Raw genomic sequence first — 51090 nt, forward strand, 5'->3', positions numbered from 1 at the left:
CGCGGCGCGCGACCATGTAGTAGCCGATCAGCGCCTCCGCACCGTTGAGCAGGTACAGCTTCACCGGCGGGGTGAACGGCAGCGCCCGGAACGTGACATGCACTTCGACGTCGTGCGTGGAGCGCAGGGCGTGCAGGTTGTACGTCAGCACCTGGCCCTGGGCGTTGCGCATCGCCAGCCAGCGCTGGTGGACCGGGTCCTCCTCGCCGCGCCCCTCGACCGGGACCGGGAAGGCGAGGTTGATGTCCCTGGACGGCAGCAGGATGCGTACGTCGAGCCGCTCCGGGCGGATGCGGCCCTCGTGGATCTGGCGCAGCGGCTCGCTCATCGCCAGCATCAGGGTCTCGGCGGTGAGGCAGACCGCGTCTATGCGCACACGGGGCGCCGAGAACGCCTCCGCCAGCCGGGGGCCCAGTCCGACCATGGTCGGCTGGGGCTCGTCGCGCGCGGGCGCCGGCTCGGCGATGCGCGGCGGGCTGCCCTTGCTGACGTTGCTGAGCAGTCCGTCCTCCTGGAGCACGCGCAGCGCCTGGCGCACGGCGCCGCGCTCGACACCGAATTCCTCGGCCAGTTCGGCCTGGGTGGGCAGGCGGTCGCCGGCCTTCAGCTCTCCGACGCGGATACGTTCCCGCAAGGTGTCGGCGATCTCCTGGGGAGTGAGCCTTCTGCTGCCGTTCACTGCCACGTTCTCCTGGGTCACGACCAAACGTTACAACTTCGAACTATCTGGCGGGAGTTGCTGAGAAGTTGTTTATGGATAGTAGCCAAGTGGGGACAACCTAAGCATAGTTGGTTACCAACTTTCCCAAGTTGGCGAAAGTTTTGCTTCCTGGCAGCCCGAAGGGGGAACCGCTGTGCCTGCCCTCGCCCTCGTCTCCGCCGTCTTCGTCGTCGGCTTCGAACAACTCGTTCAGTGGAAGTACGGTGCCATCGGCACGGTCGGACTGCTGCTGCTCACCATAGGCGTCAAGGCGAAGAGCCCGGCGGTCAGCTCGGCCGGCGCGGTACTGCTCGCCGTCCTGTTGACCGGACCCGCTCTATGACATCAGCTGCAACTCCGAACTGATCGTCTCCCACAGCGCGTTGAACCACAGATGGGACTGCTCGACGAACGTCGTGTCCCGCGTCCCGGCCCCCTGCTCGAAGCCGAACAGCATCGACCGGGTGCCGTCGGAGTCGTACATCTCCAGTTGCTCGTGCTCGATCTCCCGCTCGCGCCGGGACAGCGTGTAGTAAGCGAACAGCGCCTCCGCGCCGTTGAGCAGGTAGAGCTTCACCGGCGGGGTGAACGGCAGTGCACGGAACGTGACTTGCACATCGATGCCGTGCGTGGCGCGCAGCGCCAGCAGATTGTGCTGCAGCACCTGGCCCTGCGCATTGCGCTGGGCCAGCCAGCGGCGGTGCAGCAGGCCCGCGGCCGATGCCTCCACCGGGGCCGGGAAGGCGAGGTCGATGTCACGGCTGGGCAGCAGAACACGGACGTCGACCTTGGCCGGTTTCAGTCGGCCGGCGTGGATCTGGCGCAGCGGCTCGCCGATCGCGAGCGTGAGCGAGACGGAGGTCAGACACAGGGCGTCGATCTCGACGTGCGGGGCCGCGAAGGCGGCGGCCACCCGGGACGCGAGGGCCACCATGGTGGGCTGCGGAGGGGCCGCAGGACCGGCCGGGGCGCGGCCGGGGCCCAGGTCGGGGGCCACGGTGGCGGGTGCGCCCTTGGAGACGTTGGTGAGCAGGCGTTCCGACTGCAGGATGCGCAACGCCTGCCGTACGGCACCGCGCTCCACGCCGAACTCGTCGGCCAGCCTGGCCTGCGTGGGCATGCGCTGGCCGGGGCGGAGCACGCCGGACCTGATCCTGGCGCGCAACTCGTCGGCCACCTCGTGGTGTGACTTCTGTGGCCGCTGTGACCTCTCCCGCTCAGTGACGGGGGCGTGTTCCGGGTCCACATGGAAACCCTACAACTTCCCGCCATCTTTCGGCAGTTCATGGGAAGGTGGTTATGAGCCGCTTCCAAGCGGAGATAAGCACAGTGAAGTTGGTGGCCAACTTAGGCAACCTGGTCATACGTCCCGGTGGTTGGCCGACTGGGCTCCCTTCCGGAGGGGAGCCGGGAGCCTGGTCGGTCCGGCTCGACCGTGTTCGAACCGCCGCCGCCGGAGCACAGCCACAACTGAACACCGACAACTCCACAGCGACAACTGAACATCGCGGCTCAGCAGCCGTATGCACAGTCACAACTGAACAAGCTCGCTACGGATGATCACGGTCGGCCGACAGGAAGGAACATCAGAAGAGGTCCGGGCACCACGGTCGCCCGGGCGTGTGCAGCAGGGCGTCGGCCACTTGGGCGGCGCCCTCTCGTACTTCCCGGATCCGGCCCAGTGCCAGCAGCCGCGCGGCCGACTCGTCACCGAGCCACAGGGTGGCCAACTCGGCTATGTCCAGCGTGAGTTCGGCGTCGTCGTCGGTCGGTGCGCAGCTCGCGCCGGCCGGTGAGGCGGCCAGCCGGTACCGGCCGCCGGCGAGACCCTGCCGGTCGACGACCTCCAGCACCAGGGTGCCGGTGCCGTCGTACGTACGGGCCTCCAGCGCCCGTACGACGTCCAGGATGCGCACCCACAGCCAGTCCGACTGCGTCGTGACCTGGGCCGCGCGCGGGTCCGGCAGCAACAGCGGGAGCAGGTCGTCCGGCCCGCGCCAGCCGCTCTTGACCTTGGTGATCCAGTCGATCGAGCACAGGTAGTGCCACAAGGCGCGCTCGGCCGCCGAGGTCGAGGCGATCAGCCAGTTCACGTCGGCGGTGTTCTGCGGCTGCTTGCCGCGCCAGGTGTCGTCGGCCTGATACGAGACCAGGCCCTCCAGGGCGCCGGAGGCGGAGCGGTAGGCGGCGTAGAACGGCTCGGTCCAGTCGCCGAAGCGTACGGCGCCCGTGTTGATCTGCCACCACAGGTCGTCGCGGCTCACCGCGCCGGGCTGGGCGCGGCGTACCCGCTCGTGCAGCTCCGGTCCCGCCTTGCGGACCTCGGCCGCGTCCAGCAGGTCGATCCGGCCGCCGTCCGCCGGGCCCGACCAGCGGGAATCGAGGCCGGTGCGCGGCACGTCGACGGTCCACTGGGTGGTCCAGGTGGCGGGGCCGAAGCCGTAGCGGCCGTAGATCGGGTACTCGGCCGCGACGAGCGTGGCGACGACGTCACCGCGGTCCTTCGCCGCCGCGAGGTCCTGGCTCATCATGCGGGTCAGCAGGCCGCGGCGGCGGTGCGTGGGCGAGACGGTCACATTGGAGATGGCGTCGGCGGGGACGGTGGCACCGCCGACCGCGGTGATCTCCTGGGCGAAGGAGCGGAACGTCGCGACACAGCGGTCCCCGTCGAAGGCGCCGATGAGGCGGCCGGGGACGAACTGGGAGCGGCGGGCCGCCACCTGTTCCGGGTTCGGGGTGGGCGGACGTAGAAAACCGGTGTTCAGGGCGCGGTACCAGTCGGGCAGCTCGGCCTCGGTGACGGGGCGGACGTCGGTCATGGGGCCACGGTAGGTGCGGTGCGGTGTGGTGTCTCGGCATTTTGCTTGCCCCACCACCCACCCGACTCGGCCCCCACGCCCGCACCCCCACGGGGCTCCGCCCCGGACCCCGCCGACACGCACGACCGGGCCGCCGCGACCGGGGGCAACGTCCCGAAGCCTGTCGGCTCGGGTCGGCCGGGGTGCCGTCCCCCGCGGGGCTTGGGACTGTCGCCAAGGCGATCACGGCACCCCGAGGGCGGAAACCCGGTCGTCACAGCAGCAGGTCGTCGACCTGGGCCTCGCCCTCGCGGTAGCGGCGGGCGATCTCCGCGCTGCAGTCGTCCGCGGTGCCCTGGAGGTGGTGGCGGCGACGGGACGCCTGTCGCTCGTATCGGACGAGACGGCCCATCGCCGTGCTGAGTTCCCGGTCCGTGCGGGCTTCAAGGTCGGACAGCTCGACCTCGGCGAGCATGTCGGCGGCCAGCCGCCGGTACTCCTCGCCGTGCGGCGTGCCCACCGTGACATGGCGAGCCGACGAGCGGTGCCGGGCCGGGGCGTCGGTGAGGATCTCCGGGAGGCGGTCGACCACGGAGGCGGCCTCGGCCGCAGCGACGGACGCCGGCCCCCGGCGGGCCAACTCCGCACGCAGGATGTCGATCCGGCCCTGCAGCAGCCGCCGTACGTAACTGAGGTCCGCCTCGTCGCGCTGGGCGTCCCGGCGCAGGGCGCGCAGTTCGGGCAGGCTCAGCAGGGTCAGGTCGCGCTCCGGCGCATCCGGGGGCAGCGCCGGGCTGTCGCTGCGCTGCACGGGCGGCCGGTGCGTCTCCTGCCCGCCCGCGAGGGCGGCCGCGATCGCACCGGACGGCTGCCCGATACTCGGTGTGCTCATGTACCTCTACGTCCCCTCGACCGGCATACGGGAGCATCGTGCCACCCCAAGCGGCCGCTAAGCGGCCGAGTGCCCCCGAACAGCCCCAGATGGGCGGTTAAGGAGCGAAAATCGGCCTGCCGACAAGTCCTTTCGGCCCACTCGCCGACCGGCGCCGGGCACCCGGCATCATGGTCGGCATGCGTGCGGTGGTGCAGAGGGTGGACGGCGCGAGCGTCGTCGTGGACGGCGAGACGGTCGGGGCGATCGAGGGCGAGGGGCTGTGCGTCCTCGTCGGAGTCACCCATGAGGACACCAAGGAGAAGGCGGCGCAGCTCGCCCGCAAGCTCTGGTCCCTGCGCATGCTGCACGACGAGAGGTCGTGCAGCGACATCGACGCCCCGCTGCTGGTCATCAGCCAGTTCACGCTGTACGGGGACGCGCGCAAGGGGCGTCGGCCCACCTGGAACGCGGCGGCTCCCGGTGATGTCGCCGAACCGCTGGTGGACGAGGTGGTCGCCCGGCTGCGTGCCCTGGGCGCGACGGTGGCGACGGGCCGGTTCGGCGCGCAGATGCGGGTCTCGCTGACGAACGACGGCCCGTTCACCGTCCTGTTGGAGATGTAGGCCCAGGGGGCAGGGGCCAAGGGGCAGGGCCAGGGGGCTCCCCCTCCTGGGGGCCAGAGGTCTCTCTTCCCTCCCCCGGGGGTCTGTCAGGGCTCGACGACGGTCTCCTGGGCCGCCGCCGTGTCCCCGGCCATCAGCCGCGCGTCCACCGGCACGTTCCGCTTGACCAGGGCGAGGGCGACCGGGCCCAGCTCGTAGTGGCGCACGGACGTCGTGACGAAGCCGACCTTGCGGCCCTCGGGCTCCTCGTCCGCGAGCCGGATCTCGGTGCCGTGCGGGGGCAGATGGACCTCGCTGCCGTCCAGGTGCAGAAAGACCAGGCGGCGCGGCGGCTTGCCCAGGTTCTGCACCCGGGCGACGGTCTCCTGGCCGCGGTAGCAGCCCTTGTGCAGATGGACCGCGGAGCCGATCCAGCCCAGCTCGTGCGGGATGGTGCGGTGGTCGGTCTCGAAGCCGAGGCGCGGGCGGTGCCGCTCGACGCGCAGCGCCTCGTGGGCGAGCATTCCGGCGGGCGAGCCGGCCTTCTCGGCGTACGACTCCAGGTCCGCGCGCGGGAGGAAGAGGTCACGGCCGTACACCGTCTCGCGGACCACGACGCCGTCCGGGGCCTCCGCGATCGAACCGGCGGGCAGGTGGACGACGGCGAAGTCGGCCGTCCGGTCGGCGACTTCGACCGGGTAGAAGAATTTCATCGATTCCAGGTACGCGACCAGCGCGTCCTGGGTGCCGGGCTCCACGTGGGCCCAGACCGTGCCGCCGTCGTCCACCAGGTACAGGGCGTGTTCAATATGGCCGTGCGCGGACAGGATCAGCGCCTCGGTGGCCTCGCCCGCGGGAAGGTCGCTGACATGCTGGGTGAGGAGGAGGTGCAGCCAGGTCAGCCGGTCCGCACCGGAGACGGTCACCACTCCGCGGTGCGAGAGGTCGACGAATCCGGTGCCGTCGGCGAGGGCGCGCTGTTCACGGAAGAGGTCGCCGTAGTGGGCGGCGACGCCTTCGTCCACGCCCTCGGCGGGGACGGCGCCGGGCAGGGACAGCAGAGGGCTCTTCATGCGACAAGCCTACGACTCGGTACTTGAGCACTTGAGGGAGCAGTCGCGGCACCGGCCGAAGATCGCGAAGTGCTTCATGTCCGTGTCGAAGCCGAAGTTGGCGCGCAGCTTGGCGGTGAACTCGGCGGCGACCGACACATCCGCCTCGATGACGTTCTGGCAGTCCCGGCACACCAGATGAATGTGGTGGTGGCGGTCGGCGAGATGGTAGGTGGGGGCTCCGTGCCCGAGGTGGGCGTGCGAGACGAGACCCAGCTCTTCGAGCAGCTCCAGGGTGCGGTAGACGGTGGAGATGTTCACCCCGGACGCGGTCTTCCGCACTTCCGCGAGGATGTCGTCGGGGGTCGCGTGTTCCAGGGTGTCCACGGCTTCGAGCACAAGTTGCCGCTGCGGCGTCAGCCGGTAGCCACGCTGCCGTAGGTCGCTCTTCCAGTCGGTGCTCACCACATGGCCAGTCTAGGCCGGACCGAGCGGCGTCATGCCTCGGCCGACAGCACACCCGTTCAGCGAACCGTCGACGAGCATGCTGCGGCACTCGGCCGGACGGGCGACGCGATCGGTACTGTCGACCCCAGCACCGGCCTTCGATGCGGAGGAAGCCCCATGACCGCTCAGTATCCGGAATCGCGCCTTGAGCCGCTGATCCCGATGCCTGCCCTCAGCCCCGAGGCGCTGCGCACCGCGGTGGAGAGGCTGACGCCGAGCCGCGTGCCGGCGTTCGTGCAGGATCTCGTCGAGGCGACGACCAACGCCCAGCAGACCCAGTCCCTCGCCCCCCTGCGCACCTTCGTCCATACCTGGGGCGTGTTCGTCGCCGTCCAGCGCCGCCCTTCCCGCGCAGCGCGACTGCGCCACCTGGAGGAAGTGATCAGCGCAGGAGTGGAGGACCCGACGGAAGCAATCGCGGAAATTCGGTCCATCCACGCCGCGGCGGAGGCGGAGGCCGGTCTGTGAGCGACTGAAAGGGGGACTGCATCTACCTCTTCGACATCGTGTGGAACGGGTGAGCGGGACCTACTTGAAGAAAGCGATTCCGTCGTCCGGGAGGTCGTCCGGGAGCGCCTTCGCCCAGCGCTCGACCTCCTCGGCGGTGACGACCTTCTTCAGGTGGGCGGACATGTACGGGCGCAGCTCGACCTCGGGGGTCTGCTTCTCGCCGACCCACATGAGGTCGCTCTTCACATAGCCGTACAAGCGCTTGCCGCCGGTGTACGGGCGGGCGCCGGCGGTCCGCGCCACCGCGTCCGTGACGAGGTCGATCTGCGGCTTCTTGTCGGCCAGCTCGCCGTACCAGATCTCGATGACGCCGTCGTCGCGGGTCATGGTGACCTCGACCCTGCGGTCGGCGTCGATCCGCCAGAAGCCGGACTCGGACTCCAGCGGGCGGACCTTGTTCCCGTCCTTGTCCAGCACCCAGGTGTGGGACTGGTACTCCAGGAAGTCCCGGCCGTCGTGGCCGAAGGTGACCTCCTGGCCGAAGTTGCACTTCTCGGAGCCGGGGAAGTCGTGCACGCCCGCACCGGCCCAGTCGCCGAGCAGGAAGGCCAGGGGGACCAGGTCCTTGTGAAGGTCCGACGGGATCTCGATCATGAGCGGTGGTTCCTGGATCGGTTCTTGTACGGGCTCAGCGCTGACCCTGGTACAGCTTCTTCACGGCCAGCCCGGTGAAGGCGAGGACGCCGACGCAGACCAGGACCAGCAGGGTTGAGAAGAAGAACTCCACGGGTGCTCCTTGAGCGAGGATGGGCATTCAGAGCCGGGGCAGCCCCAGCTTACGTCAGCCCTCTTTGACACCGTCGAGGCCACCGTCGAGGGAGCTGATTACGATTCGGGTATGGCGAAGAAGCTCGTGATCAAGGTGACTGCGGGGGCCGATGCCCCCGAGCGGTGCTCGCAGGCGTTCACGGTCGCGGCGGTGGCGGTGGCCAGCGGGGTCGAGGTCTCCCTGTGGCTGACCGGCGAGTCCTCGTGGTTCGCGCTGCCGGGCCGGGCGGCCGAGTTCGAGTTGCCGCATGCCGCGCCGCTGCCCGATCTGCTGGAGTCGATCCTGGCGGCCGGCCGGGTCACCCTGTGCACGCAGTGCGCGGCCCGCCGCGAGATCACGGAGAAGGACGTCATCGAGGGCGTACGGATCGCGGGCGCGCAGGTCTTCGTCCAGGAGGCGCTGGGCGAGGACACCCAGGCTCTCGTGTACTGACGGACCCGCGTTCATCGAGAACCCGAGTCCACTGGGAAACCCCGCTGACACACCCCGCGTCCCGACGGCACGGCTCTTCCGGCGGAGCGCTCAGTGACGTTTCTTGCCGTCCAGCTCGTCCCACCACTCGTCGGACTGCGGGTCGCCCGAGGGGTCGTCCCACCAGCGGTCCTCGGGGCCGCGCCGGTTGGCGACCATCGCGGCGACGGGCGGGATGACCATGGCCACGATGCACAGTCCGACGGCCGCGGGCACCGACCAGATGCGCACGACCCCCCAGGCCAGGACGAAGAGCGCGATGCAGACGCCCATCATGGCGAAGTACACGTGACGCCGCCGTGCGTACATAAGTCCAGGGTAGGTCCGGACGGGCCGGAGGACCGCGCCCGGGCGTCCAACCCATGGGGCGCGGCCCTCCGGCCGTTCCGTGGTGCTGCTCAGACCGCGATCGCGACCTCCGCGAGGCCGCCCTGCTGGGCGACGACGGTGCGGTCGGCGGTGCCACCGGGCACCAGGGCGCGGACGGTCCAGGTGCCCTCGGCCGCGTAGAAGCGGAACTGTCCGGTGGCGGAGGTCGGGACCTCCGCGGTGAACTCGCCGGTCGAGTCCAGGAGCCGGACGTAGCCCGTCACCGGCTCGCCGTCGCGGGTCACCTGGCCCTGGATCGTGGTCTCACCGGGCTTGATCGTCGAGGGGTCCGGGCCGCCGGCCTTCGCTCCACACATACTGCTTCTCCAGAGGTCTGAGATCTGAGGTCTGAGGGTCTTGAAAGGTCGGCCGGGTCGCCTACTTGCCGGCGCCCAGCTCGATCGGCACGCCCACCAGGGAGCCGTACTCCGTCCAGGAGCCGTCGTAGTTCTTGACGTTCTGGACGCCCAGCAGCTCGTGCAGCACGAACCAGGTCAGCGCGGAGCGCTCACCGATGCGGCAGTAGGCGATGGTGTCCTTGGCGAGGTCCACGTTCTCGTCGGCGTACAGCTCCTTCAGGTCGTCGTCCGACTTGAAGGTGCCGTCGTCGTTGGCGTTCTTCGACCACGGGATGTTCTTGGCGGTCGGGACGTGGCCGGGGCGCTGCGACTGCTCCTGCGGCAGGTGCGCCGGGGCGAGCAGCTTGCCCGAGAACTCGTCGGGGGAACGGACGTCCACGAGGTTGTACGAGCCGATGGCGGCCACGACGTCGTCGCGGAACGCGCGGATCGACCTGTCCTGCGCCTTGGCCTTGTAGTCGGTCGCGGCGCGCTCGGGCACCTCGGTGCCGTCGACCAGCTCGCGGGCGTCCAGCTCCCACTTCTTGCGGCCGCCGTCGAGGAGCTTGACGCTGTCGTGGCCGTACAGCTTGAAGTACCAGTACGCGTAGGACGCGAACCAGTTGTTGTTGCCGCCGTAGAGGATCACCAGCGTGTCGTTGGCGATGCCCTTCGCCGACAGGAGCTTCTCGAAGCCCTCCTGGTCGATGAAGTCACGGCGGACCGGGTCCTGGAGGTCCTTGGTCCAGTCGATGCGGATCGCGTTCTTGATGTGGTTCTTCTCGTAGGCGGACGTGTCCTCGTCCACCTCGACGATGGCGATTGCCGGGTTGTCCAGGTTCTCCTGGACCCAGTCGGCGTCGACCAGGACGTCGCTGCGGCTCATGCTCTTTCTCCTCCGGGGCAGTTGCGGCGGGGCGTGCGAGTGCGTGGGGCGCGGGCTCCCGAGGGGAACGCGCACGGGTGCCCTGAGCTGGGCGGCTGGAACGCGGAAGTCGGGCTTCCGCTCAGAAGGGGCGACAGAGCATGGCGGCGACGCGGCACAGGTCTACTGCCCGCCGCTTCGTGAGGTCCGCCTGTCGCTTCATGGCGTCGATCGTAGGGACGGACGGGCGGGCATGTCACCGGTGTGTCGCATGATGAGATGCGATCGTCCACGATGCGGGATAAGTGGAGGGTGCGGGTCGCGGCGGCCGGGCCCGCGGGCGTCCGCGCCCCGTGCGGCATCTGCGGTGCGGACTGGGCCGTCTCGCCTGTCGGACGCCGTGGCCGTCCGTCGGGTTGCCTCTGGGGCCCGTGGCCGTGACCGTCCGTCGGCCGTCCCTGGCCGCCCGTGGCGGCGCGCCTGTCGGCGCGCTGTCGGTCCTACCCGGCCAGCCGGACGTTCGAACCCTTCACCGTGATGTCGACGCCGTCCGGCGCCGCCTGCACCTTGTCCAGCTTGATGCCACCGGGCAGTTGGTCGATGGCCTGCTGGAAGTCGGTGATCTCCCGGACCCGGTCCTCGGCGATGTCCACACCGCCCAGCTTGGGCAGGGTGTCGGCGTGCACCCGCACCGTGTTGCCCTTGACGGTGAGCGTGCTGAGCACGGAGACGGGGTTGGGCAGCTTGGCGCCGAGGACCGTGGCCTCCACCGAGACCTTGATCTTGCCGTTGCCGCCGTCGGAGAGGCCGATCACGCGGGCGGTGACGCCGGGGGCGACCTGGGTGGGGTCGGACTTGGCCGTCTTCAGCAGCTGGTCGTAGGCGATGGTCGCGGTGCCGTCGGCGGTCGCCGCGGTGGCGGAGCCGAAGTCGCCGGAGAACTCGACGCCCTTCATGTGCGCCTTCAGGTCGTCGATGCGGATCGTCCGGCCGTCGGTGCCGGTGGCGGCCTGGTAGTCCTTGATGCCGACCTCGATGTCGTCCAGCGAGCCGCCGGCGAGCTGGGTGAGGAAGGGGAAGCCGTTGATCGACACGTCCGGGGTGGCGGACAGGTTCTCCGTCGCCTTGAGCTTGTCGGCCGCCTCGCCCTGGGCGAAGTGGACCGCGACCCGGTCGGCGATCACGAACAGACCGCCGACAATCACGACGACGATCAGAAGTATGCGCAGTGCACGCATGTGCTCCCCCACCTAGGCAGTCGGCAACGCAGCCACGGTAACGCCGGGCGGGGCGGGTCCACGGTTTTTGTCGATCACCTGTGACGTGTGCGGTCAGCCCAGGGCCCGGCCCAGAATCCACACCACCGGCGCCGCGGCCGACAGCGGCAGCGCGACGCCCGCCGTGAAGTGCACGAAGCGGGACGGGTAGTCGTAGCCGGCCACCCGGTGCCCGATCAGCGCGCACCCGGCCGCCGCCGCGCCGACCAGGGCGCCCTTCGCGCCGAGACCGGTCATCCCGCCGACCGCGATGCCGGCGCCCGCCGCCGCGAGAATCGCGACGACCACGGAGGCCGGGGTGGGCAGCGGGAGCGCGCGGGCCAGGACCGCCACGGCCACCGCGGCGGCACCGACCGACACGGTGTGCGGGTCGGCGCCCAGGTAGCCCGTCGCGATGACCGCGAGCGCGGTGGCGGCGACCGTCGCCATCAGCCCGTACATCCGCTCGTCCGGGTCGGCGTGCGAGCGCAGTTGCAGGATCAGGGCGAGCAGGATCCACACGCCCAGCGGACCGAGGATGGCCGCGGGGGCATTCTCACGGCCCGCGACCAGCAGCGTCACATCCGCGGTGAGCGCTCCCGCGAAGGCGAGCGCGATGCCCTGCCGGGCGGGCCACATGCCGTTCAGCCGGAACCAGCCCGCCGCGGTCACGGCCTGGAGCACGATCAGCGGCATGACCAGGGCGTACGAGCCGACCGCCGCCGTGCCCGCGAGCAGCAGGCCGAGCAGCGCGGTGAGCGCCGCGGGCTGCATCCCCGGCTCGATGATCGGGGAGCGGCCCTCCAGGCGGGCCCGCTGGGCGTCGGTGATGCGGGAGTTTCCGGCGAGGGTGGCGGGGCCGTAGGTGGGCCCTGTCGTCTCCGCGGCGGGAGCCGGGGCCTGGGCCGGAGACGGGGGCTGCGCCGGTGCCGGGGTCTGCGCCGGTGCTTCCGACGCCACGGGCGCGTGGGGCGCGGCGGGGGCGGCGGCCGGGGCGGCGTAGCCGTGCGACGGCAGGTAGGCGGTCTCCTCGGCCGACGTCAGCGGCGCGTGGACCTGCGTGTCCCAGGTCTGCCCCTGCCACTGCTGGGTGAACTGCGGGTCGTAGCCGGAGTGGGAATGGCCGGACTGGTCGTAGCCGGACTGCCCGTACCCGGACTGCCCGTACCCGGAGTGGTCGTAGCCGGACTGCCCGTGCCCAGACTGGTCGTACCCGGACGGGTCGTGGCCGGGCTGTGCGGGCCACGCCTGCGGGGTCTGGTGCCCGGTCTGGTGCGGCTGCTGCTGCCGGTTCGGGTCGTACCCCTCGTACGCACCGCCGTCATACGGCTGCTGGGTCATCGCTCACCCTCCTGCGAATGGCGGGAGCACCTCGACCGTGCCGCCCTCGGCCAGCCGTACCGTCTCATGTCCGCGGGTCCCCACGGGGTCACCGTCGATCAGGAACGAGCACCGCCGCAGCACGCGCGCCAGCTCGCCGGGGTGTCGCTCGCGCACCACCGCCAGCGCCCCGGCGAGGGTCGCCGCGTCGCAGACCTCCTCGGCGACCCCGGCCGCGGCCTTCGCGGCGGCCCAGTAGCGCACCGTGACCTTTGCCATCTCGTCCTCAAGTCCGTGGGTACGTCAGTACGTACGCCAGTACGCCAGTACGTACGTCTCGATACGTCAGGCTAGCCCGCCCGGGAGGCCGCCCAGTCCCCGATCCGGCCCAGCAGGGCGGCGCCTGCCGCGTGCTCGGCGTGGCCCATGCCGGGCTCCAGCCACAGTTCCCCGTGGTCGGCGGAGGCGGCGGCCAGCATCCGGGGGTGGTCGAGCGGGAAGTAGCCGTCCCGGTCGCCGTGCACGATCAGCAGCGGGATCGGCGCGATCCGCGGGACCGCCTCCACCGGCGACAGCGGCACCGGGTCCCAGTCGCGGTGGTGGATGCGGGTGCGCAACCCATAGCGGCCGACCAGGCGGCCCTCGGGGCGCGTCACCAGCCAGTGCACCCGGCGCATGGGCGCGGTGCCCCGGTAGTACCAGCGGGCCGGGGCGCTCACCGAGACCACGGCGTCGGCGCCCGGGTGCAGCGCCGCGTGCCGCAGCACCACCGAGCCGCCCATGGAAAACCCGATGGTGACCACGCGCGTGTGCCCGAACCCGCGGGCCCACTCCACCGCGGTGGCCAGGTCCAGCACCTCCCGGTCGCCGACCGTGGAGCGCCCGCCGGACGCCCCGTGACCGCGGAACGAGAAGGTGACGACCGCGCCGTGCCGGGCGAGGGCCGCCGCGACCCGGCGTACATGCGGCCGGTCCACGTCCCCGGTGAAGCCGTGCGCGACCACGAACGCCAGGTCACGGGAGAGTGGCGCGGAGGCGTCGGATACGGCCGCGCCCGGGTCGTACACGGAATCGAGGGAAATCCCGTCGGCCGTGCGCAGAAACGTCCGCTGAGGTGCGCGTCTGCCCGTCTCACGGTGCGGACGAATACCGGAACGTGCCAGATGACCTGCCGAACCGTTGCTCATGTCGGCTATTCTGCTGGGCAGAGGACTCGGGCAGCGCCGCCCCCGGGTCCTTTCGTGCTTTCGGAAGCGTTGTATACGAAGCGGGAAACCGCGGGTGTACGGGGCCTTCGGGATCGCAGAGCAGTTCCGTACCGCATACGTCCTCGCGGGGACCGAGGAGGAACCAGGCATATGAGTTCTCTGCTGCTCCTGACCAACGCCCTCCAGCCGTCGGCGGAAGTGCTCCCCGCCCTCGGACTGCTGCTGCACAACGTGCGCGTGGCCCCGGCGGAGGGACCCGCCCTCGTCGGCACTCCCGGTGCCGACCTCATCCTGATCGACGGACGACGGGACCTCCCCCAGGTCCGCAGCCTGTGCCAGCTGCTGCGCTCCACCGGGCCCGGTTGTCCGCTCGTCCTCGTCGTCACCGAGGGCGGCCTCGCCGCCGTCACCGCCGACTGGGGCATCGACGACGTACTCCTGGACACGGCCGGCCCCGCCGAGGTGGAGGCCCGCCTCCGCCTGGCCATGGGTCGCCAGCAGCTCGTCACCGACGACTCCCCGATGGAGATCCGCAACGGCGACCTGTCGGTGGACGAGGCGACCTACTCCGCCAAGCTCAAGGGCCGGATCCTCGACCTGACCTTCAAGGAGTTCGAGCTCCTGAAGTACCTCGCGCAGCACCCGGGCCGCGTCTTCACCCGGGCCCAGTTGCTCCAGGAGGTCTGGGGCTACGACTACTTCGGGGGCACGCGGACCGTCGACGTACATGTACGGCGGCTGCGCGCCAAGCTGGGCCCGGAGCACGAGTCGCTGATCGGAACCGTCCGGAACGTCGGTTATCGATTCGTTACTCCCGAGAAGGGCGACCGCACTCCCGAGAAGGGCGACCGTGCCGCGGACGAGGCGAAGGCCAAGGCAGCTCGGCCAAAGTCGGAGGATGCGGACACTTCGGCGGTCCTCGGCGGCACCGAGGTCAGGGCCGAGGCATAGCCGGGACCCGGGCGGGGCGTCGGGTGCGCACAGGCAAGCCCCGACAGGGGCTGCCGCGGCCCTGCCCAGCACGGATCTCTCCGCGTAGACTCCGCGCGTGGCCAAGGTGACTCGGGATGACGTGGCGCGGCTGGCGGGCACTTCCACCGCCGTGGTCAGCTACGTCATCAACAACGGACCCCGGCCGGTGGCCCCGGCCACGCGCGAGCGTGTCCTCGCGGCGATCAAGGAACTGGGGTACCGGCCCGACCGGGTGGCCCAGGCGATGGCCTCGCGCCGCACCGACCTCATAGGACTGATCGTGCCGGACGCGCGCCAGCCCTTCTTCGGGGAGATGGCCCACGCGGTCGAGCAGGCCGCCTCCGAGCGCGGAAAGATGGTCCTCGTCGGCAATTCCGACTACGTCGGCGAGCGCGAGGTCCACTACTTGCGGGCCTTCCTCGGGATGCGGGTCTCGGGTCTGATCCTCGTCTCCCACGCGCCCAACGACCTCGCCGCCGCCGAGATCGACGCCTGGGACGCCCGGGTGGTGCTGCTGCACGAGCGGCCCGAGGCCATGGACGACGTCGCCGTCGTCACCGACGACCTGGGCGGCGCCCAGCTCGCGGTGCGCCATCTGCTGGAGCACGGGTACGAGTACGTCGCCTGCATGGGCGGCACGGCCGAGACTCCCGCCGTCGGCGACCCGGTCACCGACCACGTCGAGGGCTGGCGGCGCGCCCTGAACGAGGCCGGTATCCCGACCGAGGGGCGGCTCTTCGAGGCCCCGTACAACCGCTATGACGCCTACCGGGTCGCCCTGGAGATCCTCTCCGGCCCCGACCGGCCGCCCGCGATCTTCTGCTCCACCGACGACCAGGCGATCGGCGTGCTGCGGGCCGCGCGCGAGCTGCGTCTGGACGTGCCGGGCGAGCTGGCGGTGGCCGGCTTCGACGACATCAAGGAGGCGGCCCTGGCCGATCCGCCGCTGACGACGGTCGCCTCGGACCGGTCGGCGATGGCGCGGGCCGCCGTGGACCTCGTCCTCGACGACGGTCTGCGGGTGGCGAGCTCGCGCCGGGAGCGGCTGAAGATCTTCCCGTCCCGGCTGCTGCTGCGCCGCTCCTGCGGCTGTGCGTGAGGTCTCCCAGGCGTCCATGAGGGCTCACTGAGAGCCGCCGCCGAGCTGCGAGAACCGTCTTTATATCGGGCAAACGCGGTTCTGCCGGGCTTCTCAGGGAGCACTCAGGAAGCTCTCATGGTGGCGGGACAAGCTCTATGGCATGACCGAGAGCTTCCGCCGCAGCGGCACGTACGAGAACCCCCAGGGTGACGGCTACCAGGGCGCGTACCCCCGGCAGCAGCACGCCTCCTCCCCCGTGAACCCGGAGTGGCCGCCCCCGCCGGTCCACCGGCCCGCGGAGCCGGTCTCCGTCGAGCCGGGCACCACCGTGTGGCCGGGCGGCGAGGCCGCCGCGACGACCGCTCCGCTCGCCGCCGACGCCGGTCAGGGCGGTGCCGGCGGGCACGGCGGCGGAACCGCTCTCCTTCCGACCGCACCGGGCGGCGACGGCGCCGCGCCGCACGATCCACACGCCCCGCACGCTCCGCACAGGAAGCGCGCCCGGGGCCCGATAGGGCTGCTGGCCGCCGTGGCGATCGTCGCCGCGGCCGTGGGTGGCGGCACGGCGTACGCCTTCCAGGAGCTGACCGGCAAGGACTCCGCCACGGTCGGCAGTGCGGCCACCCATGTCGTGCCGTCCAGCAAGAAGGGTGACGTCGCCGCCATCGCCGCCGCGGTCAGCCCGAGCGTGGTCGAGATCAACGCGACGCTCGCGGGCGGCTCGTCCACCGGCTCCGGCGTGATCATCACCTCCGGCGGCGAGATCATCACCAACAACCACGTCGTCTCCGGCGCCTCGTCGATCAAGGTGCGGACCAGCGACAGCAAGGAGTACACGGCCGACGTCGTGGGCACCGACAGCTCCAAGGACCTCGCGTTGATCAAGCTGCGTGACGCCTCCGGGCTGAAGGCCGCCGCCCTCGGCGACTCCTCCGGGGTGCAGGTCGGCGACACGGTCGTGGCGATCGGCTCCCCCGAGGGCCTGACCGGCACCGTCACCAGCGGCATCGTCTCCGCCCTGCACCGTGCCGTGACCGTCTCCACGGACGAGAGCCAGGGGCAGGGCCAGGGCGACGGCCGGTGGCCGTTCCAGTTCGGCGGCCAGGACTTCAACGGCGACACGGGCTCCTCCACCACCACGTACCAGGCCATCCAGACCGACGCGTCCCTCAACCCCGGCAACTCCGGTGGCGCCCTGATCGACGCGAGCGGCGCCATCATCGGCATCAACTCCGCGATGTACTCGGCCACCGACTCCTCGTCGTCCTCGGACGCGGGCAGCGTCGGCCTCGGCTTCGCGATCCCCATCAACACCGTCAAGTCCGACCTGACCAAGCTGCGGGCCGGCGCCACCGGCTGAGCAGGCCGGAGCCGCGAGCGCGCGGCGCACCCGCAGGAGCACGAAGGGCCCAGGAGCACGAAGGGCCCAGGAGCACGAAGGACTCGAAAGCACCAAGGGCTCGGAAGCACCAAGAGCGCACCAAGAGCTAGGGAGCACGTCATGATCCAGACGATCGAGCAGGTTTCGCACCCGGCGGCCGGCCTCGGCCCGGCCTGCACCGCCCTGGCCCTTGAGGTGGCGTACGCACTCCACGCGCCCCGGCCGCCCGCCCGGGCCACGGAAGTGGCCGCCCCCGAGCTGATGGGTCTGCGCATGCCCGCCGACCGCCCGCACCGCCATAAGGTCCCCCTGAAGCGCCTGACCGCGGTGCACGCCTGAGCCGGGCCGGGCGAAGCCCACGGCCCGGCCGCACCCCACCACCGCACCCCGGCAAGCCGGAAACATGCGAGTCTGAAGACGTCCCAGCCGCGTCCCCACCCCACCCCGAGGAACCCAGACGATGAGCTCCGCCGAAGGCGACCGTGACCGCATCCTGATCGTCGACGACGAGCCCGCCGTCCGCGAAGCGCTCCAGCGCAGCCTGGCCTTCGAGGGGTACGACACCGAGGTCGCCGTCGACGGCGCGGACGCGCTGGAGAAGGCCGCCGGGTACCGGCCCGACCTGGTCGTCCTGGACATCCAGATGCCCCGCATGGACGGCCTGACGGCCGCCCGCCGCATCCGCGGCGCGGGCGACACCACACCGATTCTGATGCTGACGGCCCGCGACACCGTCGGCGACCGGGTCACCGGTCTCGACGCCGGGGCCGACGACTACCTGGTCAAGCCGTTCGAACTGGACGAGCTGTTCGCCCGGATCCGCGCGCTGCTGCGACGCAGCTCCTACGCCGCCTCGGTGGTCGGCGCCACCACGGACGACGAGGCCCTCACCTTCGGCGATCTCCGTATGGACCTCGCGACCCGCGAGGTCACACGCGGCGCGCGGCAGGTGGAGCTGACCCGCACCGAGTTCACCCTGCTGGAGATGTTCCTGGCCCATCCGCGCCAGGTGCTCACCCGTGAGCAGATCCTGAAGGCGGTCTGGGGCTTCGACTTCGAACCGTCGTCCAACTCGCTGGACGTGTACGTCATGTACCTGCGGCGCAAGACGGAGGCGGGCGGCGAGCCGCGGCTGGTCCACACGGTCCGCGGCGTGGGGTACGTGCTGCGCCAGGGCGGCGCCGAGTGAAAGGGCTGGTCCGCCGGTTCCGGGCGCTGCCGATTCGCTCGCGGCTGTCGCTGCTGGTGGCGGTGGCGGTGGCGTCCGCGGTGGCGGCGGTCTCGGTGACCTGCTGGTTCCTCGTGCAGGGGAAACTGTACGAGCAGATCGACAACGACCTGAAGAAGTCCGTGGGCATGGCCGTGGGCCGGCCCCAGGACCTCGACAACATCCGGACCGCGCTCGACAACTGCACGCAGACCCCGCAGAACGCCATCAACGGCGTCCGGAACACCTACTTCCAGGTGGTCACCTCGGACGGCACCGCCTGTCTCTTCCCCAGCTCGGTCGGCCGTATCAAGGTCTCCTCGACGGACGAGGACGTGATCAAGAACGCGGACAGCGGTCAGGGCGTCTTCCACAACGGCATCGACGCGGACGGCAACCGGGTGCGCGTGCTGACCATGCCCATCATCATCAGCAGCCCGGTCTCCCAGACCAACGCGGTCCTGATGGCCGCCGTCCTCCTGAAGGGCACCGAGAGCACGCTCAAGGACCTGGCCCTGGTGCTGCTGCTGGTCTCCGGGGTAGGGGTCGTCGGGGCGGGCGCCGCCGGTCTCGCGGTAGCCCGGGCCGGGCTGCGCCCGGTCGACAAACTCACCGAGGCGGTGGAACACGTCGCCCGCACCGAGGACCTGACCATCCGCATCCCGGTGGCGGACGACAGCGAGGACGAGATCGCGCGCCTGTCCCGGTCGTTCAACTCGATGACGTCCGCGCTGGCCAGCTCCCGCGAGTTGCAGCAGCAGCTGATCGCGGACGCCGGTCATGAACTGCGCACGCCGCTCACCTCGCTGCGCACGAACGTGGAACTGCTCACCCGCAGCGAGGAGACCGGCCGTCCGCTCCCGCCGGCCGACCGCAAGGCGCTGCTGGCCTCGGTGAAGGCACAGATGACGGAGCTGGCGTCGCTGATCGGCGACCTCCAGGAACTGTCCCGTTCGGCGGGCCAGCGCGGCGAGCGGCTTCAGGTGATCGCGTTCCACGACACCGTGGAGACGGCCCTGCGCCGGGCGCGGCTGCGCGGCCCCGAGCTGACGATCACGGCCGACCTGGCGCCGTGGTACGTCCGCGCCGAACCGTCCGCGCTGGAGCGGGCGATCGTCAACATCCTCGACAACGCGGTGAAGTTCAGCCCCGACGGCGGCACCGTGGACGTGGCGCTGGACAGGGGCGTCCTCACCGTCCGGGACCACGGTCCCGGCATCGCCGTCGAGGAACTCCCGCATGTCTTCGACCGGTTCTGGCGCTCCCCGAGTGCGCGCGCCCTGCCGGGTTCGGGCCTGGGCCTGTCGATCGTGGCCCGCACGGTCCAGCAAGCGGGCGGCGAAGTGTCCCTCGCCGCCGCCCGGAACGGCGGCACCGTGGCCACGGTCCGGCTGCCCGGCGCCCCCACGGCCCCACCGGAGCTGACGCAGGCACCATGACCGGCCCGGCGCCGCCTTCGATCGGCACCGGGGGGCGTTCTTGGGCGTCGGCTTCCTGGCACATGGCACGGAGAAGGGCCCGGTACGTACCGGAGTACGTACCGGGCCCGTGCGGGACGCCGCCGCTGGTGCGGGAAGCAGCCGCTGTGCCGCCTACTTCACGATCTTGATCCGGTCCGCCGCGGGGGGCGCGATCGGGTTGCCGGCCGAGGAGTTGGCCGTCAGGTAGTTCGCCAGCGCGGTCAGGTCGTCCGCGCCCACCAGGGAGTTGGTGCCCTTGCCGAACGTGGGGAAGCCGTCGCCGCCGCCCGCGAGGAAGGCGTTGGCGGCGACCCGGTAGGTGGCGGCCGGGTCGATCGCGGCACCGTTCAGCCGGATCGAGTCGGTCACCACGCGGTCCGCGCCGGACTTCGTCAGGTCCAGTGTGTACGTCAGCCCGGCCGACGGCTGGAGGATCTTCGGCGCGGCCGCGTTGGCGCCGCTGACCTGCTCCTTCAGCACCTGGATCAGCTGCGCGCCGGTGAGGTCCTGGAGGGTCACCAGGTTGGCGAACGGCTGGACGGTGAAGCCCTCGGCGTAGGTGACCACGCCGTCGCCCTCGGCGCCCGAGGCCGTGTACGTCAGACCGGCCCGCACACCGCCCGGGTTCATCAGCGCCAGCGCGGTCTTCGGGTCCTGCTCCCGGCCGTAGGCGAGCTGCGCGTCCGCGATCAGGTCGCCCATCGGGGACTCGGTGCCGGAGTTGGGCACGTCACCGGAGATGTAACCGACCGGGCGGTTGCCGATGGGCGCGGCCAGCGCGCTCCACTTGGAGATCAGCTGCGTCATGTCCGGCGCCTTGGGCACGGTGCGAGTGACCACGCGGTTCGCCGACTTCACCGCCGTACGGGCGATGTCACCGGTCACCCGGTCGTAGGTCAGCGTGGTGTCCGTGTAGAGGCGGCCGAAGGAGGCGGCCGAGGTGACCATGCGCGGCCTGCCCGCCGGGTCGTTGATGCTGCAGACGTACGCGCTGTGGGTGTGGCCCGTCACCAGCGCGTCCACCGCCGGGGTGACGTTCTTCGCAATGTCCACGATCGGGCCGGAGATGCCGGCGCCGGCGCCCGAGGAGTCGCAGTCGTAGTTGTAGCTCGACGAGGCCGGGAAGCCGCCCTCGTGGACCAGGGCCACGATCGACTGGACGCCCTGGCGCTGCAGCTCCTTGGCGTACTTGTTGATCGTCTCGACCTCGTCCTTGAACTTGAGGCCCTTGACGCCCTCCGCGGAGACGATCCCCGGGGTGTCCTCCAGGGTGACGCCGATGAAGCCGATCTTGACGCCCTTCTTCTTCCAGACCCAGTACGGCTTCAGGATCGGCTTGTCCGTCGTCTCGTTCAGCACGTTGGCCGCGAGGTACGGGAAGTCGGCGCCCGTGAACTTCTCGTTCTTGTCGTAGCAGCCGTCCGTCGGGTGGCAGCCGCCGTTCTGGAGCCGCGCCAGTTCCGTGGCGCCCTCGTCGAACTCGTGGTTGCCCACGGAGGTGACGTCCAGGTCCAGGCCGTTGAGCGCCTCGATGGTCGGCTCGTCGTGGAACAGACCGGAGATCAGCGGGGAGGCGCCGACCATGTCGCCGCCGGCCGCGGTGATGGAGTACGGGTGACCGGCGCGGGCCTGGCGGAGGTGGGTGGCCAGGTACTCGACGCCGCCCGCGTCGATCGTCTTCGTGGTGCCGTCCGGCTGCAGCTCGCTGACCCGGCCGGAGGAGCCGGACGGCGGCTCCAGGTTGCCGTGCAGGTCGTTGAAGGAGAGGAGTTGGACGTCCTGGTAGCGGCCCGAACGGTGGTAGCCGCGGTTGTCGCCCCGGTCGGCCTGGTCGTTGTTCGCCTGAGCGGGCAGCGCGGCGGCCAGGGCCGCGACGGTGGCGAGACCGGCCGCGGTCGCGAGAAAGACGCGCGTGCGGCGTCTGCCGCGATGACGTACCTGGGATGTCGTCGGCATGTGCCCCCCTGTGGATTGATGGTGACAAGCGGGTTCGATGCGGCGCAGCCTAGATTCAACGCGCGTAGCGCGACAGGGGGTTCATGGTTACATCCTGGCTTCCTTTTGCCGACTTCTTTGCGTTTGCCCGTGTCGCCACTTTGCCGCGGGCGCCCCGTACCCTCGTACGCATGACCAGCGACGACGCCGCACCGCCCTTCGCCTCCCGCTCCATCGAGACCTACTCCGCGCTCTCCCCGGACCAGGCCGCGGCCGTCCTGGAGCTGCTCGCGGCGGCCGCCGGAACCGACGGGCAGCAGGCGGTGTCCGAGCAGGGCCGACTGCAACTGCGCGGGGGCGCGCGCGAGGGCGTCTCGCATCTGCTGCTGACCCTCGGCGGTGAACTCGTCGGCTATGCCCAGCTGGAGGACACCGACCCGGTGGAGGCACCGGCCGCCGAGCTGGTCGTGCACCCCTCGCACCGGGGGCACGGGCACGGCCGGGCGCTCGGCTCGGCGCTGCTCGCCGCGTCCGGGAAGCGGCTGCGGGTGTGGGCGCACGGCGGGCACGCCGCCGCGCGGCACCTCGCCCAGGTACTGGGGATGTCCCTGTTCCGTGAACTGCGCCAGATGCGGCGGTCGTTGACCGGTCTCAGGCTGCCCGAGCCGCGGCTGCCGGAGGGCGTCACGGTGCGCACGTTCACGCCGGGGCGGGACGACGCGGCCTGGCTCGCCGTCAACGCGGCGGCCTTCGCGCACCATCCCGAACAGGGCTCCCTGACCCAGCGCGACCTGGACGACCGTATGGCCGAGCCCTGGTTCGACCCGGCCGGTTTCTTCCTCGCCGAACGGGCGGGGCAGCTGATCGGCTTCCACTGGACCAAGGCGCACGCGGAGGAGCGGTTGGGCGAGGTGTACGTGCTCGGCGTGGCGCCCGGCGCCCAGGGCGGCGGCCTCGGCAAGGCCCTGACGACCATCGGCCTGCGCCACCTGGCCGCGCAGGGTCTGCCGACCGCGATGCTGTACGTCGACGCCGACAACACGGCGGCCGTGTCGGTGTACGAACGGCTGGGGTTCGTGACCCACGAGACCGACCTGATGTACCGCACGGAGACGTGAGCACGGGAGCATGAGCCACGGGGGCATCAGCACGGAGGCGTGAGCACGGGGCGTGAGCACGGGGGCGTGGGGACGTCGGGGACCCGCCGGCCGGCCCTGCGGACGGCCGTACCGGCCGTCACCGGGGCGACCAGCCTCGACAAGGGCCATGGACACCTCTGCTCCGGGATCCACGTACGGGCCGTGGCCGGCCTGTGCACGGCCGCCGCGTCCTGGCTGCTACGCCGCCACAACAAGACCCACGCCACCCCCCCCAAAAACCACCCCCACACAGCACCACACCCCCCAAAACCCAACACTCCGACGCCCCCACACCTCCCCACCGCACAGGGGAAACGCGCCGGACCGACACCTCCACGGCAGGGCACGCCGCGCGTCCGTCACCCATACCGCCGTACGGCTCCGCCGGACCTGCGTGGACGCCGGGGAGCCGCCCCCCGCTATCCCGCACGTCATGTCTCTGTAACCAACGATTCAGACGAGCTTGCAACGCTCAGTCAATGAAGACCGCCGCGCCAGAGCCTTCACCGCCCCCCGAGGGGCCCGGTGGGAACGGGATCGTGAGGCTACCTCCCGCACGTTCCGACGCGCCCTTCTCCCTGTTCGCGCGGAACAATGGGCATATGAGCCAGAACACCCAGGCCGAGTCCCACCCGTCTCCCACCACCACCCTTGGTGGAGGCCCTGCGGGCCGCGGCACTCATCCAAACCCGCAGCCCTCCGTGGGCTCCATAGCCGCGCACCGCCCGCACACCGTGGCGGCGGCGGTCTCCGACCTGGAACCCGACCTCGACGCCGACCTCGACGCATACGAGGAGTCGCAGACCGACGGGGCCCAGCTGCCGCAGGGTCGCTTCCTCGACCGGGAGCGCAGCTGGCTCGCGTTCAACGAGCGGGTCCTCGAACTCGCCGAGGACCCGAACACGCCCCTCCTGGAGCGGGCGAACTTCCTGGCGATCTTCGCCAGCAACCTGGACGAGTTCTTCATGGTCCGGGTGGCCGGTCTGAAGCGCCGCATCGCGGCGGGCGTCGCCACCCGGTCCGCCTCCGGCCTCCAGCCCCGGGAGGTGCTGGAGATGATCTGGGCCCGCTCCCGCGAGCTGATGGCCCGGCACGCCGCCTGCTACCACGAGGACGTCGCCCCCGCCCTCGCGGAGGAGGGCATCCACCTGGTCCGCTGGAACGAGCTGACCGAGAAGGAGCAGGCCCGCCTCTTCACCCTGTTCCGGCACCAGATCTTCCCGGTCCTGACCCCCCTGGCGGTCGACCCGGCGCACCCCTTCCCGTATATCTCCGGCCTGTCCCTGAACCTGGCCGTGGTGGTACGGAACCCGGTCAGCGGCCATCGGCACTTCGCCCGGGTGAAGGTGCCCCCGCTGCTCTCCCGCTTCCTGGAGGCCGCCCCCGGCCGCTACGTCCCCCTTGAGGACGTCATCGCCGCCCACCTCGAAGAGCTGTTCCCGGGCATGGAGGTGCTGGAGCACCACGCCTTCCGGGTGACCCGCAACGAGGACCTGGAGGTCGAGGAGGACGACGCCGAGAACCTGCTCCAGGCCCTGGAGAAGGAACTCATGCGGCGCCGCTTCGGGCCGCCGGTGCGCCTGGAGGTCGAGGAGTCCATCGACCGCGAGGTACTCGATCTGCTGGTGCGCGAGCTGAAGATCAGCGAGGCCGAGGTCTACCCGCTGCCCGGCCCCCTGGACCTCACCGGACTGTTCCGCATCCACAGCCTCGACCGGCCCGAGCTGAAATACCCGAAGTTCGTCGCCGGCACCCACCGCGACCTCGCCGAGGTCGAGTCGGCCTCCGAACCGGACATCTTCGCCGCTCTGCGCGGCCGGGACGTGCTGCTGCACCACCCGTACGACTCGTTCTCGACGTCGGTGCAGGCGTTCCTCCAGCAGGCGGCCGATGACCCCGACGTCCTCGCCATCAAGCAGACCCTGTACCGGACCTCGGGCGACTCCCCCATCGTCGACGCGCTCATCGACGCCGCCGAGTCCGGCAAGCAGGTACTCGTCCTGGTCGAGATCAAGGCACGCTTCGACGAGCACGCCAACATCAAGTGGGCGCGCAAGCTGGAGGAGGCCGGCTGCCATGTCGTATACGGCCTGGTCGGCCTGAAGACGCACTCCAAGCTGTCCCTGGTGGTGCGCCAGGAGGGCGAGACGCTCCGCCGCTACAGCCACGTCGGCACCGGCAACTACCACCCGAAGACGGCCCGGCTCTACGAGGACCTGGGCCTGCTGACGGCGGATCCGCAGGTCGGCGCCGACCTGTCCGACCTGTTCAACCGGCTCTCCGGTTACTCGCGCCGCGAGACGTACCGCCGTCTGCTGGTCGCGCCCAAGTCCCTGCGGGACGGGCTGATCGCCCGGATCGACAAGGAGGCCCAGCACCACCGTGCGGGCCGCCCCGCCTTCATCCGCATCAAGGTCAACTCGATGGTGGACGAGGCGGTCATCGACTCCCTCTACCGCGCGTCCCAGGCGGGCGTGCCGGTGGACATCTGGGTGCGCGGCATCTGCGCGCTCCGTCCGGGTGTCCCGGGTCTCTCGGAGAACATCCGGGTTCGCTCCGTCCTCGGCCGCTTCCTGGAACACTCCCGGGTGTTCGTCTTCGGCAACGGCGACGAGCCCGAAGTGTGGATCGGCAGCGCCGACATGATGCACCGCAATCTCGACCGCAGGATCGAGGCACTGGTCAGGGTCACCGACCCGGCACACCGGGCGTCCCTCAACCGGCTGCTCGAAACCGGCATGTCCGACACCACCTCCTCCTGGCACCTGAACGCCGACGGCGAGTGGACCCGGCACGCGACCGACGCGGACGGACAGCCCCTGCGCAACGTCCAGGAGATGCTCATAGACGCCCGGAGGCGCCGGCGTGGCACAGCAACACCTTGAACCGACGGACCCCACGGCCGGGGCGGTGACCGGAGACGCCCTCGCGGTCTACCTGCGCGCCCAGGCCACGGAGTTCCTCCGCGCGCTGCGGCTGCAACGGGAGACCGGTACGGCCGCCGGTCCGGAGGAGTCCGTCGACGCGGCGCGCGCCCTGCGCCGCTCGGCCCGCCGTATCAGCGGCAGCCTGCACACCTTCCGGCCGCTCCTCGACGCCGACTGGTCGGAGGAGATGCGCCCCGAACTGGCCTGGCTGTCGGGGACATTGGGGATGGAGCACGCATACGAGGCGCGCCTGGAACGGCTGTTGCTCGCGCTGCACCGGCTGTCCGGTTCGACGTCGTTCCCGGCGCAGTCGGTGACCGTCGGCGCCGGTCCCGCGGCCCCCGGTTCCGGACCCAGCAACCAGGAGCGCGGCAACCTCACCGTGGGCGCGGCCAAGGCGGGCGCCCTGCTCGAACGCCAGCTCACCCTCGCCCGGACCCGGGCCCACTCCACCGCCCTCCAGGCCCTCGGCTCCTCCCGCTTCCACGCGGTCGCCGACCGGGTCGCCGTCCTGGCCAGCGAGGTGCCGCTCACCCCGGCCGCCGTGACCACCGATCTGCGTCCGGCCGCGGCCGCGGCGGAGGAACGGCTCATGGACGCCATCGCCGCGCTGCCCCTGATCACCGCCGGGCACCCGTACAACGCGGAGGCCCTGGTCCACGGGCTGTCCCCGGACCCCACCCCGCATCCGCAGGACGGCCCCTGGCACCAGGTGCGCCTGCTGCTGCGGTTGCACCGCTACGCCCGCGAGGTCCTGTGCGGCAGCGGGCTCGGCGCACCTTCGGCCGATCTGCGGCTGCTCGCGGCCGGGCGGGCGCTGGACCGGCACCGGGACGCCGCGGAGGCGGCCGGCGCGGCGGCGCAGGCGGCCCGCACCCCGCGCATCGCGCCCGCGACGGCGTACGCGCTCGGCGTGCTCCACGCCGACCAGCGGCACGAGGTGGAGGCGGCGCGGTTCGAGTTCCAGCAGTCCTGGCAGAAGCAGCCGGTCAGCGCGCCCTGACCCCGTCGGCCACCCGCCCACCGTCCACCACAGCCCCGAAACCGGCCCCCGAACCGATCCCGCATCCGACCTCGAATCCGACCTCGAATCGGACCTCGGATTCGACGCCGCATCCGAAGGAGCCCCACGGACCAGGAGGGTGACCAACCGGTGACCAGCACGGATGACACCATCGTTCAGGCGGCCGGCTGCGTCCTGTGGCGCCGCTCCCCCATCGACGGCCGGCTGGAGATCTGCCTCGTCCACCGGCCGAAGTACGACGATTGGTCCCACCCCAAGGGCAAGCTGAAGCGTGGTGAGGAGGCGCTGGCCGGCGCCCTGCGCGAGGTGGCCGAGGAGACCGGTTACGCCGCCGTCCCCGGTGTCGAGCTGCCCACCCTGCACTATCCGGCCAACGGCCGCCCGAAGCAGGTGCGTTACTGGGCGGCCGAGGCCGCCGCGGGCCGCTTCGCGCCCAACGAGGAGGTGGACCGCATTCTGTGGCTCGCCCCCGCCGCGGCCCGCGCCCGCCTCACCCAGCCACGCGACCGGGAGCTGGTCGACGCCCTGGTACGCCGGTTCGGGCATCCGGGGCCGGCGAGCTGACACCGCCCGCATGACCCCCTGAGCAGCAGGCCGTCAGGTCCGCGGCGGGCCCGTCACCGGCGTCCCTCACGGGATCGTCGTATGCCCCGCCGCGTCCGCGCGGGCCTGGCTTCTCGCCCGGCGGGCCGGCCCGCGCCAGCCGCAGGTGCAGCGGGCCACGCAGAAGCGCCCCTGCTCATCGGTCGTCGTGCGGTGTTCCCGTCCCTCACGGGCCTGCTCCGGCCCGTCCCTGTGCGCCACTCCGGCAAGGTTACCGACCCCGCGCGGGAAGGGAGGGGCGACGGGACCCCGTGAGCTTCGCGGCCCGGCCCGCCGTCACGCGTGACGGCACTCCCTACCCATCGTTAACCGGAACGACAGGGGGCCCGTGACGGACGTACCGGGGGTAGGCAGGCGATGAATCGGCGGCAGCACAGGAAGGCGGGCGGCACGGTCGTCGCGGTGGTCATGCTGGTGGGCCTAGGCGCGTGTGCCACAGGGTGTGCCGGCAGCGGCGCCGCCGCCGACGCGCGCGGCCCGGCCGATCCCGTCACCATCCTGCACCGCGCCGCCGAGGCCCTGCGTACCGCGGGCAGCTCCCGGGCGGACACCTCCATGGAGATGGCGACCGGCGGCACCCGGGTCACCATCCGCGGCAAGGGCGTCTACGACTACCGCCGGCAGCTCGGGCGGCTCACGGTCGTCCTGCCGCAGGACCCGACGGGGGCCACCGAGCACCGGCCGATCACCGAACTCCTCGCGCCGGGCGCGCTGTACATGAAGAACCGGGGTGCCGGGGTGCCCGCCGACAAGTGGGTCCGGGTCGACACGGCAACTCTCTCCGACGGCAACCTGGTGACGGGCGGCGTGACCGACCCGTACGCCGCCGCGGAGCTGCTGCGCGGCACGCGGACGGCGACGTATGTGGGCCGGGCCGAGGTGGGTGGCACCGCGGTGCGGCACTACCGGGGCACCGCCGACCTCGCCGCGGCGGCCCGGGCGGCCTCGGCGGGCAACCGGGCGGCCCTCGCGGCGGCGGCCAAGGGGTTCGCCACGGCCGAGGTCCCGTTCGACGCGTACCTCGACGACCAGGGCCGCATCCGCAAACTCCGGCAGCGGTTCAGCTTCGTCAACGGCCGGCAGCAGACCCCCGTAGCGGTCGCCTCGGCGACGCTGCTGTACGACTTCGGCGCCGACGTGGAGGTGAAGCTGCCCCGCCGGCGGGACATCTACGCGGGCCGGATCGCGGAGGACCACCCCGGGAACTAGCCCGTCCGTGCCATGCGCGGCGTGTAGACCACTGCCTACCCTAGGAAGTCGGTGACGGCAGAGACGAGGTGATGCACGTGGCTCCGGGCAGCGGTACGACGGTTCAGGACCACGTGGCCCTCGCCGAGATCGAACTGTGCGGCGAGCTGATCATCGCGGCCTCGGCCGCCGACGAGGACCGGCTCAGCCTGGAAAGCATCGACGAGGTGCTGAGAGTGGCCGAAGAACGCGAGGCCCTCACCGCCTGAACCGGCTGAACCGGCTGAACCGGCTGAATCACAAAGCCCCACCGACGCGGCCGTGAAGGGCGGTCGGTCAGGTGCGCAGCAGGCGTCCGATCGCCTTCGTCGCCTCCTCCACCTTCGCGTCGATCTCGCTGCCGCCCTTCACGGCCGCGTCGGCGACGCAGTGCCGCAGGTGCTCCTCCAGCAGTTGCAGCGCGAAGGACTGCAGGGCCTTCGTGGAGGCCGACACCTGCGTGAGTATGTCGATGCAGTAGACGCCCTCGTCGACCAGGCGCTGCAGCCCGCGGATCTGCCCCTCGATCCGGCGCAGCCGCTTGAGGTGCTCGTCCTTCTGCTTGTGGTACCCGTGCGTCACGTTCTCGCCGGTGCCCCCGAGCGGACTCTCGGAGGGCACCGTCGCGCCGGCCTCGGTGGTCGTCATCGCGTCCTCCAGACATATACCCCTGGTGGGTATATCGTAACGAACTTTGCTGGGTATAGGGCCCTTGGTACGCCCCCGTGCTGATCACCATGCCCCATGGGCGACACTTGGGGACGGCCCCTTAGCCGTGGCCGGATGATGCGCTTAGCATCAGGCTGACCGAAACCGATGCATCCCAAGGACCCCAAGTGCGCTTTCGTCTGACCCCCAGGGAGACGAGCTTCTATGACATGTTCGCCGCATCCGCGGACAACATCGTCACCGGCTCGAAACTCCTGATGGAACTGCTCGGGGCGGACGCATCCGCCCGGGCCGAGATCGCAGAGCGTATGAGGGCCGCGGAACACGCAGGTGACGACGCCACACATGCGATCTTCCACCAGCTGAACTCCTCGTTCATCACGCCCTTCGACCGCGAGGACATCTACTCCCTCGCATCGTCCCTCGACGACATCATGGACTTCATGGAGGAGGCCGTCGACCTGGTCGTCCTCTACAACATCGAAGAACTGCCGAAGGGCGTCGAGCAGCAGATCGAGGTGCTGGCCCGGGCGGCGGAGCTGACGGCCGAGGCGATGCCGAACCTGCGCACCATGGAGAACCTCACCGAGTACTGGATCGAGGTGAACCGTCTGGAGAACCAGGCGGACCAGATCCACCGAAAGCTCCTCGCGCACCTCTTCAACGGCAAGTACGACGCGATCGAGGTACTGAAGCTCAAGCAGATCGTGGATGTGCTGGAAGAGGCCGCGGACGCCTTCGAGCACGTGGCGAACACGGTGGAGACCATCGCCGTCAAGGAGTCCTGAGGCGTCGATGGACACCTTCGCCCTGGTCGTGACCATCGCGGTCGCGCTGTTCTTCACATATACGAACGGATTCCACGACTCCGCGAACGCGATCGCCACCTCGGTATCGACGCGGGCGCTGACACCTCGGGCCGCGCTGGCGATGGCGGCCGTGATGAACCTCGCAGGCGCATTCCTCGGCAGCGGCGTCGCCAAGACCGTCAGCGAGGGCCTGATCCAGACACCCGAGGGCGCGCACGGGATGGGCATCCTCTTCTCGGCGCTGCTCGGAGCCATCGCCTGGAACCTGCTCACCTGGTACTTCGGCCTGCCGTCCTCCTCCTCGCACGCCCTGTTCGGCGGCTTGGTGGGTGCCGCGCTTGCGGGCGGCACCACCGTGTTCTGGAACGGAGTGGTCGACAAGGTCATCATCCCGATGTTCGTGTCGCCGGTGGTCGGCCTGGTCGTCGGCTATCTGGTGATGACGGCCATCATGTGGATCTTCCGACGGGCCAACCCGCACAAGGCCAAGCACGGCTTCCGCATCGCCCAGACCGTGTCGGCGGCCGGCATGGCGCTCGGGCACGGCCTCCAGGACGCCCAGAAGACCATGGGCGTGGTGGTGATGGCACTGGTGATTTCCGGCCATGAGAGCTACGGCGACCCGATCCCGGCATGGGTCAAGATCGTCTGCGCCGTGATGCTGTCGCTCGGCACCTACGCGGGCGGCTGGCGCATCATGCGCACGCTCGGCCGCAAGATCATCGAGCTGGATCCGCCGCAGGGCTTCGCGGCCGAGACCACCGGCGCGGCGATCATGTTCACCACGGCGTTCCTGTTCAAGGCGCCGATCTCCACGACCCACGTGATCACCTCGGCCATCATGGGCGTCGGCGCGACCAAGCGCGTGAACGCGGTCCGCTGGGGCGTCGCGAAGAACATCGTCCTCGGCTGGTTCATCACGATGCCGGCGGCCGCCCTGGTCGCGGCGGCGGTGTTCGGCGTCGTGGACCTGGCGTTCCTGTAGACCACCGGGCACCGGGCAAAGAGGAGGAGCAACACCCATGGAATCGGTCAGCACGGACCATTTAGCCGCGCACACCGGCCAGAACCGGCCACCCGGGAGCAGTGCCCCGGGAACGACGACGGGCCCGCCCCCGGGAGCCAGGGGCGGGCCCTTTTTCGTCCCCGCGGTGGCACCGCCATGCAGCACCGCGAGGGGTTCGAGGCGGCGTCGGCCTAGCCGAAGCGGCCGGAGATGTAGTCCTCCGTCGCCTGCACCGACGGGTTGGAGAAGATGCGCTCGGTGTCGTCGATCTCGATCAGCTTGCCGGGCTGGCCGACCGCCGAGAGGTTGAAGAACGCCGTACGGTCGGAGACCCGCGCCGCCTGCTGCATGTTGTGCGTCACGATGACGATCGTGAAGCGGTCCTTCAGCTCGCCGATCAGGTCCTCGATCGCGAGGGTCGAGATGGGGTCGAGGGCCGAGCAGGGCTCGTCCATGAGCAGCACCTTCGGCTCCACCGCGATGGCGCGGGCGATGCACAGACGCTGCTGCTGACCACCGGAGAGACCCGAACCGGGCTTGTTCAGGCGGTCCTTCACCTCGTTCCAGAGGTTGGCGCCGCGCAGCGACTTCTCGACGATGTCCGACAGCTCGCTCTTCTTGTACGAGCCGTTCAGCTGCAGGCCCGCCGCGACGTTCTCGTACACGGACATCGTCGGGAACGGGTTCGGGCGCTGGAAGACCATGCCGACCTCGCGCCGCACGGCCACCGGGTCGACCCCGGTGCCGTACAGGTTCTCGTCGTCCAGCATGACCTTGCCCTCGACCCGGCCGCCCGGCGTCACCTCGTGCATCCGGTTGAGGGTGCGCAGGAAGGTGGACTTGCCGCAGCCGGACGGGCCGATGAAGGCCGTGACGGTACGGGGCTCGATGGTCATCGAGATGTCCTCGATGGCCCGGAAGGAGCCGTAATAGGCGCTGAGGCCGCTGACGTCAATTCGCTTGGCCATGGAAATCACTGCTTCTTTCGAGGGGGGTATCTGGTCGCTGTCTGGCCCCACCCGGCGGAGCCGGAAATAGTCGCCTCAGCGACCGGACTTCGGGGCCTTCCAGCGGGCGATGCCGCGGGCCACGAGGTTGAGGATCATCACGAAGGCGATCAGCGTGAGCGAGGCCGCCCAGGCTCGGTCGTAGGCCGCGTTCGCGCCGGCGCTCTGCGCGTACTGCTGGTAGATGTACAGCGGCAGCGACTGCTGCGCACCCTCGAACGGGTTGTTGTTGATGAACCGGTTGCCGAACACCAGCAGCAGCACGGGCGCGGTCTCACCGGCGATACGGGCGATCGCCAGCATGACGCCGGTCGTGATGCCGCCGATCGAGGTCGGCAGGACCACCTTCAGGATGGTGCGCCACTTCGGGACGCCGAGCGCCAGGGACGCCTCGCGCAGCTCGTTCGGGACGAGCTTGAGCATCTCCTCCGTGGAGCGCACGACCACCGGCATCATCAGGATGGCCAGGGCCAGCGAGCCGGCGAAGCCGAACGGCTCCATGTCGAAGATCAGCATGAGGCTGAGGATGAACAGACCCGCGACGATCGACGGGACACCGGTCATCACGTCCACGAAGAAGGTGACGGCCCGGGCCAGCTTGCCGCCGCCGTACTCGACGAGGTAGACCGCGGTGAGGATGCCGATCGGCGCGGCGATGATCGTGGCGAGGCCGACCTGCTCAAGGCTGCCGATGATGGCGTGGTAGATGCCGCCGCCGGGCTGGGAGTCGGCGACGATGCCCATCGAGTGGGTCAGGAAGTAGATGTCGAGGACCTTCACACCGCGCGAGACGGTCGTCCACACCACCGAGGCCAGTGGCACTACGGCGAGCAGGAAGGCGACCCAGACCAGGCCGGTCGCGATGCGGTCCTTGGCCTGGCGGCGGCCCTCGACGCGGGCGGCGATGCCGTAGGTGGCGATGAGGAAGATCAGCCCGGACAGCAGGCCCCACTGGACCTTGCTGTCGAGGCCGGCGGCCAGGCTGATGCCGATGGCCACGGCCACCGAGCCGGCGGCGATCGCCCAGGGCGTCCACTTCGGCAGGCTGGCGCCGCGCAGCGCGCTGGGGCGCTTGTCGGCGATGGCGGCGTTGCTCATGCGTTGGCCCCCGAGTACTCCGCACGGCGCGCGATGATCATGCGGGCCGCGCCGTTGACCAGCAGGGTGATGACGAACAGGACCAGACCGGAGGCGATCAGCGCGTCACGGCCGAACGGGCTCGCCTCGCCGAACTTGCTGGCGATGTTCTGGGCGAAGGTGCCGCCGCCCGGGTTGAGCAGGCTGGCGTGGATGAGGAAGTCCGGGGAGAGCACGGTCGCGACGGCCATCGTCTCGCCGAGCGCGCGGCCGAGGCCGAGCATCGAGGCGGAGATCACGCCGGAGCGGCCGAAGGGCAGGACGGCCATGCGGATGACCTCCCAGCGCGTGGCGCCGAGGGCCAGTGCCGCCTCCTCGTGCATCTGCGGGACCTGGCGGAAGACCTCGCGGCTCACGTTGGTGATGATCGGCAGGATCATGATCGCGAGCAGGATGCCGACGGTGAGCATCGAGCGCGCGGGTCCCTCGTCCCAGGAGAAGATGCCGGTCCAGCCGAGGTAGTCGTTCAGCCAGCCGAAGAGGCCGTTCAGGTGCGGTACGAGCACCAGCACGCCCCACAGGCCGTAGACGATGGACGGCACGGCGGCGAGCAGGTCGATCACATAGGCGATCGGGCCGCTCATCCGGCGCGGGGCGTAGTGGGTGAGGAACAGCGCGATCGCGACCGCGATCGGGACCGCGAGGGCCATGGCGATGATCGAGGAGATCACCGTGCCGTAGGCCAGGACGGCGATGCCGAAGGACGGCGGCTCGACGCCGGTGTTCCACTCGAAGGTGGTCAGGAAGTTGCCGTGGTCCTTGCTGATGGCGAGGGCCGCGCGGTAGGTGAGGAAGACCGCGATCGCGGCCATGATCACCAACAGCAGGATGCCCGACCCACGGGAGAGACCGAGGAAGATCCGGTCTCCGGGTCGGGTGGCGCCACGGGCCGCTTGCTTCTGCGCGGCCTCGGTCGGCTGTGGGGTGGGGGGAGGGGTGTCTGTTGTGTTGTCTGTTGTTATGTCCATCGGGTTCTCCGGTCTGCGGAGCCGCATGCCAGGTGCGGCTCTGCGAAGCCGTACGCGTCGTACGGCTCATGGCGGCGGTGCACCGGAGGTGCGGCCCGGCCCCGGAATTCAGATCCGGGACCGGGCCGCACTCTCAGATCAGCTCAGGCCCGAGACGGTGGTGCGGACCTTGGAGATGATGTCGGCGGGGATGGGGGCGTAGCCGAGGTCGGCGAGCTTGCCCTGGCCCTCCTCGGAGGCGATGTAGTTCAGGAACGCCTTGGTGGCGGGCAGCGTGTCCGCCTTGTTGCCCTTGTCGCAGGCGATCTCGTAGGTGACGAGGGTGATCGGGTAGGCGCCCTCGGCCTTGGTCGCGTAGTTCAGCTCAAGCGCCAGGTCCTTGCCCGTGCCCACGATCTTGGCGTCGGCGATGGCCTTCGAGGCGGCGTCGCTGCTCGGGGCGACCGGCGCGCTGGCACCCGTGTCGATGCTGACGGCCTTCATGCCATCGGCGACGTAGGACAGCTCGAAGTAGCCGATGGCGCCGTTGGTCTGCTTGACACCGGCGGCCACACCCGAGGACTGGGCGGCGGCCTGGCCACCCTTGGCCTGCCACGCCTTACCGCCCTCGTACTTCCAGTTCTCCGGGCTGGCGGCCTTCAGGTACTTGGTGAAGTTGTCCGTGGTGCCGGACTCGTCCGAGCGGTGGAACGCCTGGATCTTGAGGTCGGGGAGCTTCGCGTCGGGGTTCAGCTTCTTGATGGCCTCGTCGTTCCACTTGCTGATCTGGCCGTCGAAGATCTTGGCGAGCGTGGGGGCGTCCAGGACCAGGTTGTCCACGCCCTCCAGGTTGTAGCCGACCGCGATCGGGCCGCCGACCATCGGGAGGTCGATGCCCTGGCCGCCGGAGCAGACCTTCTTGGAGGCCGTGACCTCTTCGGGCTTCAGCGCCGAGTCGGAACCGGCGAAGGCGAGCTGGCCCTGGGTGAAGGAGGTGACACCGGCACCGGAGCCGCCCGCCTTGTAGTTGATCTGCACACCGCATGCCTTGGAGAACTCGGCCACCCAGGCGTCGATCGCGTTCTTCTGCGCGGAGGAGCCGTCCGACAGCAGCTGGCCCTTGGCGTCGTCACACTTGATGGAGCCGGCGCCGGCCGACGAGGAAGCGGAGGAAGAGTCGCTGGCCTTGTCCTTGTCGCTGCCGGTGTCGTCGGAGCCGCACGCCGTCAGGGCCAGGGCGCCGGAGATGGCGACAGCACCGAGGGAAAGGGCGCGCAGCCGGTTCTTGCGCTGAAGCATCACTTCGGGAGTTCCTTCCGAGGAGCCGCCACCGTCGGCGGCGCGCGTAATCGTCGTGGTACGTCTGCGCATTCGTGCCGCACACCGCACCGGGTAAGGCCGAAATTAGGGAGAGCAGGTGAAGCAGCCGATGGCCATCGGTAAACGCAAGGTGAACCCCTGCCGTCGGCCCGGTTAGGTCACGGAATGCTTACGGGGAAGACACATCGCGGTCCCAACGGCCGCGTCGGCAAAGGCGGTCCACGCGACAGCTCGATGACGCGCGTAGCATGCGGCCGGCTTGCGCATTCGACGGCTGTGGAACCCTTCGGGCCGACGCTCCGTCTCGTTCCACGAAAGCCGACGAAGGGGGCACGGGCCATGGAACGGCGCATGTTCATCTCACAGGGCGCGGCGACCCTGGCCACGGCCGCCGTGACGGCGGGCTGCTCCCACGACGGGAGTCCGTCCGCCGGTTCTTCGACGAGCGCGTCCGGCACACCCCACGGCTCCACATCCTCCCGTACGTCGCTGAAGACCACCAGCGCGAGAGCCGCCGCCGACTGGCGCGCCCTCGCCCGCGCCCTCGACGGGCCGCTGATCCGCCCCGGGGACGCGGCCTGGACCACGGCCCGCCTCCTCTACAACACCCGCTTCGACGGCCTGAAGCCCGCGGCGGTGGCCTACGTCGCCCACCCGGACGACATCCGGACCGCCTTGGCGTACGCCAGGGCGCACGGCCTGCGCGTGGCGATACGCAACGGCGGCCACTCCTACGCGGGCTGGTCGTCCGGCAACGGCCGCCTCGTCGTCGATGTCTCGCGGCTGAACCGGATCCGGGTGAGCGGCGGGCAGGCGGTCGTCGGCGCCGGCGCCAAACTGATCGACGTCTACCGTGCGCTGGGCGCCAAGGGCGTGACGATACCGGCGGGTTCCTGCCCCACGGTCGGCGTCTCCGGTCTCGTCCTCGGCGGCGGCCACGGAGTCGTCTCCCGCGCCTACGGCCTGACTTGCGACAGCCTGACCGGGGCCACCCTGATCACGGCCGACGGCAAGCAGCTCACCGCCGACGCCCGGACCCACAAGGAACTGTTCTGGGCCCTGCGCGGCGCCGGCAACGGCAACTTCGGCGTCGTCACCGAACTGCGTTTCGCCACCCACCCCGCCCCGCGGGCCGTGACCGGATATCTGACCTGGCCGTGGGCCAGGGCGGCCGCCCTGATCCGGGCCTGGCAGGAGTGGGGTCCCGACCAGCCCGACGAGATCTGGTCGGCCCTGCACCTCGACCGCACCGCCGGCGGCGCCCCCACCGTGTCCCTCTCCGTCTTCTCCCTGGGCAGCTACGGCGAACTCCAGAACGCGGTGGACCGCCTGGCCGCCACGGTGGGCGCGAACGCGTCGAGCGTGTCCCTGCGCCGCCGGGGCTACGAGGAGGCGATGGAGATCTACGCGGGCTGCTCGGCCTTCGCCGCGCAGGCCCAGTGCCATCTGCCCGGCTCCACCCCCGGCCGCTCGCCGCAGGGCACGCTGGGCCGCGAGACGTACGCCGCCCGCTCGGACTTCTTCGACCGGTCGCTCTCACCGGCCGGTGTCCGGACGCTGCTGAACCAGATCCAGGCCGCCCGCGGCGGCTCGGGCAGCATCGCCCTGACGGCACTCGGCGGCGCGGTCAACCGGGTCTCCCCGACCGCGACGGCCTTCGTGCACCGCCGCTCCCGGATGCTGGCCCAGTACCTCGTGTCCTGGAAGGCGGGCACTTCGGGGACCACGGCACAGTCCTGGCTGACCGAGGCACACGGCGCGATGAAGCCGTACGCCTCCGGCGCGGCCTACCAGAACTACACGGACCCGACCCTGACGAACTGGCGCACGGCGTACTACGGCGCTGCCGCGACACGCCTCGCCCAGGTGAAGCGGCAGTACGACCCGGGCCGCTTCTTCACCTACCCGCAGTCGCTGTGAACCCGGCACCGGCGCGCCGCCGGGCGCGTCGGTGCGAACCGCCGTCAGGGCGGACCACCGTCGGGCCGGATCAGGTTCGAGGCCGGCCACCGTCGAAGCGAACCGCCATCGGACCGGACCACTGTCGAGGCGAACCTCCGTCGGGGCCTTAGAGCTCCGAACAGAATGAGAGTCCGATCAGCCGTGCGGCGTCTGGTGCGTGCGATCGCAAGGCGCCGGAAGGTCCTCGTAGCGGAGCTACTAGGGCGTTTCGGCAACGCCGCGTGGGGGCACCTCCCGGCCGAAGGCTGGGGGAGTGCGTGCCAGACGCCGCGCGCCGGGCGCCCATTCTGTTCGGAGCTCTTACGCCGCCAGGTCCCGCTCCTCGGACGACGCCGCCTTCCGGGCGCCCGGGAGCACCGCCTCGCCCCGGCCGCCCACCGACGGGCGCCGCCGGATCAGCCACCCGGCCCGCGGCGACCGCCCCACCGCCCGCATCACCGGTGTGAGCAGGGCCATGGCCGGCGGCGACAGCAGCAGTACGACGGCCGTGCCGAGCGCGAACCCGCCGACGACGTCCGTCGGATAGTGCACGCCCATGTAGACCCGGCAGAACCCTTCCAGCAGAGCCAGCCCGAGCCCGGCGATCCCGAACCTCCGGTCGGCCACGAACAGTCCGACCCCGAGCGCCATGGTGATCGTCGCGTGGTCGCTCACGAAGGAGTAGTCCGTCTTGCCGAAGACGAGCACCTCCAGCCCCTGGTGGTCGAGGAAGGGGCGGGGCCGCTGCACGAACCCTCGTATCGGCACGTTCACCAGCACGGCGACGGCGGCCGCGAGCGGCGCCCACACCAGCGCGGCGACCACCGAGGCGGCCTCCTCCTCGCGGTCGGACCGGCGCCGCACGGACCACCAGCACCACACCACCAGCAGCACCATGGCGAGCAGCAGCCCGTACTCGCCCACGAACTCCATGATCCGGTCGAACCACCGGGGCGCGTCCTTGGCGAGTCCGTTGATGTCGTAGAGCAGGTCGACGTCGGGGTTCGATCCGGAATCGGCGAGTACCGCCATGGTGCTACGGCCCCTTCGTCGTTCTGCCGGACGCACCTCGCGTGCGTCGCCGCTGCCCACCCCCGTGGTGTGTAGATGTGCGCACTCACCGTCCGCCCGACTACGTCAACAGGAACGCACGGCCCCCGTAGATACGTTCCACGCCCCACCGAATGATCATGCAGACGTTACCGAACAGAGATTCATCGCCGCAGCTCAGGGGGTGGGTTCACGGACGGTCACACGGTCGTGGGGAGCGCTTTCGCGCCATCTTCGGTGACCCGGGTGGCCCCGAAGTAGTCCGGTGTGTCCACCGGGTCGAACCGGATCACAGCCCCCGTTCGCGGGGCGTCGATCATATATCCGCCGCCCACATAGATCCCCACGTGCCGGATGGCCCGGGAATCGGTGAGGTCGTCCGAGAAGAACACCAGGTCCCCGGGGAGCAGTTCGTCCCGCGACGGGTGCGGTCCGGCGTTGTACTGGTCGTTGGCGACCCGCGGCAGCGTGATCCCCACGTTCTCGTACGCGGCCTTGGTCAGCCCCGAGCAGTCGAACCGACCGCCCTGGTCCGCGGTGCCGTTGCCGCCCCACAGATAGGGCGTACCGAGCTTCTCCTGGGCGAACGCGATGGCCCCCGCCGCCTGTCGGCTGGGGTCGACCCGGGACACCGGCGCGGCGAAGCTCTGCTCCAGGGTGCGGATCGTCTTGACGTAGTTCCGGGTCTCACTGATGGCCGGAACCCCACCCGCCCTTATGACCCGGTACGCACCGGCGTTGTAGGCGGCGAGCATGTTGTCGCTGGTGTCTCCGGGCACGTCCTTGACGTACTTCGCGAGTTCGCAGTCGTACGACGCCGCCGACGGAATCGCGTCATTCGGATCCCAGATGTCGCGCTTGCCGTCGCCGTTGCCGTCGATGCCGTGCGTGGCCCAGGTGCTCGGGATGAACTGCGCGATACCACGCGCGTCGGCCACGCTGACCACGTTCGCGTCCCAGCCGCTCTCCTGGTAGAGCTGGGCGGCGAGCAGCGCGGGGTTGATGGCGGAGCACAGGTTGCCCCACTGCTGCACGAGCGACTTGTACGCGGCGGGCACGGCGCCCTTGGCCAGCCCGACGCTGCCGGCGCCGACGCCGTTGGTCAGGTTCCCGGCGACCATGTACACCCCGACGACCAGCAGCATGACGAAGCTCAGCCCGAGCCCGACCGCGGCCCCACCGACCACCCATACTTTCCGCACGGGTCAACACTCCCCCAAACAGCGGCCGTTCAGACCGATTCCGCCAACCGTGACGCCAGGCCACAGCAAACCAGACACCGAAGCCAACGCCCCCTCCCACACGGCATCCCCCCTGAACTACCGCTCCCAATACGCCCCGTTGGCCGCCCCGCCCGGCGCGCTGCCCCGCCTCACCTCACCCGCCACTCACCGCGTCCCGGTACAGCTCCGCCGCCTTGGTCCCGAGGACCACACTGTACGAGACGTCCGCCGTCGAGCCCCCCTGCTCGTGCCCGCCCAGCACGCCGACGACCTCGTGGTCCCCGTTGACCCAGGGACTGCCGCTGGTACCGGACGTGAAGCCGGGACACCCGATCCGCTGCTGGGTGCGGCTGTGCGGGGTCGGCTTGTTGGAGCAACTGATCGGCGTCTCACCGGAGTCGGGGTATCCGGTGACGGTCACCGCGGTCGCCCCGGTCGCCGTCCGCGGCGCGAACCCGTTCGCCCCCACGACGTCCTCGATCCGCTTCCCGCCCTGGTCCGCCACCACCGCGAAGGCCACGTCGCTGTTCTCGTCCCGTCCCTTGGACCACCCGTCCGGCAGGAACCGCTCGCCGACCCGCCACAGCCCGTACGGCGCCTTCCCGTCCCGGTACCCGGGCGCGAACACCAGGTCGGACGTGTCCCCGTCCACACAGTGCGCCGCCGTCACGATGAGATTCCGCCGCGGGCTGTGCACGACGGAGGCGGTGCAGAAGTGGCCCCCGGTCAGCGCGGATCCACGGTCGGCGGCGAACAGCGCCCCGACCGGCACGCTCTGCCGGGTCTCGGCCGCCACCGCCGTCACCCCGAGCGGCCCCGGCCCGTCGTCGGCGGCGGCCACGGAGGCCGACGTGACGGCCAGCAGCACCATGACGCCGAACAGCGCCATGTGCGGGGTACCGGACGTACCCGAGATGCGTGAGGTGCGCTTCATCGAGCCCCACTTTGTCCCACGAAGGTGAGAAACCATGCCCGGTTTCACTGAGTTTTTCCTGAGAACCGCGGCTCACCGTACTGCCCGCCCCCGCACCCCCGCAGCACCCTGACGCCGCACGGCGCTCCCAGGCGCGCACCGCGCTTCCGCGCCCCGCCCGCTCCCGCTCCCGCTCCCGCTCAGAACGTCGTCGTCATGCCCCCGTCCACGGCGATCGTCTGCCCGGTGATGAAGGACGCCGCCCCGCTCGCCAGGAAGACGACGATCCCCGCGATCTCGCACGGGCGGCCCCAGCGCCCCAGCGCGGTACGCGTCCGCAGCCAGCGCGCCCACTCCGGATCCTCCGCCAGTTCCGCGTTGCCGTCGCTCGCGAAGGTACCCGGCGCGACCGAGTTGACGGTCGTACCACCGGGCCCCAGATCGGCCGCGAGGGCGCGGGTCAGGCCGTCCAGACCGGCCTTGGCGGTGGCGTAGCCGACGTCCCCCATGCGACCGAGCTGCCCGACGACCGAGGAGACGTTGATGATCCGCCCCGGCGTGCCACGTTCGGCAAGCCCCCGGGCGACGCACTGACTCAGCGCGTACGCCGAGGTCAGATGGATGTCGAGCATCGCCCCCAGTTCCTCGGGCGTCATCTCCCGGGCGCCCCGCCGGTCCCGGTGGCCCACGTTGTTGACGAGGACGTCGATGTCCCCGAGTCCGGTCACCGCCGCATGTGCCGCCTCGCGGTCCGTGACATCGAACGCGGCGGCGCCGGCGTCGAGCCCGTCGTCCCGCAGCCGCGCGGCCACGGCCGTCGCGGTGGCGGGGTCCCGTCCGTTCACGATCACCCGCGCGCCCGCGTCGGCCAGCCCGCGCGCCATCTCCAGGCCCAGCCCTCGCACCGAGCCGGTGACCAGGGCCGTACGCCCGGTGAGCGTGAAGTCCGTGTGGCCGCCCACAGCGCCCCACCTCCACTGAAACACTCGTTTCAGTTACCGTAGCGCAATGGGTACGCCATCGTTACCGCCGTCCTCGGCGTCGCCACGTCGCACAGAGCTTCTCGACGCCTGCTACGCCTACCTCCTGGAGCACGGCCTGCTGGGCCTCTCCCTGCGCCCGCTGGCCGCCGCGACCGGCACCAGCCCCCGCGTGCTGCTCTATCTCTTCGGCAGCAAGGACGAGTTGCTGCGCGAACTGCTGGCGAGGGCGCGACGCGACCAGATGACCCTGCTGGCCACGGCACTCGACGAGCAAACCCGAGAACAGACCGACGCAGAAAACGGCGGAGGAACCAGCGGAGCAATCCGCACAACAACTCGCGGAACAACTCGCGGAACAACCGCCGCACAAGGCCACGAACGAGCCCACCACCCCTCCCACGACCCCCCGGCCACTCCCACCCCCACCCCCGCACCGGCACCCGCACCCGCACCCGCCGCCTTCGACGCCCTGTCCGCCCGCCTGTTGGCCTTCCTCTCCGCGCCCGAGCAACGCCCGATGGTCCGCCTGACCTACGAGGTCTTCCTGCTGTCGCTCAGTCACCACCCGGGCCCCTGGTCCGGCTTCGCCGCCGAGTCGGTCCACGACTGGCTCGACCTCCTCGTCCGCGCCCAGCCGGACACCCCCCGGGACCTCGCGAAGGCCCACGCGACTCGGACGCTGGCCCTGATCCGCGGTCTGCTGCTGGACCTGCTGGCCTGCGAGGAACCGGACCGCGTGGCAGCGGCGATCCACCCCCGGCCGTCGCCCCGGGCAGCCACGACCCCGCCCACCCCGGCCACCGACACCGTTCCCGCCTGACCCCTGCCCCCTCCGGGGGGGCACTTCCCCAACACCCCGTGGCCCGACGGAAACCACACCCCCGTCAGGTCCTCCGACCCCGTCCACAGCCACCTGGGCACGACCCACATCCGCCGGGGCACGACCGGATCGCTCGCGGCGCTCGACCGGCCCACCGGCATCGGCGGGCCCCTCCGGCATCCCCGCCCGCGTTCCCGCCCGTATCCCCGCCCGTGAGAACATCGTCCCGACGTTTCACCCGACCAACCGTCAGAAACCGTGCCAGGTCATGAGAGGGGTCAACGAGGGAACCACACGACAGGTTCCGCTTCGGCCTCATTGCCCGGCGTGACCTGCCGTGATACACAGAGTGACCGTACGTGGTACGCGTACGAAATCCGCCAAGCAATGACGTCAAGTCGACATACGACGGCGTCATTGTCGGCGAGAATGAGGTCTGACCTCTGCACACCGCAGGGGATAGCGGAACTACCCACCAGGGGCGGTGACTTACATGCTCTTTGCGGCCGACAAGGGAGACATCAACACCATCATCGGCGGAATCGCTCCGGACTGGGGGCCTTTCGGCAGCCTGGGCAACGAAGCGAAGGTGATGATCGAGGTGGTGATGGCCGTGGCCATCCTGCTCTGCCTCGGCATCGCCATCTGGGGCGCCGCCAAGCAGCGCATCGGCGCGACGGCCCTCCGGGACACCTTCAGCGCCGAACAGGGCAAGGGCCTCATCATCGCCGGTCTGACCGGAGTCTTCATCATCGGCTCACTCGGCACACTGTTCACCATCGTGTACGGCATGGCCGTCTGACCGTACCGCCCCCGTCCCCCCTCTCCGTCCCCTCCGGGCGCGCCCGGTACCCCTACCCCCACCCGCCCGTCATGCCCACCGGCTGAGGTTGCGTTTCCCTGATGTCGACTCACCACACCCCGCCCGCGCGGGAACCAGCACGGCTACCGTCGTACTTCTACGCGGTCCGGTACGAGGTGTCCCCGTACGACATCGAGGGAGCGTACGCGGCATGAGTCTCGGAGACGAGAACGGCCCCTCCGGCGGTTACGACGACACGGGTCAGACCCGCACCCGGCTCCCCGGCGGCGACCCCTACGGCGGGGCCCGCCGGGGCGGCCGCTCGTCCTCGCGCGGCCTGGTCACGGTCGTCGGCGTGGTCGTCCTGCTGATCGCCGCGATCGCCTTCGCGAACCGCGGCGGCAACGACGGCTCCTCGGCCGACGGCTCCACCGACAAGCCGACCACCTCCGCCACCGCGGCAACCGGCGACTCCCCCGTCCGATCCAGAACAGCCGGAATCCCCACCGGCTTCCCCCACACCCAACAGGGCGCCCAGAGCGCAGCAGCCAACTATGCGGTGGCACTGGGCTCGACCGGCATGTTCACCAAGGACAACCGGCACAGAATCATCGACACCCTGTACACGTCGGCCGCCGCCGGCAAGCTCCAGGGGGCGAGGGACGGGGCCTACTCGGCGAGCTTCCTCGACAAGCTGGGCCTCGACGCGAACGGCAATCCGCCAAAGGGCAGCACCTTCGTGTCGCGGACCGTCCCGGTGGGCACAAAGGTCGAGCAGTACGCGGACGGCAACGCCAAGGTCGCGGTCTGGTACCTGGGCCTCATCGGCATGTCGTCGGAGACCACGACCGACCCGGTCACCTCCACCTGGAAGACCTGGACCTTCGACCTGGAATGGGCCGAAGGTGACTGGAAGATCAGCACGGACACGCAGAAGGACGGCCCTGCGCCGGTACCCGGAGACGACAAGGCATCCGGCTCCGACGAAATCAGCAAGGCCATCGAGGAGTACGGAGGGTTCACGTATGCCCGGTAGCCCGCGTCGCGTCCTCAAGCTCGCTGGGATCGTGACGGCCGTACAGGCAACTGCGGTGCTGCTGGCCGCCAGAGCCGTCGCCGCGCCCACTCCCGACCCATCGGGGACGCTGTCACCGTCCCCCACCCCCACCCCCACCCCGAGCCCGAGCCCGAGCGACAACGCGTGTGAGCTGTTGGTCGGCCCGGCCAAGAAGTACTGCGAACAAGGCAAAGACTCCGGTGGTTCCGGGTCCGGCAAGTCGCTCACCTCCACCCTCGACCCCCTCACCTCCCTCGGCAAGGGCTGTGCCGATGCCGCCTCGTGGACCATCCACAAGCTCAGCGACGCGGTACAGGAGACGGCGAACGTCGACTTCACGAACACCAAGTTCCTCCAGCAGTACGCGGTCGTCTTCGCCGCGTCCACCATCCTCACCCTCCTGCTGTGGCTCCTCGCCGTCGCCAAACGCGCGGTCCGCGGCGTACCCCTCACCACCGCCCTGTCCGAAGCCATCGGCTTCCTCTGGCTCACCGTGCTGGCCTCCGCCTTCACCCCCCTGATCCTCTACACCGTCGTATCGGCCGCCGACGGCGTGACGGACGTCATCGCGAAGACCACCGGCAACCAGACCGACACCTTCTTCGGCACCTTCGCCGGCGCCCTGGACAAGGGCACCGACATCGGCGGCGGCCCGATCATGCTGATCGTCGTCTCGCTCGTGTCCGTCCTCGCCGCCGGCATCCTCTGGCTGGAGCTGGTCATCCGCGCCGCCCTGCTCTACGTCGGCGCCCTCCTCGGCACCGTCGTCTACGCCGGCCTGGTCGACAAGAACCTGTGGGGCCACGTACGCCGCTGGGCCGGCATCATGATCGCGGTCATCCTGATCAAACCGGTCATCGTCATCGTGCTCGGCCTGGCCGGCGCCCTGTCCTCGGACAACGGCCCCGACGCGTTCTCCGCCGTCGTCTCCGGACTCGCCATCATCCTGCTCGCCATCTTCGCCAGCGCGATGATCTACCGTTTCGTCCCCGGCTTCGGCGACGAGATCGCCGCCGGCCGCAACAACCGCATCATGCAGGGCGCCGAGGGCAAGGCCGCCGCGGTCATCAGCTCCCCGGCGACCCTGGTCGCCCAGGGCATCAAGACGCACAGCACCCGTGCCGACAACAACGGAGGCGGCCAGCCGTCCTCGGCCGGCGCCCGCCCGGCCAACCCGGTCTCCGGCGGAGTCGCCGCGCACAGCACGCGCGCTCCGGGCGGTGGCGGCGGATCTGTCCCCTCCGCCGCACCCGCACCGCGCTCGCCCAGCCCGGCGAAGACCCCGCACGCCGGCAACACCCGCAACAGCAGCAGCAACCGCTCGGGAGGTGAAGGGCGTTGACGACCGAGTCCCATCTGTCCCATCCGATCACGCCCCGCCGTACGTATCTCATCGGCCGTGCCCGGCCGAACGCGGTCATCGGCCGCAACCGTGAGACCGGCGAGATCGCGCTCATCATCGGCGGCGCGTTCCTGGGCATGATGTGCGGACTCCTGGTCCCCGTCCTGTCCCTGCGGATCGTGCTGCTGATGGGCTTCCCCCTGCTCGCGCTCGCCGCGGTGTACGTGCCGTACAAGCGCCGCACGTTCTACAAGTGGTTCGAGATCAACCGCAGCTTCAAGCGCACCCTGCGCCAGGGCACCGTCTACCGGTCCGCGGCCATGGAGGCGGGCACCCGCCTCGACGGCCGCGAGGTGGAGGTCGGCCCGCCCCCCGGCATCGGACGGATCAGCTGGCTCGCCGCGCCCTTCGGGCCCGACGAGATCGCCGTACTCCTGCACGCCGACCGCAAGACCGTCACCGCCGCCATCGAGATCGAGGGCCCGGGCGTCGGACTGCGCGACTCCGAGGACCAGGAGGCCCTCGTCGACCGGTTCGGCACGCTGCTCAAGCACGTGGCCAACGGCGACGGCTTCGTCACCCGGCTGCAGATGCTCGCCCGCACCCTGCCCGCCGACCCCGACGCCCACGCCAAGGACGTCGCCCAGCGCGGCGACGAGAAGGCCCCGCAGTGGCTGTCCCGCTCGTACGAACAGCTGCAGTCCATGGTGTCCACCAGCAGCGAGCAGCACCGCGCCTACCTCGTCGCCTGCATGCACTACACCCGCGAACTGGCCGCCGAGGCACAGGCCATGGCCCGCGCCGCCCGTCCCCAGGGCGGCCGCAGGCTGGACCGGGACGCCGGACTCGCCGTCGTCATGGCCCGTGAACTGACCGACATCTGCTCCCGGCTGCAGGAGGCCGACATCCGGGTCCGCCAGCCGCTCGGCCAGGGCCGGCTCGCCTCCCTCGTCCACTCCATGTACGACCCGGACCACCCGATCGACCACCTCCAGGCGATGACGCAACGGAACGCCTGGCCGGCCGAGCTGGACGCCATGGAGCCCACCCACCTCAAGGCCAAGACCCGCGAGTCCGCGACCCGCGAACCCTGGTGCCACGCCACCGCCTGGGTCAAGGAGTGGCCGATGACCCCGGTCGGCGTGAACTTCCTGGCGCCGCTGCTCGTCCACACCCCGGACGTCATCCGCACCGTCGCGGTCACGATGGACCTCGAACCCACCGAGATCGCCATCGAGCGCATGCTGACCGAGAAGACCAACGACGAGGCCGATGCCAGCCGCGCCGCCAAGATGAACCGCACCGTGGACCCGCGCGACCTCGCCGCCCATACCCGCCTCGACCAGCGCGGCGAGGACCTGGCAAGCGGCGCGGCCGGGGTCAACCTGGTCGGCTACATCACCGTCTCCGCCCGCTCCCCCGAAGCTCTCGCCCGCGACAAGCGGACCATAAGGGCCTCCGCCGGCAAGGCGTATCTGAAGCTGGAGTGGTGCGACCGCGAACACCACCGGGCCTTCGTGAACACCCTCCCGTTCGCCACCGGAATCCGAAGGTAGGGGTTGATGCGCTGATGCGGGACCCGCTGTCCGCCGTCACGGACGCCTTCACGTCCTTCCTGTTCGGGAAGGTCGAGACGACCCGACTCCCGGTGCGCACGTCCACGGGCCAGGCCCAGGCGGTCTATCTGCCGACCGCCGCCCCGGGCCTGGGCGACTCCGGCGTCATCATCGGCCGCGAGGTGTACTCCGGGAAGGGCTACATCTACGACCCGTTCCAGCTGTACGGGCAGCAGCTCCCCGCCCCGCACTGGCTGGTCCTCGGCGAGTCGGGCAACGGCAAGTCGGCGCTGGAGAAGACCTACGTCCTGCGCCAACTGCGCTTCCGCGACCGCCAGGTGGTCGTCCTGGACGCCCAGGGCGAGGACGGCGTCGGCGAATGGAACCTCGTCGCGCAGGAGCTGGGGATAACGCCGATCCGGCTGGACCCGATGGCCGCCCTGGATCACGGTATCCGGCTCAACCCGCTCGACCCGGCGATCACCACGACCGGCCAGCTCGCCCTGCTCCGCACGATCATCGAGGTCGCGACGGGGCACGGCCTGGACGAGCGGTCCGGCTTCGCCCTCAAGGTCGCCCACGCCTACGTCAACGAGACGATCGTCGAGCGCCAGCCGGTGCTGTCCGACATCGTGGAGCAACTCCGCCATCCCGAACCGGAGTCGGCGGAGGCGATGAACGTCGACATAGACGACGTACGGGCCTGGGGCCTGGACGTGGCACTGGTCATCGACCGGCTGGTCGACGGCGACCTGCGCGGCATGTTCGACGGCCCCACGACGGTGGGCATCGACCTGGACGCCCCGCTGATCGTCTTCGACCTGTCCCACATCGACCGCAACTCCATCGCCATGCCGATCCTGATGGCGATCGTCGGCGTATGGCTGGAGCACACCTGGATCCGCCCCGACCGCAAGAAGCGCATCTTCCTGGTCGAGGAGGCATGGCACATCATCAGCAGCCCGTTCGTGGCGCAGCTGTTCCAGCGGCTGCTGAAGTTCGGGCGTCGGCTCGGCCTGTCCTTCGTCGCGGTCGTCCACCATCTGTCCGACGTCGTGGACGGCGCCGCCGCGAAGGAGGCCGCGGCGATCCTGAAGATGGCCTCGACCCGCACCATCTACGCGCAGAAGGCGGACGAGGCCCGCGCGACCGGCCGGGTCCTCGGCCTGCCCCGCTGGGCCGTGGAGATCATCCCGACCCTCACCCCCGGCATCGCGGTCTGGGACGTCAACGGCAACGTCCAGGTCGTCAAGCACCTGGTGACGGAGACGGAACGCCCTCTGGTCTTCACCGACCGCGCGATGACCGAGTCGGCCAGCGACCTCGCCACCGACGACGCGCTGCACGCCGCCGAACTGGAGGCGGAGCAGCGGGCGGCGGCCTTCGTGGAACAGCACATCGGCGACCTGGACGGATCGTCCGAGTCGACGGTGGCCTGAGATGAGAGCCGACGAGCGGGACCGGCGCCGGAGCGGCCAGGGGGGCATCCCCGACGGCCTGCTGCTGGGCATCCTCGCCTTCATACTCGGCATGACCCTGCTGGTGTGGACGGGCACGGGCCTCGCGGGTCTGTTCACCCGTGGCTCCTGGCCGTCCGGCGTCACCTTCACCCACACCCCGATGGCGATGCGGCACCTCATCGCCGAACCACACGACATCCCCGGCGCCTGGCCGCACACTCCGCCCGGGCAGCTGTCGGGATACGGGCTGTTCTGGGGCCTGTTCATCAGCCAGTTGATGGTGCTGTTCGTCCTGACCGTGTTCGTGATCGGCACGGTGGCCCGCTGGCGGGCCGGCCGGACCCGGCGCCGCTACGCGAAGCACACCACGGCCACAGCACCCGACCCCGCCACGGAGGAACCCGCACCGGAACGGACACGAGAACCGGCACCGGAACCGCCGCGGGAACGAGCACCGGAACGAGCACCGGAACCGTCGCCCACCCGGCCGCCCGAACCCCGGCACGAGGTCCCCGTCCCGCGCAGCGAACCCCAGCCCCAGGAACCCGCCGCCGCCCTCGCGGCCAACGGCGGACGGACCGGCGAACGGGAGACCCCCCGCACCGAAGGCGCCGTCCTGTACGCCGCCCCTGCGACCCGTCAGGCCACCGCGGCCCAGGCGGTGCGCGACGCGGAAGGCCCGGCCCTGGTGGTCACGTCCAACGCCGCCCTGTGGACGGAGACGAAGGACGCCCGGGCCAAACTCGGCCCCACCCACCTCTACGACCCCACCCATCGCTGCGACACCCCGGCCCGGCTGCACTGGCCGCCCACGACGGGCTGCGAGGACAAGCAGACGGCACGGCACAGGGCCGCCGCCCTGCTCACCCCGGTCAGACCCACGGCCAAGCTGGACCAGGCCCTGGCGGACACGGCCGAGACGCTCCTACGAAGCTATCTGCACGCGGCCGCCATCGACGGCCGCACCATCCGCCACGTCCACCGCTGGACCCAGGGCACCCAGATCCAGGACGCGGTACGCATCCTCCGCACCAACCCCAAGGCGGCCCCCGGCGCCGCTGGCGAACTCGAAGCCGCCCTCACCGCGCACCCCGAACGCCGCGACATGGCCCAGGAGTTGACGAGTCGCGCACTCGCCGCGCTCTTCACGGTCAATATCCGCGAGGCGTGCACCCCGAACCGAAGTGATGCGCTCGCCTTGGATTCCTTTGTCGCCGAAGGGGGCACCCTTTATGTGGTCGGTGAATCCATCGAGGACCCCAGGACCAACCCTGGCGCGATGCCCCTCCTGACGGCCCTCGTCTCAAGCGTGGTCGAGCGCGGCCGGCGCATGGCCGAACGGTCATCCTCCGGTCGGCTCGACCCACCACTGACCCTCGTCCTCGACGACGTCGCGGCCGTGGCCCCGCTCCCCCAGCTCCCGGACCTCCTGGCCACCGGCGCGGAGCAGGGCCTGCCGACGCTGGCCCTGCTCCGCTCCCGCGAACAGGCCCGCACCCGCTGGCCCCACCAGGAACTACCCGTATAGAGGCCCCGCCGTCACCCGCGCTCGACGACCAGCTCCAGTTCCCGGCCCGCGCCCTCGACGAGATCCACGGTGACCCCGCTGGGTACGAAACCCGCCTTGCGGTAAGCGCCCCGGGCCCGCCCGTTGTCCTCGTGCACAAGCAGCCGTACCCGCGAGGCCCCGCGCTCCCACGCCCATTCCAGGCCGGCGGCGAGCAACGCCTCGATCAACCCGCGCCCGCGATGCTCGGGCCTGACGAACACCGCGACGACATGACCCTGCCGACGCCCCACCGGATACCCCGCCCAGTCCTTGGTGCCGGCCTCCTCCATCAGCATCGTCAGGGTCCCGGCCCACACGCCGTCCGGCGCCACGGCGACGAACTGCACTCCGCCCGCCCCGTCCGCGGACCGGGCCGCCCGCTCCTGCCAGAAGGCGTCCGGCCGGGCGGCGGCCGCCTCGTACGTCTCCAGAAAGGCGAGCCCCGCAACGGGGTCCCGCAGCGCATCGAGCCGCAGCGACTTCGCGATGGGCCACTCATCGGCTCGTATGTCCCGGACGACGTACTGCCCTTCCGTGTCTGTGCTCATGCGGGCCACGGTAATACCCGGGTACTACGGCAGTACCGTAAACGCAGAAGACCCCGCATCATAACGATGCGGGGTCTTCTTCAATTCTAGTTCGGCGGTGTCCTACTCTCCCACAGGGTCCCCCCTGCAGTACCATCGGCGCTGTAAGGCTTAGCTTCCGGGTTCGGAATGTAACCGGGCGTTTCCCTCACGCTATGACCACCGAAACACTATGAAACTGTGAACCCGCCGGAAAAACGGCTGTTCGTGGTTTCAGAACCAACACAGTGGACGCGAGCCTCTATGGACAAGCCCTCGGCCTATTAGTACCGGTCACCTCCACCAGTTACCTGGCTTCCAGATCCGGCCTATCAACC

General features: G+C 70.5%; 53 protein-coding genes and 1 rRNA gene (1 of these 54 cut by a window edge). 26 read left to right on the forward strand and 28 right to left on the reverse strand.

What is annotated here, in order from left to right:
- A protein-coding gene (locus tag ACWEKM_RS01760; protein ID WP_451619154.1) for a GntR family transcriptional regulator crosses the window boundary here: on the reverse strand, window positions 1–706 show its 5' portion. Its footprint begins 173 nt before the window's first position; the window shows 706 of its 879 coding nt (coding positions 1–706); its start codon is at window positions 704–706; its stop codon lies off the left edge, out of view.
- A gap of 148 nt (window positions 707–854) precedes the next feature.
- Between ACWEKM_RS01760 and ACWEKM_RS01765 the strand changes: the two genes are divergently transcribed.
- Entirely contained in the window at window positions 855–1043 is a 189-nt protein-coding gene (locus tag ACWEKM_RS01765; protein WP_451619155.1) for a hypothetical protein, read from the forward strand.
- Here the strand turns inward: ACWEKM_RS01765 and ACWEKM_RS01770 are convergent.
- The 3 genes from ACWEKM_RS01770 to ACWEKM_RS01780 all read right to left on the reverse strand — a co-directional run bounded on the left by ACWEKM_RS01770 (window position 1038) and on the right by ACWEKM_RS01780 (window position 4390).
- Window positions 1038–1946 carry a winged helix-turn-helix domain-containing protein gene (locus ACWEKM_RS01770; protein WP_451619156.1) on the reverse strand — a complete coding sequence of 303 codons (909 nt, stop codon included), beginning with the start codon at window positions 1944–1946 and terminating at the stop codon, window positions 1038–1040. The genes ACWEKM_RS01765 and ACWEKM_RS01770 overlap by 6 nt on opposite strands.
- Before the next feature lie 340 nt (window positions 1947–2286).
- A complete protein-coding gene (locus tag ACWEKM_RS01775; RefSeq protein ID WP_451619157.1) occupies window positions 2287–3519 on the reverse strand; it encodes a GNAT family N-acetyltransferase in 1233 nt (410 codons plus the stop codon).
- A gap of 253 nt (window positions 3520–3772) precedes the next feature.
- Window positions 3773–4390, reverse strand: coding sequence for an RsiG family protein (locus ACWEKM_RS01780; RefSeq protein WP_451619158.1), 618 nt, complete (start codon window positions 4388–4390; stop codon window positions 3773–3775).
- A gap of 179 nt (window positions 4391–4569) precedes the next feature.
- Between ACWEKM_RS01780 and dtd the strand changes: the two genes are divergently transcribed.
- Window positions 4570–4995, forward strand: coding sequence for a D-aminoacyl-tRNA deacylase (gene dtd, locus ACWEKM_RS01785; RefSeq protein WP_451619159.1), 426 nt, complete (start codon window positions 4570–4572; stop codon window positions 4993–4995).
- 86 nt (window positions 4996–5081) lie between these two features.
- Here dtd and ygfZ read toward each other — a convergent pair whose 3' ends face one another.
- Window positions 5082–6047, reverse strand: a complete 966-nt coding sequence (gene ygfZ, locus ACWEKM_RS01790; protein WP_451619160.1) for a CAF17-like 4Fe-4S cluster assembly/insertion protein YgfZ — start codon at window positions 6045–6047, stop codon at window positions 5082–5084.
- Window positions 6048–6056: 9 nt separating this feature from the next.
- On the reverse strand, window positions 6057–6494 hold the full coding sequence (locus tag ACWEKM_RS01795; protein WP_451619161.1) for a Fur family transcriptional regulator: 438 nt from the start codon (window positions 6492–6494) through the stop codon (window positions 6057–6059).
- 156 nt (window positions 6495–6650) lie between these two features.
- Between ACWEKM_RS01795 and ACWEKM_RS01800 the strand changes: the two genes are divergently transcribed.
- Window positions 6651–7001 (forward strand): DUF6247 family protein, encoded by a 351-nt coding sequence (locus ACWEKM_RS01800; protein WP_451619162.1) that lies wholly within the window; start codon window positions 6651–6653, stop codon window positions 6999–7001.
- A 60-nt stretch (window positions 7002–7061) separates the two neighbouring features.
- On the opposite strand, the gene ACWEKM_RS01805 is transcribed toward ACWEKM_RS01800, so the two are convergent.
- The gene (locus ACWEKM_RS01805; protein ID WP_451619163.1) at window positions 7062–7637 is read right to left on the reverse strand and encodes an FABP family protein; all 576 of its coding nucleotides are present in this window, start codon (window positions 7635–7637) and stop codon (window positions 7062–7064) included.
- A 244-nt stretch (window positions 7638–7881) separates the two neighbouring features.
- On the opposite strand from ACWEKM_RS01805, the gene ACWEKM_RS01810 reads away from it, so the two are divergent.
- Complete coding sequence (locus tag ACWEKM_RS01810; RefSeq protein WP_451619164.1) at window positions 7882–8244, forward strand: DsrE family protein; 363 nt, start codon at window positions 7882–7884, stop codon at window positions 8242–8244.
- A 90-nt stretch (window positions 8245–8334) separates the two neighbouring features.
- Here ACWEKM_RS01810 and ACWEKM_RS01815 read toward each other — a convergent pair whose 3' ends face one another.
- The 8 genes from ACWEKM_RS01815 to ACWEKM_RS01850 all read right to left on the reverse strand — a co-directional run bounded on the left by ACWEKM_RS01815 (window position 8335) and on the right by ACWEKM_RS01850 (window position 13618).
- Window positions 8335–8592, reverse strand: a complete 258-nt coding sequence (locus ACWEKM_RS01815) for a DUF3099 domain-containing protein (protein WP_451619165.1) — start codon at window positions 8590–8592, stop codon at window positions 8335–8337.
- A gap of 89 nt (window positions 8593–8681) precedes the next feature.
- Window positions 8682–8969, reverse strand: coding sequence for a DUF1416 domain-containing protein (locus ACWEKM_RS01820; protein WP_351734724.1), 288 nt, complete (start codon window positions 8967–8969; stop codon window positions 8682–8684).
- A gap of 61 nt (window positions 8970–9030) precedes the next feature.
- Window positions 9031–9876: a sulfurtransferase gene (locus tag ACWEKM_RS01825; RefSeq protein ID WP_451619166.1), complete on the reverse strand. Its 846-nt coding sequence runs from the start codon at window positions 9874–9876 to the stop codon at window positions 9031–9033.
- A gap of 121 nt (window positions 9877–9997) precedes the next feature.
- Entirely contained in the window at window positions 9998–10078 is an 81-nt protein-coding gene (locus ACWEKM_RS01830) for an Ms5788A family Cys-rich leader peptide (RefSeq protein WP_350751515.1), read from the reverse strand.
- A 277-nt stretch (window positions 10079–10355) separates the two neighbouring features.
- Window positions 10356–11093: an LmeA family phospholipid-binding protein gene (locus ACWEKM_RS01835; RefSeq protein WP_451619167.1), complete on the reverse strand. Its 738-nt coding sequence runs from the start codon at window positions 11091–11093 to the stop codon at window positions 10356–10358.
- Window positions 11094–11186: 93 nt separating this feature from the next.
- Window positions 11187–12452: a hypothetical protein gene (locus tag ACWEKM_RS01840; protein ID WP_451619168.1), complete on the reverse strand. Its 1266-nt coding sequence runs from the start codon at window positions 12450–12452 to the stop codon at window positions 11187–11189.
- A gap of 3 nt (window positions 12453–12455) precedes the next feature.
- The gene (locus ACWEKM_RS01845; protein ID WP_451619169.1) at window positions 12456–12710 is read right to left on the reverse strand and encodes a MoaD/ThiS family protein; all 255 of its coding nucleotides are present in this window, start codon (window positions 12708–12710) and stop codon (window positions 12456–12458) included.
- 71 nt (window positions 12711–12781) lie between these two features.
- Complete coding sequence (locus tag ACWEKM_RS01850; protein ID WP_451619170.1) at window positions 12782–13618, reverse strand: alpha/beta hydrolase; 837 nt, start codon at window positions 13616–13618, stop codon at window positions 12782–12784.
- A gap of 171 nt (window positions 13619–13789) precedes the next feature.
- Here ACWEKM_RS01850 and ACWEKM_RS01855 point away from each other — a divergent pair, with 171 nt between their 5' ends.
- The 6 genes from ACWEKM_RS01855 to ACWEKM_RS01880 all read left to right on the forward strand — a co-directional run bounded on the left by ACWEKM_RS01855 (window position 13790) and on the right by ACWEKM_RS01880 (window position 19719).
- Window positions 13790–14590 carry a winged helix-turn-helix transcriptional regulator gene (locus ACWEKM_RS01855; RefSeq protein ID WP_451619171.1) on the forward strand — a complete coding sequence of 267 codons (801 nt, stop codon included), beginning with the start codon at window positions 13790–13792 and terminating at the stop codon, window positions 14588–14590.
- A gap of 97 nt (window positions 14591–14687) precedes the next feature.
- Window positions 14688–15710: a LacI family DNA-binding transcriptional regulator gene (locus tag ACWEKM_RS01860; RefSeq protein ID WP_451619172.1), complete on the forward strand. Its 1023-nt coding sequence runs from the start codon at window positions 14688–14690 to the stop codon at window positions 15708–15710.
- Between the two features lie 142 nt (window positions 15711–15852).
- On the forward strand, window positions 15853–17052 hold the full coding sequence (locus ACWEKM_RS01865) for a S1C family serine protease (RefSeq protein WP_451619173.1): 1200 nt from the start codon (window positions 15853–15855) through the stop codon (window positions 17050–17052).
- Between the two features lie 141 nt (window positions 17053–17193).
- Window positions 17194–17412, forward strand: coding sequence for a hypothetical protein (locus ACWEKM_RS01870; RefSeq protein WP_451619174.1), 219 nt, complete (start codon window positions 17194–17196; stop codon window positions 17410–17412).
- A 121-nt stretch (window positions 17413–17533) separates the two neighbouring features.
- Window positions 17534–18262 carry a response regulator transcription factor gene (locus ACWEKM_RS01875; protein WP_451619175.1) on the forward strand — a complete coding sequence of 243 codons (729 nt, stop codon included), beginning with the start codon at window positions 17534–17536 and terminating at the stop codon, window positions 18260–18262.
- On the forward strand, window positions 18259–19719 hold the full coding sequence (locus tag ACWEKM_RS01880) for a sensor histidine kinase (RefSeq protein ID WP_451619176.1): 1461 nt from the start codon (window positions 18259–18261) through the stop codon (window positions 19717–19719). The genes ACWEKM_RS01875 and ACWEKM_RS01880 overlap by 4 nt, the downstream gene beginning before the upstream one ends.
- A gap of 153 nt (window positions 19720–19872) precedes the next feature.
- On the opposite strand, the gene ACWEKM_RS01885 is transcribed toward ACWEKM_RS01880, so the two are convergent.
- The gene (locus tag ACWEKM_RS01885) at window positions 19873–21696 is read right to left on the reverse strand and encodes a bifunctional metallophosphatase/5'-nucleotidase (protein ID WP_451619177.1); all 1824 of its coding nucleotides are present in this window, start codon (window positions 21694–21696) and stop codon (window positions 19873–19875) included.
- A gap of 170 nt (window positions 21697–21866) precedes the next feature.
- Here ACWEKM_RS01885 and mshD point away from each other — a divergent pair, with 170 nt between their 5' ends.
- From mshD to ACWEKM_RS01905, 4 genes are all read left to right on the forward strand, one after another.
- On the forward strand, window positions 21867–22793 hold the full coding sequence (gene mshD, locus ACWEKM_RS01890) for a mycothiol synthase (RefSeq protein WP_451619178.1): 927 nt from the start codon (window positions 21867–21869) through the stop codon (window positions 22791–22793).
- A gap of 500 nt (window positions 22794–23293) precedes the next feature.
- Window positions 23294–25699, forward strand: coding sequence for an RNA degradosome polyphosphate kinase (locus ACWEKM_RS01895; protein ID WP_451619179.1), 2406 nt, complete (start codon window positions 23294–23296; stop codon window positions 25697–25699).
- The gene (locus ACWEKM_RS01900; RefSeq protein WP_451619180.1) at window positions 25680–26744 is read left to right on the forward strand and encodes a CHAD domain-containing protein; all 1065 of its coding nucleotides are present in this window, start codon (window positions 25680–25682) and stop codon (window positions 26742–26744) included. Before ACWEKM_RS01895 ends, ACWEKM_RS01900 begins: the two co-directional genes overlap by 20 nt.
- A gap of 150 nt (window positions 26745–26894) precedes the next feature.
- Window positions 26895–27329: an NUDIX hydrolase gene (locus ACWEKM_RS01905; protein WP_451619181.1), complete on the forward strand. Its 435-nt coding sequence runs from the start codon at window positions 26895–26897 to the stop codon at window positions 27327–27329.
- 66 nt (window positions 27330–27395) lie between these two features.
- On the opposite strand, the gene ACWEKM_RS01910 is transcribed toward ACWEKM_RS01905, so the two are convergent.
- Window positions 27396–27569: a hypothetical protein gene (locus ACWEKM_RS01910; protein WP_451619182.1), complete on the reverse strand. Its 174-nt coding sequence runs from the start codon at window positions 27567–27569 to the stop codon at window positions 27396–27398.
- 156 nt (window positions 27570–27725) lie between these two features.
- Here ACWEKM_RS01910 and ACWEKM_RS01915 point away from each other — a divergent pair, with 156 nt between their 5' ends.
- Window positions 27726–28577, forward strand: coding sequence for a hypothetical protein (locus tag ACWEKM_RS01915; RefSeq protein WP_451619183.1), 852 nt, complete (start codon window positions 27726–27728; stop codon window positions 28575–28577).
- Window positions 28578–28654: 77 nt separating this feature from the next.
- On the forward strand, window positions 28655–28825 hold the full coding sequence (locus tag ACWEKM_RS01920) for a hypothetical protein (protein WP_451619207.1): 171 nt from the start codon (window positions 28655–28657) through the stop codon (window positions 28823–28825).
- Between the two features lie 67 nt (window positions 28826–28892).
- Here the strand turns inward: ACWEKM_RS01920 and ACWEKM_RS01925 are convergent, their stop codons facing one another.
- Window positions 28893–29243, reverse strand: coding sequence for a metal-sensitive transcriptional regulator (locus ACWEKM_RS01925; protein ID WP_451619184.1), 351 nt, complete (start codon window positions 29241–29243; stop codon window positions 28893–28895).
- Between the two features lie 188 nt (window positions 29244–29431).
- On the opposite strand from ACWEKM_RS01925, the gene ACWEKM_RS01930 reads away from it, so the two are divergent.
- Together ACWEKM_RS01930 and ACWEKM_RS01935 are read left to right on the forward strand one after the other, a co-directional pair.
- Window positions 29432–30052 carry a DUF47 domain-containing protein gene (locus ACWEKM_RS01930; RefSeq protein WP_451619185.1) on the forward strand — a complete coding sequence of 207 codons (621 nt, stop codon included), beginning with the start codon at window positions 29432–29434 and terminating at the stop codon, window positions 30050–30052.
- A 7-nt stretch (window positions 30053–30059) separates the two neighbouring features.
- Window positions 30060–31058, forward strand: coding sequence for an anion permease (locus tag ACWEKM_RS01935; protein WP_451619186.1), 999 nt, complete (start codon window positions 30060–30062; stop codon window positions 31056–31058).
- A gap of 212 nt (window positions 31059–31270) precedes the next feature.
- Here the strand turns inward: ACWEKM_RS01935 and pstB are convergent, their stop codons facing one another.
- The 4 genes from pstB to pstS form a co-directional block, all read right to left on the reverse strand.
- Complete coding sequence (pstB, locus tag ACWEKM_RS01940; protein WP_451619187.1) at window positions 31271–32047, reverse strand: phosphate ABC transporter ATP-binding protein PstB; 777 nt, start codon at window positions 32045–32047, stop codon at window positions 31271–31273.
- A gap of 75 nt (window positions 32048–32122) precedes the next feature.
- Window positions 32123–33184: a phosphate ABC transporter permease PstA gene (gene pstA, locus ACWEKM_RS01945; protein ID WP_451619188.1), complete on the reverse strand. Its 1062-nt coding sequence runs from the start codon at window positions 33182–33184 to the stop codon at window positions 32123–32125.
- On the reverse strand, window positions 33181–34191 hold the full coding sequence (gene pstC, locus ACWEKM_RS01950) for a phosphate ABC transporter permease subunit PstC (RefSeq protein WP_451619189.1): 1011 nt from the start codon (window positions 34189–34191) through the stop codon (window positions 33181–33183). Before pstC ends, pstA begins: the two co-directional genes overlap by 4 nt.
- 138 nt (window positions 34192–34329) lie before the next feature.
- Window positions 34330–35472, reverse strand: coding sequence for a phosphate ABC transporter substrate-binding protein PstS (gene pstS, locus ACWEKM_RS01955; protein ID WP_451619190.1), 1143 nt, complete (start codon window positions 35470–35472; stop codon window positions 34330–34332).
- A 357-nt stretch (window positions 35473–35829) separates the two neighbouring features.
- Between pstS and ACWEKM_RS01960 the strand changes: the two genes are divergently transcribed.
- Window positions 35830–37410, forward strand: a complete 1581-nt coding sequence (locus ACWEKM_RS01960) for an FAD-binding oxidoreductase (protein WP_451619191.1) — start codon at window positions 35830–35832, stop codon at window positions 37408–37410.
- Window positions 37411–37752: 342 nt separating this feature from the next.
- Here ACWEKM_RS01960 and ACWEKM_RS01965 read toward each other — a convergent pair whose 3' ends face one another.
- From ACWEKM_RS01965 to ACWEKM_RS01980, 4 genes are all read right to left on the reverse strand, one after another.
- The gene (locus ACWEKM_RS01965) at window positions 37753–38463 is read right to left on the reverse strand and encodes a phosphatase PAP2 family protein (RefSeq protein ID WP_451619192.1); all 711 of its coding nucleotides are present in this window, start codon (window positions 38461–38463) and stop codon (window positions 37753–37755) included.
- A 218-nt stretch (window positions 38464–38681) separates the two neighbouring features.
- Window positions 38682–39683 carry a C40 family peptidase gene (locus ACWEKM_RS01970; RefSeq protein WP_451619193.1) on the reverse strand — a complete coding sequence of 334 codons (1002 nt, stop codon included), beginning with the start codon at window positions 39681–39683 and terminating at the stop codon, window positions 38682–38684.
- Between the two features lie 175 nt (window positions 39684–39858).
- Window positions 39859–40638 carry a trypsin-like serine peptidase gene (locus ACWEKM_RS01975; protein ID WP_451619194.1) on the reverse strand — a complete coding sequence of 260 codons (780 nt, stop codon included), beginning with the start codon at window positions 40636–40638 and terminating at the stop codon, window positions 39859–39861.
- Window positions 40639–40817: 179 nt separating this feature from the next.
- Window positions 40818–41579: an SDR family oxidoreductase gene (locus tag ACWEKM_RS01980; protein ID WP_451619195.1), complete on the reverse strand. Its 762-nt coding sequence runs from the start codon at window positions 41577–41579 to the stop codon at window positions 40818–40820.
- 46 nt (window positions 41580–41625) lie between these two features.
- On the opposite strand from ACWEKM_RS01980, the gene ACWEKM_RS01985 reads away from it, so the two are divergent.
- The 7 genes from ACWEKM_RS01985 (at window position 41626) to ACWEKM_RS02015 (ending at window position 50165) form a co-directional block, all read left to right on the forward strand.
- A complete protein-coding gene (locus ACWEKM_RS01985) occupies window positions 41626–42420 on the forward strand; it encodes a TetR/AcrR family transcriptional regulator (protein WP_451619196.1) in 795 nt (264 codons plus the stop codon).
- A 493-nt stretch (window positions 42421–42913) separates the two neighbouring features.
- Window positions 42914–43222, forward strand: a complete 309-nt coding sequence (locus ACWEKM_RS01990; protein ID WP_003991275.1) for a hypothetical protein — start codon at window positions 42914–42916, stop codon at window positions 43220–43222.
- Window positions 43223–43433: 211 nt separating this feature from the next.
- Window positions 43434–44258, forward strand: a complete 825-nt coding sequence (locus tag ACWEKM_RS01995) for a hypothetical protein (protein WP_451619197.1) — start codon at window positions 43434–43436, stop codon at window positions 44256–44258.
- On the forward strand, window positions 44248–45621 hold the full coding sequence (locus ACWEKM_RS02000; RefSeq protein WP_451619198.1) for a hypothetical protein: 1374 nt from the start codon (window positions 44248–44250) through the stop codon (window positions 45619–45621). Before ACWEKM_RS01995 ends, ACWEKM_RS02000 begins: the two co-directional genes overlap by 11 nt.
- Window positions 45618–47177: an SCO6880 family protein gene (locus tag ACWEKM_RS02005; RefSeq protein WP_451619199.1), complete on the forward strand. Its 1560-nt coding sequence runs from the start codon at window positions 45618–45620 to the stop codon at window positions 47175–47177. Before ACWEKM_RS02000 ends, ACWEKM_RS02005 begins: the two co-directional genes overlap by 4 nt.
- Window positions 47178–47191: 14 nt before the next feature.
- The gene (locus ACWEKM_RS02010; RefSeq protein ID WP_451619200.1) at window positions 47192–48616 is read left to right on the forward strand and encodes an ATP-binding protein; all 1425 of its coding nucleotides are present in this window, start codon (window positions 47192–47194) and stop codon (window positions 48614–48616) included.
- Between the two features lies 1 nt (window position 48617).
- Entirely contained in the window at window positions 48618–50165 is a 1548-nt protein-coding gene (locus ACWEKM_RS02015) for a type VI secretion protein (RefSeq protein WP_451619201.1), read from the forward strand.
- Window positions 50166–50176: 11 nt separating this feature from the next.
- On the opposite strand, the gene ACWEKM_RS02020 is transcribed toward ACWEKM_RS02015, so the two are convergent.
- Both ACWEKM_RS02020 and rrf read right to left on the reverse strand, forming a co-directional pair.
- Window positions 50177–50734 (reverse strand): GNAT family N-acetyltransferase, encoded by a 558-nt coding sequence (locus tag ACWEKM_RS02020; protein WP_451619202.1) that lies wholly within the window; start codon window positions 50732–50734, stop codon window positions 50177–50179.
- An 89-nt stretch (window positions 50735–50823) separates the two neighbouring features.
- Window positions 50824–50940: ribosomal RNA gene (gene rrf / locus ACWEKM_RS02025) — 5S ribosomal RNA — on the reverse strand.
- Window positions 50941–51090: the final 150 nt, after the last annotated feature.

The organism is Streptomyces sp. NPDC004752, from assembly GCF_053601275.1.

What these genes read in the sequence shown, in the direction of transcription:
- ACWEKM_RS01775 (WP_451619157.1), bottom strand. Translation starts at nt 3,519, where the DNA reads ATGACCGACGTCCGCCCCGTCACCGAGGCCGAGCTGCCCGACTGGTAC.
- ACWEKM_RS01780 (WP_451619158.1), bottom strand. Translation starts at nt 4,390, where the DNA reads ATGAGCACACCGAGTATCGGGCAGCCGTCCGGTGCGATCGCGGCCGCC.
- dtd (WP_451619159.1), top strand. Translation starts at nt 4,570, where the DNA reads ATGCGTGCGGTGGTGCAGAGGGTGGACGGCGCGAGCGTCGTCGTGGAC.
- ygfZ (WP_451619160.1), bottom strand. Translation starts at nt 6,047, where the DNA reads ATGAAGAGCCCTCTGCTGTCCCTGCCCGGCGCCGTCCCCGCCGAGGGC.
- ACWEKM_RS01800 (WP_451619162.1), top strand. Translation starts at nt 6,651, where the DNA reads ATGACCGCTCAGTATCCGGAATCGCGCCTTGAGCCGCTGATCCCGATG.
- ACWEKM_RS01805 (WP_451619163.1), bottom strand. Translation starts at nt 7,637, where the DNA reads ATGATCGAGATCCCGTCGGACCTTCACAAGGACCTGGTCCCCCTGGCC.
- ACWEKM_RS01810 (WP_451619164.1), top strand. Translation starts at nt 7,882, where the DNA reads ATGGCGAAGAAGCTCGTGATCAAGGTGACTGCGGGGGCCGATGCCCCC.
- ACWEKM_RS01815 (WP_451619165.1), bottom strand. Translation starts at nt 8,592, where the DNA reads ATGTACGCACGGCGGCGTCACGTGTACTTCGCCATGATGGGCGTCTGC.
- ACWEKM_RS01820 (WP_351734724.1), bottom strand. Translation starts at nt 8,969, where the DNA reads ATGTGTGGAGCGAAGGCCGGCGGCCCGGACCCCTCGACGATCAAGCCC.
- ACWEKM_RS01825 (WP_451619166.1), bottom strand. Translation starts at nt 9,876, where the DNA reads ATGAGCCGCAGCGACGTCCTGGTCGACGCCGACTGGGTCCAGGAGAAC.
- ACWEKM_RS01830 (WP_350751515.1), bottom strand. Translation starts at nt 10,078, where the DNA reads ATGAAGCGACAGGCGGACCTCACGAAGCGGCGGGCAGTAGACCTGTGC.
- ACWEKM_RS01835 (WP_451619167.1), bottom strand. Translation starts at nt 11,093, where the DNA reads ATGCGTGCACTGCGCATACTTCTGATCGTCGTCGTGATTGTCGGCGGT.
- ACWEKM_RS01840 (WP_451619168.1), bottom strand. Translation starts at nt 12,452, where the DNA reads ATGACCCAGCAGCCGTATGACGGCGGTGCGTACGAGGGGTACGACCCG.
- ACWEKM_RS01845 (WP_451619169.1), bottom strand. Translation starts at nt 12,710, where the DNA reads ATGGCAAAGGTCACGGTGCGCTACTGGGCCGCCGCGAAGGCCGCGGCC.
- ACWEKM_RS01850 (WP_451619170.1), bottom strand. Translation starts at nt 13,618, where the DNA reads ATGAGCAACGGTTCGGCAGGTCATCTGGCACGTTCCGGTATTCGTCCG.
- ACWEKM_RS01855 (WP_451619171.1), top strand. Translation starts at nt 13,790, where the DNA reads ATGAGTTCTCTGCTGCTCCTGACCAACGCCCTCCAGCCGTCGGCGGAA.
- ACWEKM_RS01865 (WP_451619173.1), top strand. Translation starts at nt 15,853, where the DNA reads ATGACCGAGAGCTTCCGCCGCAGCGGCACGTACGAGAACCCCCAGGGT.
- ACWEKM_RS01870 (WP_451619174.1), top strand. Translation starts at nt 17,194, where the DNA reads ATGATCCAGACGATCGAGCAGGTTTCGCACCCGGCGGCCGGCCTCGGC.
- ACWEKM_RS01875 (WP_451619175.1), top strand. Translation starts at nt 17,534, where the DNA reads ATGAGCTCCGCCGAAGGCGACCGTGACCGCATCCTGATCGTCGACGAC.
- ACWEKM_RS01885 (WP_451619177.1), bottom strand. Translation starts at nt 21,696, where the DNA reads ATGCCGACGACATCCCAGGTACGTCATCGCGGCAGACGCCGCACGCGC.
- mshD (WP_451619178.1), top strand. Translation starts at nt 21,867, where the DNA reads ATGACCAGCGACGACGCCGCACCGCCCTTCGCCTCCCGCTCCATCGAG.
- ACWEKM_RS01895 (WP_451619179.1), top strand. Translation starts at nt 23,294, where the DNA reads ATGAAGACCGCCGCGCCAGAGCCTTCACCGCCCCCCGAGGGGCCCGGT.
- ACWEKM_RS01915 (WP_451619183.1), top strand. Translation starts at nt 27,726, where the DNA reads ATGAATCGGCGGCAGCACAGGAAGGCGGGCGGCACGGTCGTCGCGGTG.
- ACWEKM_RS01925 (WP_451619184.1), bottom strand. Translation starts at nt 29,243, where the DNA reads ATGACGACCACCGAGGCCGGCGCGACGGTGCCCTCCGAGAGTCCGCTC.
- ACWEKM_RS01935 (WP_451619186.1), top strand. Translation starts at nt 30,060, where the DNA reads ATGGACACCTTCGCCCTGGTCGTGACCATCGCGGTCGCGCTGTTCTTC.
- pstB (WP_451619187.1), bottom strand. Translation starts at nt 32,047, where the DNA reads ATGGCCAAGCGAATTGACGTCAGCGGCCTCAGCGCCTATTACGGCTCC.
- pstA (WP_451619188.1), bottom strand. Translation starts at nt 33,184, where the DNA reads ATGAGCAACGCCGCCATCGCCGACAAGCGCCCCAGCGCGCTGCGCGGC.
- pstC (WP_451619189.1), bottom strand. Translation starts at nt 34,191, where the DNA reads ATGGACATAACAACAGACAACACAACAGACACCCCTCCCCCCACCCCA.
- ACWEKM_RS01960 (WP_451619191.1), top strand. Translation starts at nt 35,830, where the DNA reads ATGGAACGGCGCATGTTCATCTCACAGGGCGCGGCGACCCTGGCCACG.
- ACWEKM_RS01965 (WP_451619192.1), bottom strand. Translation starts at nt 38,463, where the DNA reads ATGGCGGTACTCGCCGATTCCGGATCGAACCCCGACGTCGACCTGCTC.
- ACWEKM_RS01975 (WP_451619194.1), bottom strand. Translation starts at nt 40,638, where the DNA reads ATGAAGCGCACCTCACGCATCTCGGGTACGTCCGGTACCCCGCACATG.
- ACWEKM_RS01985 (WP_451619196.1), top strand. Translation starts at nt 41,626, where the DNA reads ATGGGTACGCCATCGTTACCGCCGTCCTCGGCGTCGCCACGTCGCACA.
- ACWEKM_RS01990 (WP_003991275.1), top strand. Translation starts at nt 42,914, where the DNA reads ATGCTCTTTGCGGCCGACAAGGGAGACATCAACACCATCATCGGCGGA.
- ACWEKM_RS01995 (WP_451619197.1), top strand. Translation starts at nt 43,434, where the DNA reads ATGAGTCTCGGAGACGAGAACGGCCCCTCCGGCGGTTACGACGACACG.
- ACWEKM_RS02000 (WP_451619198.1), top strand. Translation starts at nt 44,248, where the DNA reads ATGCCCGGTAGCCCGCGTCGCGTCCTCAAGCTCGCTGGGATCGTGACG.
- ACWEKM_RS02010 (WP_451619200.1), top strand. Translation starts at nt 47,192, where the DNA reads ATGCGGGACCCGCTGTCCGCCGTCACGGACGCCTTCACGTCCTTCCTG.
- ACWEKM_RS02015 (WP_451619201.1), top strand. Translation starts at nt 48,618, where the DNA reads ATGAGAGCCGACGAGCGGGACCGGCGCCGGAGCGGCCAGGGGGGCATC.
- ACWEKM_RS02020 (WP_451619202.1), bottom strand. Translation starts at nt 50,734, where the DNA reads ATGAGCACAGACACGGAAGGGCAGTACGTCGTCCGGGACATACGAGCC.